This window comes from Planococcus maritimus (assembly GCF_001592825.1).
Taxonomy (GTDB): domain Bacteria; phylum Bacillota; class Bacilli; order Bacillales_A; family Planococcaceae; genus Planococcus; species Planococcus maritimus_C.
In genome coordinates this window covers 1-57,671 of the sequence record NZ_LTZG01000032.1, presented here as the reverse complement: position 1 = coordinate 57,671, position 57,671 = coordinate 1, and the positions used below count along the sequence as shown (strand labels likewise).

Below are 57,671 nucleotides of genomic sequence, written 5' to 3'. Positions count from 1 at the left end.
ATGTCCAGTGCTGACATTTGAACAAAAACTAGAAGTGATCGAAGCGTTTCCGGAACTGACACGAAAAGAAGTGTCGATGAAACGCGTTAACTTTCAATTTGAAGAAAGCCTATATGATAAGAAAAACGTCGTCTATCATCTTCACCCGAACGGCAACGGTTTTGTCTTCGTCGGGGATTTGCCGCATTACGAAGCGGATAGCCGCGGATTGGTCAATATTCGTGATTTCTCAGAAAGCCAGTTGCGCAGCATCATCGCCGACTCGATCGATTATCTAGGACAAGAACCGGAACCGCCGTATGACAAACGTTGGACCAATAGAGAAGGCGAAAAACTCGATTTGGTGTACGAAGAGCCTTTCTGGAATATTTACACGGGCAAAAACTTGGAAGAAAGCTTCGGCACATTTGACGATGCAGAAGATTACCTCCTTGACCAAGGATTCAGCGAGCGAAAATAATGAACATCCGACAACTGGAAGCGCGTGAGGAATTGCCGCTTGACCTGTTGCTAGAAGCGGATCCGTCTGAGCAACTAGTCCGTAGTTATTGTGCGGACGGCTATTGCTTTGTCGCCGAAAAACAGGAAGCTGTCATCGGCGTGTTTGTCTTGATTGCGCTCGATTCGGCCACTGCTGAAATCAAAAACATTGCCCTTGCTGAGCCGGAGCGTGGTAAAGGCCATGGCAAACGTCTGGTGCTAGTGGCGCTTGAGGAAGCGAGAAAACTTGGATTTACGGCTGTCGAGATCGGCACTGGGAATTCCAGTTTGGCGCAATTGGCACTGTATCAAAAATGCGGGTTCCGCATGAAAACGATTGATCGTGATTTTTTCACCCGCCATTACACAGAACCGATTTTTGAAAACGGTCTTGAATGCCGGGACATGGTTCGTCTCGATTATCGGTTGTGAACGAGCGAATGCAAATGCATTCGCTTTTTTGTTTTCGAAGAGCCAAGGCTAGCCCGCAATGCAGCGAAAAAGAGGAAAATTCTGACCATTTTCGGTATGCTGAAAAGAGAGGTGAGGACATGTTCAAGAAAGTCATACTGTACACAAATCGTTTGGATGAAATGAAGGGGTTTTACGAATACCAACTGGGGTTCCGGATCGTGGAAGAAAACGAAGAAAGCTTTGCGCTATCGATTGGTTCGTCGGTTTTGGAGTTCCGTGCTTCAGAGCGGGCGGCATTCTATCATTACGCAATCAACATTCCTGGCAACCAGTTTAGCCTGGCGAAGTTTTGGGCGCGTGCTCGAGTCGAGTTAAATCGCCAGGAAGGGATGGACGAAATTTATTATGCGAATTTCAATTCCGACGCCTTTTATTTCGAAGACCCTGCTGGGAATATCATTGAGTTTATCGGCCGACGCCACGTCGATATCATGGATGACTTTACAGTCGATTCGCTGCTCGATATCAGTGAAGTCGGCATCACGACACCGCATGTTCAGCAGGTAGGTGAAGCAATGGAGGCAATGGAAATTCCTGTTCGCGGCAATAAAGGAATTGAGCCAGAAACTTTGAATTTCCTAGGCAAAGACCCGCATTTTTTCGTGCTGGTACCGCCGAAACGGGTATGGTACTTTTCTAAGCGAAAAAGCGAAACACATCCACTGGCGATTGAACTGGCAGATGGACGAACGGTTGAGATCGACGAAGAAGGGCATATGGTTCAAAAGCAAGCCAATAATCCGGTGTCTGACTTAATGGAATCCAGCGCATTTTCGGGAACTGCCCAGATGGCCGGTGATGAAAATTGGTCGCTTGCCAAAGGCTTCGCCAACCGAGTGGACGAACGGCCAATTGCTGTCGACAGCCGCTTTGGAATGGCATCCGGCAGTAAAATATTTACCGCTATTGCCGTCTTGCAATTAGTGGAACAGGGAAAACTCGAGCTATCGGCCAGTTTATCAGCGCTATTGCCGAAAACCTTTCCGAATTTTCATGCCACAGTTCACCAGCTATTGTGCCATACATCCGGGCTTCCCGATTACTTTGACGAAGAAGCACAGGATGATTTTGAACAATTATGGCAAGACATTCCGATGTACCGGATGCAGACGCCAGCTGACTTTGTACCATTGTTCCGCGACTTGCCGCCTGTAGAAGAACCCGGTGCGCGTTTTCACTACAACAATGCCGGCTATATTGCGCTAGGATTGGTCATCGAGCAAGTGACTGGCGAAGAGTTCGCCGATTATGTCGAGCGGGAAGTACTGGCGAAAGCGGGCATGTCGGAATCGGGCTATTTCCGCCTCGACCGCTTGCCGAAAAACACAGCCTATGGCTATATCGATGAAGGAGATTCGTGGCGTACGAACCAATACGCCATTCCTATTCGCGGGGGCGCGGACGGGGGCGCATTCGTTACAGCGGGGGATATGGCGAAGTTTTGGAACCGGTTAATGGACGGCACTTTACTAACTGAAGAAACAACAAACCAACTCCTGGCGGTTCAGGCACAACAAGGCGAAGCGGCTTATGGTTATGGTGTGTGGATTGATCAGCAAGAAGAGGGAATCGTGAAGTATCACATCATGGGATATGACCCTGGTGTTAATATCCATTCGGGTTATTATCCTAAGCACAAATCTATCGTTACGGTATTGTCAAATGCCGCAGAGGGCGCGTATGATATAGTGAAAGTCATTGAACGCGAGAAAAAACTGAGAGGGTGAGTCGATGGACGGAAAAAAACTGGCCATGAGCGTAGTGGTCGGAACGCTCCTGTTGGTCGCGATCATTTTCCTGGTCTTCCAATTATATTTTATCCTGAATTAAAAAAAGCTGCCCAATGGCAGCTTTTTTTCAGGCTGTAAAAAACTCAGGAAATCGTATTTTCCGAAGCTTATCGCTCGCTTTCCGTGGGCTCGCGCCCAAGCCTCCTCAGCCGCTTTGCGTCTTGCGGGGTCTCGGTCGTCTCGCTGATCCACTGGAGTCGAGCAAACGCTTCTCCAAATACTTAGAGAGCACATTGATTGTTATCTGTGAAAAAAAGTAGCCTCTTTCGTACTTGATAACCAACTATGGACTTCTTCACCACTCTGAAAAAAAAACTGCCATTGGGCAGTTTTTTTCTTTTACACTCCGTCTCTAGTTTTAGAGTGGCGGATAATTTCTCCGACCATACAATATAAAATGTGAAGGAGCTCCAGTCTGGATAGCTCATGTCTCTTCTAATCTGCCAACAATAATTCTTTGCTCAAACACTTCATGATTAGATGCCTTATCTCAGGAAGCGATTCCCCCGCTAGCTGGCAACTCAGTAAAGAAGCAAATTTCATTAAACTTGAAGTTATCAGCGGAATTTCTTAGCCGCCGAGCGCAAAGGGATGAGCCGACGCCATAAGACAGGTGTTCTTTCTGGCTTATGGCAAAAGGCCAACCCAAAGCACGGCGGCGACGGCTAAGGCGACGATCTCACCATTAATCAAATCATTTTCGCAAGCAAGTTCTCGCTATCTCATTTCAACTATTACCCAAGAAGCGATTCCCCCACTAGCCGGCAACTACCTAAAAAAGCAGAGCTAGTTAAACTGGCATTCCCCAATGAAATCTCAAAGCCGCCAAGCGTAAAGGGGTGAGCCGACGCCATAAGACAGGTGTTCTTTCTGGCTTATGGCAAAAGGCCAACCCAAAGCACGGCGGCGACTACTAAGGCGATGATCACATCAATACCCCAAAACATTTCCGCAAGCAAGCTCTCGCTAGCTCGATTTACAGAACTCGCTCCGTGGCATGCAAGTATTTTTAGACAATAAAAAATGGACTCTTCCGAAGAAGAGTCCATTGAAAGGTTAAGGGTTAATTAAGCTTTTGATACGTTAGTAGCTTGAAGACCGCGTTGGCCTTGCTCGATGTCAAAAGTAACTTCTTGACCTTCGTCAAGAGTTTTGAATCCTTCGCTTTGGATAGCTGAGAAGTGTACGAATACGTCGTCTCCGCCTTCGCGCTCGATGAAGCCGAATCCTTTTTCTGAGTTAAACCATTTTACTTTACCTTGTTCCATGTGTGTTTCCTCCTCGTATGCTAATGCATACATTGTATTACTATCCTTGCTCAAATCCTTCAGATAAAATCTGATACTTAATGAAAAGCCATCGAACAAAAATAATTCTTCCTTAGAATAGCACGGTACTCTCCAGAATGCAAGGGTTAAGTTCGGTTGGTTCTTTTTCCCGCCATTCGTTATAGTTAAATGAAAAGGGAATGGAGGGGCAGCGATGCAGCGAATTATGGTGATCGGAGTGTCGGCAGGAGTTGGCAAATCAAGGTTTGCTAGACGTTTAGGGGAAGCGGCGGATTTGCCGGTGCATCATTTGGATGCATATTTCTGGAAGCCGGGATGGATCGAGGCAGAAGAAAAAGAATTTCAGCGTAAGCAGCAGGAACTGACTGATGGTAGCCAGTGGATGATCGAAGGAAATTATAACAGCACGGCTCATATCCGTTTAACTTCTTGCGATACACTTATCCAATTGCAGCTTCCATTGTGGCATTGTTTATGGCGTGTACTCAAAAGGCGCATTCAATACCGCAAACAGGTACGGCCGGATATGGCACCAGGATGTCCTGAAAAAATCGATCGTGAATTTTTAAAGTTCATCGTGACGACTTATCACAGCCGGCAAAAATCCCAGCGGCATTTAATAGAAGAATTCAGTACCGCATTTCCTGAAAAACAAGTGTATGTTCTTCGCGGCCAAAAAGAAGTCGACTCTTTTATAGCCTTAGCTAGTAAATAGTTTTAATTTTACAGTCAATTGAAAAAGTTTAAAGACGACGGATATCGAACATGATATTCTGATAGTACGAAAGAGATGAGGGGGAATGGGCTTTGAAAGACCATCTATATGAAGGGACACTGACCAATGTGCGTTTGCACAAGCAGGTGCCCATGTATATGAAGCGCCTGTACCTGGAAGATTTGGCTGAAATCGAACGGGTTCAGCAATTGGTCATCGACTCGCTGTCAGAGAAAAATACATTGCAGCCATTGTCGACCGAAGAATTTTTGTTTATCTTGAATCACAATGGGCTACTTGTTGGCGCATATGTGGAATCGGAGCTGGTAGCTTTTCGTGCCTTGCTCGTTCCAGAAATCGATGCGGAACATTTGGGGCGTGACATCGGGCTCGAAGAAGATGATCTTGGCAACGTGATCTATCAAGAGATTTCAGCAGTGGTTCCTGATTATCGCGGAAATCGGCTTCAGCAGAAGTTGGCCGAAGTGGTCATGAAAGAATTGCATAAGTTGGAGAAGAAATACCGCTACGTGGCCTGTACGGTCGCGCCGATGAATATTCCAAGTTTGAAGGACAAATTCACTCAGAAAATGTACATTGCGGCTTTGAAACAAAAGTACGATGGATTGGAACGTTACATTCTGGTGAAAGATCTTGAACAGCCCAATGCTGCTTACGGCAATTCAATTGCGGTATCGATTGACGATCTGAAAAAACAGAAAGAATTACTAAATGAAGGATATGTTGGAATCGGTTTCCAAATGGTCAAGGGCTTTCACGCGCTGCAATTTGCCAAACCTCTTAGTTGATCGGTAATTTTTTAAAAAAAGCGGCTCGAATTGTGGAAGACACCGGCGCTTTCCTGTAAAATTATCAGAAATTCACATAAATTTATCTTTAAGAGGAGTTACGATATGAAGTTGCAATTTGCACGAATTCCCGGGGTACACATATTAAAATCATTCGGGCCAGAGTCAGCGGACATTCAGGCGATTGTCTACAACTCTTCTTCGGCACGGAATGGTTCTGCATTTTTCTGCGTCATTGGAGAGAATACAGACGGACATCTATACATAGAGCCTGCGATCGAAAATGGGGCGCAGGCGATCATCGGCTCCAATGAAGAAATCTTGGCCCAGCAAGCTAAGCGCCATCCAACGATCAGTTTTTTGCTGGTGGCGGATGTTCGGAACGCACTTGCACACACGGCAGATTTCTTTTTCAGCTCGCCGCAGAACGATTTGTTTAAAATCGGCGTAACGGGAACGAACGGCAAGACTACTACGGCTACGTATGCCCGCAATTTGTTCAACTTGCTGGGCACGCCTTGTGGGTTTATCGGCACGACAGGTGTCGAAACGGCTCAAGGCAAAGTGCCATTTGAAAAGAGCACGCCAACAACGCCAATCGCCTCGGACATCCACCAGATTTTCTCGATGCTAGTGGAGGCGGACACCGAGGCGGTCGCCATGGAAGTGTCTTCGACTGCGCTCGATCAGCAACGCGTGGAAGGCATTACGTTCGATGTGGCGATTCATACCAATTTATCCGAGGAGCACCTCGAATACCATAAAACTTTTGAACATTACCGCGAGTCGAAGTTGAAATTATTCGAACGTGCGAAAGCGGCAGTCGTTAATCTCGATGATCCGGGCCTTAGTGAAGGTATTTTGGCGATGGCGGATTATCCGGTGCTGAGCTATAGCCACAATGCGGCTAGCGGTGCAGACCTCGTATGGGGGAATTACAGTGCCTCTGCGGAAGGCATGCGTTTTGAGCTGAATTATAAAGGCGACAACCGAATAGTCGAAGCGCCATTATATGGCGATTACAATGCCGCGAATTTGACGGCAGCAATCGGAACGGCCTTGCATGCAGGGCATTCGATCGACCAAATCATTGCCGTCTTGCCGAACATGCCCCAAGTGGAAGGGCGCTTTCAAGTCATCCGTGGGCCTGAGGAACGAACAATTATCCTTGATTATGCCCATACGCCAGTGGCCATCGATGCGGTCTTGACCGAAGCCCGTAAATTGCCCCATCGCCGGTTGATCGCTCTCATTGCCGGCATCGGTATTCGAGATTTCGCGAAGATGCCAAAAATGGCTAAAGCGTCTGAAGGAAAAGCGGATGTCTTGGTCGTAACGGTCGACCACCCAGGCTTTAACGATCCGGAAGATGTGGTCTCTGAAGTGATCAAAGGCTTTAGCGTGCCGTATCTGCAAAAAGTGTTGAGAGCCCCTACACGCAAGCAGGCAGTGGAAAAAGCATTGGAAGAAAGCGGGCCACAAGATATCGTCTTGCTTTCAAGTGGCTGCATCAACGGAGCCCAAATCATTAAAGGGGAATATATCCCGCATTCTGATGAAGCGATAATCGAAGCGTTCTTCTCGAGCAAAACCGGGGAATTTTAGCGGCGAGGGTCGCTTTTTTCGCGTGGAATGTGTTTAATAGAAGAGAAGCTAGATCAAGAATAAGAATTGGAGTGAATGGAATGCAGTATCGTACAGAAAAAGACACGATCGGTGAAATTCAAGTTGAAGCTGACAAAATGTGGGGCGCGCAAACACAGCGCAGCGTCCAAAACTTTGCCATCGGAACAGAACGTATGCCCCATGAAGTGGTCATGGCATTTGCTCAATTGAAAAAAGCGACAGCGAAAGCGAACCATAAGCTCGGCAAGATGTCCGACGCGAAGATGCAAGCGATCGAAACGGCTGCCAACGAAGTTATTGCGGGCAAATGGAACGAGCATTTCCCGCTCGTCGTCTGGCAAACAGGGAGCGGCACACAGTCCAATATGAACATGAACGAAGTATTGGCGCGTCGCGGAAACGAAATTTTGGCGGAACAGGGATCGGATGAAAAACTTCACCCGAACGATGACGTCAATATGTCTCAAAGCTCGAACGATACATACCCGACGGCAATGCACGTTGCGGGCGTTCTAGCAGTTACAGAGCAATTGATCCCAGCGGTCCAGAAGTTGAAAGCGACATTGGATGAAAAAGCGAAGAAATTCGACGAGGTCATCAAAATCGGCCGTACGCATTTGCAGGACGCTACACCGCTCACATTAGGCCAGGAAATCAGCGGCTGGCGCCATATGTTGGTGAAAAGTGAGCGCATGATCAAAGAAAGCGTTGAGCATATGCGCGAACTGGCAATCGGCGGAACAGCTGTCGGCACGGGTATCAACGCAGACCCGAAATTCGGTGGCTATGTGGCGGAATTCATCGCAGAAGCAGTGGGCACGGAATTCACTTCAGCGGAAAACAAATTCCATGCACTGACAAGCCACGATGAAATGGTGTATGTGCACGGTGCGGTGAAAGCACTTGCTGCGGATGCAATGAAGATCGCAAACGACGTACGCTGGCTTGCAAGCGGCCCGCGCAGCGGCATCGGCGAGATCACGATTCCAGCGAATGAGCCAGGCAGCTCGATCATGCCAGGGAAAGTTAACCCGACGCAAAGTGAAGCCTTGACGATGGTATCAGCCCAGGTCATGGGCAACGATGCAGCGATCGGCTTTGCGGCAAGCCAAGGGAATTTTGAACTCAATGTCTTCAAACCAGTCATTGCCTATAACTTCTTGCAATCGGTTCGCTTGCTGACGGATTCACTCATTTCCTTCAACGACAATTGTGCGATTGGTATTGAAGCGAATTTGGATGTCATCGAAAATCACGTGAAAAACTCGTTGATGCTCGTGACCTCCCTAAACCCGCATATCGGCTACGAAAAAGCGGCAGCCATTGCCAAGCAAGCACATAACGAAGGCACGACATTAAAAGAGTCAGCAGTCAAGAGCGGTCATTTAACGGCGGAGCAATTCGACGAATGGGTGCGCCCGGAGAATATGGTAGGAAAATAATGCAGACAGCCGGGGATGTTCCGGCTGTTTTTTTATGCGACAAGGAGTTTGGCGGTAGGAAATAGAAGTAGAGGGAACGAGAGTGATGAAATCGCTCCAGGCGGACGCTTTCTGCGGGCATGGCTTGAGCCTCCTCGGTCGCTATGCTCCCTGTGGGGTCTCTCAAGACTCATGCTATTCCCGCAGGAGTCGGCGCCTTCTACTCTTTCATCAAGACTATTAATAGCAAGATAAAAGAAATTACAGAAGAGGTGCAGTATGCAAAAACCATTTATCACATCATGGAGCGGCGGCAAGGACTCCGCTTTGGCCTATTACCGGGCGGTGCAGCAAGGACATGTGCCGATCGCGTTGTTTACCATGTTTGAAGAAGACGGGGAACGGTCGAAATCCCACGGGCTGAAACAGCAGATTTTAGAAGCACAAGTGGAGCGGATGGGCTTGCCTTTGGTGATCGGTAAAGCCGACTGGTCCGGTTACGAAGAGGAATTTGTCCATCACTTGCAGAATTTTAAAGAACAAGGCATCGAACTGGGTGTCTATGGCGATATTGACTTGCAGGAACATTTGGAGTGGGTGGAAAAAGTCAGTGACAAGGCAGGACTTGAAGTTTTGCATCCACTCTGGCAAGAAGCCCGCCGGTCACTATTGGAAGAGCTGATCGAAGAAGAGTTTAAAGCCGTGATTACGGTGGTTGATACTGCGCGTGTCGGAGAGGAATTTCTCGGACGCGTCTTCACCCGGGAATTGATCGAAGAATTGGAAGCGCTTGGCATTGATGCCTGCGGAGAAGAAGGGGAATTCCATACGACATTGGTAGATGGCCCGATTTTTGTCGAACCGTTGCCAGTAGAGCTCGGAACCATTGTGCATAACGGCCAGTACGCGATGCTTGAGGTGAAACTTCAAACAGAGGAGTGATGGAATATGATCCAGATCATCAGTGTTGAAGAAAAGCATATCCGCCAAATGTCGGCATTGCTGTCAAAACGCCAGGCGCGGGAGCGAAAGATTTTCCCATACTTGCCGGATAAATTTGAGGAAATTGACGAGGCGGAAGTGGTTATTCGTAAATTGCTCGAGCGGCCTTATGTCGGCGGCGTGGTTGCCGTCCGGGGCATCGATGTCATCGGATACTTGATTTATGAGTTTAAGGAGGAAGCGCATCGTGGGCGGTACGTTTGGATGGATTATGAATCGATGGCTATCAGTGAGCATGAACATCCGCGTCTGTTGCGCTTATTGTATGCAGATGCCGGAACAGAGTGGATCAAGCATGGCTATTTCCATCATGTGCTGATGGCGTCACTCGGAGACGAAATGGTATTCGAGCAATGGATTGATCAAGGATTCGCCTTCGAGCAGAAATACGCCATCCTGTCGCTGGATGATTACGAACCTAAAGACGGGACCTTGCCTGAACTCGAGTTCCGCCGCGGCACGAAAGCGGATGCGCCTCTATTGAAAAAGATGGCAGTATGGAATAGCATTCACCAGGCCGCTGCTCCGTCCTGGCATCCCATCACAAGAGAGGCGATGGAAAACGTCCAGGAGAGTTATATGGCGCTGACAGAAGATGAAGAAGCTTATCTATGGCTTGTGGAACAAGGTGCACAAGCGGCCGGCTTCCATGTATATTTTCGTAAAGAAGACCCGTTCAGTTTGGTGACACCCGAAAATTGCGTAGAATTGCCCGCGGCTTCCACCAACCCGGATATGCGCGGCCGCGGCATCGGCCGCGCGCTGGCAAACCACTGCTTCAGTGAGTTGAAGAAAGAAGGTTATGATTATATTTTTGCGGATTGGCATACGCCCAACCAAATGGCTTCTTATTTCTGGCCGCGGATGGGTTTTCAGCCTGTCATGGTAAGAATGTCGCGTCAAATCGATCCGCGCATTTCATGGGCGCATGGACAGGACTAAGAGCAAGCATCGCTTTGCTTGCTCATGAAATTTAGCTTCGTTATACTCGGAGGCGTGTTGGAAACTACGCTATTTCCCGGGCTTTCCCTGAAAAAACTACAACTCTCTGTAGTTTTTTCTTTTTTTGGGTTATAACAAGTAATCCAAAGGGAAGGGAAGAAGGGAATTATATAATTGAGGGGGATTCGATGAAAAAGAAAGGCTTGATCGATTACCGGATTTTTCTTCCGGCTTTGATCATTATCATCGCAATCAGCGTTCCACTCGCGCTTTATGAAAGCCGTTCACTGGAATTGCTGAATGGGATTTTTACGACAATTGTGGAAGTGTTTAGCTGGGGCTATCTCTGGTACGGCATTATATTAGTTGGGGCTGCGTTGTATTTTTCGTATTCCAAATACGGCGATATCGTTCTCGGCGACCCGGCAGAAAAACCACGTTTGACTTTGTTTGAGTATGCTTCTATTTTAATCGCGATGGGACTCGGTTCGACGATTATGCGCACCGGTATGCTGCAATGGACATCGGTTGCGAACAACCCACCCGCCGGCATGGAGGCAGGTTCGCCGGAATCGATCCTAATGGGCAACGCTTACAGCATGTTCTTGTGGGGCTTTCAAGTATTTGCGATTTTCGTCATGATCGCCCCGGCGATGGCTTATACATTACACGTCAAGAAAAAACCGATGATGCGCATGTCCGAAGCGGCACGTCCGGTATTTGGCGACAAATTGACCGATGGCTGGGCAGGGCGATTGCTCGATGTCTTGTTCTTGCTCAGCATCCTGACAGGCGCGGCGGTCACGCTTGGCCTGGGTGCGCCGATCATCACATACAACCTGTCCGCTTTACTGAACATTGACGTAACGTTCGTGTTGACGCTCATCGTCACGCTTGTCTGGGTAGCGTTGTTTTCCGTCAGTGCCTATCTGGGTGTGGAAAAAGGCATCAAGCGGCTCAGTACCTTCAATATCTATTTAGCAGGCGCCTTTACCGTCTTTATTTTATTGGCAGGGCCAGGCGTCTTTATCTTGAATTACTTCTCGGACAGTATCGCATCGCTGTTCACCAATTACTTGAGTTTTTCACTCAATACCGACTCGGTCTACGAAGGAGCGGCGTCGCATGTGCAAAGCAATACGGTATTCTGGTTTGCTTATAGCGCCACATGGGCGATGCTGCATTCAGTCTTTGCGGCCCGCATCTCGAGAGGCCGTACCATCCGCGAGATGATCATGACCTATCTACTAGCACCGACCTTGCTATCTTGGATTGCAACAGGCGTTCTCGGTGGCCTCGGCGTTCATCGCTACTTGACAGGGGAATTGCCGATTTTGGATATGGTGAAGGACAACCGGATGGGGGCGATCCCTGAGATACTTGGGACCTTGCCGCTTGGCGGACTCGCGATCGTCGTCTTCATCATCGTCGCGCTGATTTTCCTGACGACGACACTCGATTCAACGACTTATACGATTGCGGCCTATACGAGCACACTCGATATGAGTAAAAATGAACCGCCGAAAATTTTGCGCATTCTCGTGGCTGGCATCATCACCGTCATTTCGCTGGTGCTCATGAGAATCGGCGGCTTGGCACCACTAGAAGTCGTTTCTGGCTTGATGGGCTTGCCAATCATTTTTATCACCTTCCTGATGATTTATTCAGCGAAAAAAATGATGGACCAAGACCGTGCCTGGCTTACGAATGTGCGGGACAAAGAAACGCCATTGAAACGGTCAAAGCAGAAAACGAAAAGCGAATAAGTGTTCAGCTTACCTGGGCGTCCGGCTTTTATCGTGTCGAACGAAAGCCGGGCGCTTTTATGTAGCGAAAACCATCAATCACTCCTTCTAACAAGGAAATTCTGGACAAATTTGGTTGTAGCGTGGAAGATAAAGATAACGTCATCGGTTCGAATGCTGAAAGTGAGAAACCGATCGGCTAATTGGCGATTTTCAAAAGTGTAAATGACCGACTCATTAAAAGGAGTGTTGAAAAATGTACAAGAAAATTCTACTTGCTGTGGACGGTTCTGACCATTCAGTCCGCGCGGCTAAAGAAGCCGTGAAAATTGCAAAAGGGTCTGATGATTCACAGGTCACCATCGTTTTTGTAGCAGATCACGACAACGCAAAAAACGAAGTACTTCACAGCGGCAGTTCCGCGGAGCTCGATTTCCAGCGACGCAAGAAATTGCAACCGGTCGAAGAAGCGATCGCATCGGAGAAAATCAAATACCGCATCGAAATCTTACATGGGACGCCGGGCCCGGCGATTGTCGAATTCGCTAACGAAGAAGCGTTCGACATGCTCGTAATTGGCAGCCGGGGCTTGAATTCCCTGCAGGAAATGGTGCTTGGCAGCGTTAGCCACAAAGTAGTCAAGCGCGCGAACTGCCCGGTATTGATCGTCAAATAAGAAAAAGGGCTCCCGGGTGGAGCCCTTTTTGCTGTAGCAGGCAGGGAGGAGAACAAAGTGAAACAAAATGCGCCAATACATACGCCATTTTATTATGGCTGGGTCATCGTCGCGATTTCGGCGTTATCGTATTTCTTTTCGGGACCTGGCCAAACTTTTTCCAATGCTATTTTCATTGATTATTATATCGAGGAGTTCGGATGGAGCCGTTCGACGGTGTCGGGAATTTATTCTGCGGCTACCTTGCTCGCTGGTTTCCTGATCTTCATGGTCGGCAGGCTGTTCGATAGTCAGGGAGCGCGGAAGATGGCGGTGATCATCTCCAGCTTGCTGGGGCTTGCTTGTTTGTTTAATGGCTTGATCGCCAATACCTTCATGCTGTTTGTTGGTTTCTTTTTCATCCGTTTGCTCGGACAAGGATCCATGTCACTTACGCCAAAGTCATTGGTCCCTCAATGGTTTATCGTCAAAAGAGGGCGTGCACTCAGCTTGGCTGCACTTGGAGCGATGGTCGGTTCTGCGGTTTTTCCGCTGTTCAATGTATGGTTGATTGAAACGGTTGGTTGGCGCATGGCGTGGATGTTGCTTGGTGCGTTTGTAGTGGTCATTTTCACGCCACTCGCGCTTTTGCTGATCCGCAACAAGCCGGAAGACATCGGCTTGCGTCCAGACGGGGAAGTGATTCCTGAAGGGGAAACGGCAGAAAAAAGCTTGTCAGCCGATATCAGTTGGACCGTGAAAGAAGCGCAAAAAACACGCGCTTTCTGGTTGCTGCTGTTTTGTGTCGCAACACCAGCCCTGGTGAACACAGGCATCACGTTCCATTTGGTGTCGATTTTCTCGCAGCAATCATTGACACCCGAAGCGGCAGCGACCGTGCTCAGCTTGATGGCGGTCGTTGGGTTTCCGATCACGTTCTTGGCCGGCTATTTATTAGATAAAATCGAAGTGCGCTGGATGCTGGTCGCATTATTTGCTGGGGAGATCCTGTTCATCTTGCTGCTCCAGCAAGCGACCGTTCTGTCGTTAGCGATCCTGTTTGGCGTTGTATGGGGAGTCGTGTCTGGAATTGAGCGGGTTACCTTAAGCATTGTCTGGCCCAATTACTACGGCCGGCAGTATATCGGCAGCATCAGCGGCATCGCTATGGCGGTCATGGTCATCGGTTCGGCTCTAGGCCCATTGCCGTTTGGCTTGTTTTACGATTTTCTCGGCGGGTATGACGAAGCCTTGAGCTTTCTCCTCATTATCCCGGCCATGGCAATCGTCGCATCCATCCTAGCAAAACCGCCTGTAAAAGAAGAGTTGAAAACAGAGCAATAAAAAAGAGCGCCTCAGCGCTCTTTTTTCAGTTCTCCAAATAACGATACAAAGTAGACTTGCTAATGCCGGTCTGTTCTTTGATTTCCGCTAGGCTATGTGATTTGCTTTTATACATCTCGATTGCTTTTTTGACATTGGCATCGGGTTTGCGCGGACGCCCAGCGTGCATGCCTTTTTGTTTGGCTTCCGTTAAGCCGGCTTTAGTCTTGGCGCTGATGGAGTCGCTTTGGAAGTCGGCAATCGCTTTTGTGATTTCCAAAAAAGAAAACGAAGTTCCTCTCGTAGTATCGATCTGTTCTTCAACGGCATAAAGAAAGGCAGCCTTGTCTTCCAACGCTTCCACCAGATCGACTAAATGCCTTGTCGAATCCGCCAACACGTGAAGTTTCATGACGATGATGTGGTCGCCAGGCTTCGTGGCTGTTAACATTCTATCGAGTTCATCCCGGAGCTTTGGGGAACTGTGGGACTCTATATAAATTGCCTCGCAGCCGAACTCTTCAAAAAGGGCCTGCTGCTTGTGGCAGTCTAAATCTTCTTCAATGGCTCTTGCGTAACCGATTCGCACGTAAAAAAACCCCTCGCTGTACAAAGTGAATACATTATAACATATTAATTTTTAATAAAAACGGCCCAAAAAGGTTCCATTAATGGAGCGTCGGTGCTAAACTGTTTTCATTGTGAAAAAATAAGATTTCCGGTTAAGAGGAAGTTTGCAAATAACCAATAGAGGAGCACGACCAAGTGAAACAAAGTCTTAAAACCCAATGGTTTGGGAATATCCGCGGGGACATCCTATCGGGGATCCTCGTAGCCATCGCGCTTATCCCAGAAGCCATTGCCTTCTCGATCATTGCGGGGGTTGATCCCATGGTCGGTTTGTATGCTTCCTTCAGCATCGCCGTTATCATTGCCTTTGTCGGTGGCCGCCCAGGCATGATCTCGGCCGCGACTGGGGCGATGGCGTTATTGATGGTGCCGCTCGTCCGTGACTACGGCCTGGAATATTTGCTTGCCGCCACGATTTTGACAGGAGTTATCCAATTGTTGTTTGGTGTCTTTAAAGTCGCGAAAGTGATGAAATTTATCCCGCGCGCTGTCATGATTGGCTTTGTCAACGCATTGGCCATCTTGATCTTCATGGCACAAGTGCCGCATTTTATCGGCATCAATACGATGACTTACGTTTTTGTCGCCATTACACTTGCGATTATTTACATCGTACCGCGTTTTTTCAAAGCTATCCCGGCACCGCTTATTGCGCTGGTCGTCTTGACTGCCGTAACGATCTACTCCGGTTTCGATTTGCGTACCGTCGGTGATCTGGGGACAATCAGCCAGACGCTGCCGAGTTTCCTGTTGCCGGATGTACCGTTTAACTTAGAAACCTTATCGATTATTTTCCCTTATTCGCTAGCACTGGCGATTGTCGGATTGCTTGAATCGCTGCTGACGGCGAATATCGTCGATGACATGACCGACACAACAAGCGACAAAAACAAAGAAGCCAGAGGGCAAGGCATCGCCAATTTCGTTACCGGCTTCTTTGGCGGGATGGCAGGCTGCGCGATGATCGGGCAATCGGTCATTAACGTCAAATCTGGCGGGCGAGGACGTTTGTCGGCACTTGTTGCCGGGACATTCCTGATGTTTTTGATCATCGTCCTTGGCAATGTAGTCGTACAGATTCCGATGCCGGTCCTTGTCGGCATCATGATTATGGTATCGATCGGAACGTTTGACTGGGCTTCTTTCACTTATTTGAAAAAAGCGCCGAAAACCGATTCGATCGTCATGGTCGCCACTGTCGCCATCGTCGTCTATACACATGATTTATCAATCGGTGTATTGGCTGGCGTCTTGCTCAGTGCCGTCTTCTTCGTTTCGAAAATTTCCAAGATCAAAGTGGAAAAGCGTCTGCTCGATGCCACGCAATACCGTGTGGAAGGGCAATTGTTCTTCGCTTCGGTTGAGGATTTTCTGGAAAAATTCGATTTTGATGTCGAACGCGAGAAAGTGATCATCGATTTTACGGATGCCCATATTTGGGACGATTCCGGAGTCGGTGCCGTCGACCGGGTCGTATTGAAGTTCCGGGAAAACGCCAATGAAGTGGAAGTGACGGGCTTAGATGCCGGAAGCCAGAAGCTGATTGATCAATTGGCGATTTTCCAAAGTTCGAGTGCGAAATTGCCGACACATTAATAACAGATTGAAAACGCCCACCCTCGCTATCAGGGGTGGGCGTTTTTGTGTTTCAGATCGTTCCTGAAGCTGAAGAATAGCAAAAAGATGTGGAAGCTTTCACAGTTTAGCAATATTTTCTATTTAAACAAAATCTTTATACTATATAATAACTGTAAATGGAGTTTATAGGAGTAGGAGGAATCAACATGAAAAAAACAACCATCAGCATAGCTCTTATCGTGCTGTTGTTCCTTTCGCCATTCATCTTTTGGCTGTTGCAGGGGAAAGAGCCTTTGAACGTGGCAATTATCGACAAAACGGTCCCTTCTGAGGAGTACCGCGAACATAAGGGGCTGACGTGGGTGTTGAACCATCAACGTTACGCCAAAGAGGATGAATCGGACTATCTCGCAGATACGGATTATTTTGGTTTTATGCCGGATGAAGCCGAAAAGGATTATGAGATTCGCGGCGTTGAAGAAATGGGGTCCGGCTATGATTTGATTTATTTAGCCGACACTTACGGTGTATATGAAGACGATCTCCCTTGGCAAGAAGCAGAAGGAGAACGTTCCGAGCTCATCTATGGCGGCTTGGAAATGGCTGAATGGCAGATGATTAAGCAGCGAGTGCTGGACGAGGGCAGTGATTTAGTTGTCGAGTTCAATACGTTTGCTTCTCCGACAGATGCTGCGGTCAGCGCAGATATGGGAGAATTCCTGGGGCTTAAATGGAGCGGCTGGAGCGGTCGTTATTTCCCTGACTTAGCGGAAGGAGCGGAAGTGCCGGAATGGATTGTCCAGAACTATGAGCAAGGCGATGAGGAATGGCGATTCACAGGCGGAGGCTTCGTGCTCGTCGAAGACGCCAGTGGCGAAGTCGTGGTGCTGTCTGAAGAGCGGGGAGATATCGAAAATGCAGGCCTTCAAGTGAAATTCACGGAGCTTGGGCAAACGGCATTTGATCTTGAAGAAAGCCCAACATTCGATTATTGGTTTGATATCAACGAAGCCCAAGGTGAGACGGAAGTGCTTGCTGAGTACGAATGGTCACTTAACGAACAAGGCCAAGAGGCGCTTTCTGAACGCGGGATTCCTGATAATTTCCCGGCGGTTCTGAACGCGCCTGTGAATGAATCGAATGTTTATTACTTCGCCGGCGACTTTGTCGATATCGAGGATGTGCCGTCTTTCTACCAATACGGCGGGCTGTCGAAAATGAAAGATTGGTTGTCATTTGGCGGCTCTGACAGCTTCTATTGGAAAACCTATGTTCCGATGATGGAGACGATTCTTGCTGACAGTGCAGAAAAGCAACGAGACACGGAAGAACGCGTATCGGTTGCTGCTGAAAAAGACGGCATTTCTTATCCATCCCGTGTGAATGGTGAACAATTTGAAGTGTTCGAAGATGGCGAATGGAAGGACTTTACGGTCAAAGGCGTCAATATGGGCATGGCCAAACCCGGCACTTTCCCGGGCGAAGCCGCGATTTCCCGCGAAGAATACGACCGCTGGTTCAAAGAGATCGGCGAAATGAACGCCAACGCTATCCGTGTCTATACGCTTCATCCGCCTGCTTTTTATAAAGCATTGACCCAATACAATAAAACAGCGGAAACGCCACTGTATTTGTATCACGGCGTATGGATTGACGAAGAGCCGCTCGAAGAAACTTTAGATGCCTTCACGCCTGAAATTACAGAGCGTTTCCAGCAGGAAATGAAAAAAGTGGCCGATGCAGTCCATGGAGACGCTCAAGTGGAGGAAGAACCGGGCCATGCATCCGGAAACTATACGGCTGACATTTCTGACTATGTGATCGGCTGGATGATCGGCATCGAGTGGTATCCTTTTACGGTAGATGAAATGGATAAGAAATATCCGGATCTCGGTGATTTTTCAGGAACCTTCATCGAGACTGAAGACGCCAACCCGATGGAGCATTGGATTGCGCAACAGCTGGATGAATTGGCTGTCTATGAATATGAAGCATACGAAAGCATGCGCCCACTTAGCTTTACGAACTGGGTAACGACAGACAATATCGATCAACCGGCAGAGCCAAGCGAACAGGAAGATATGGCTACGGTCGATCCGAACCACATCCGCACGAAGGGTGAATTAACGGAAGTGGGCATGTTCGCTTCTTATCACGTGTATCCATATTACCCGGATTTTCTTAATCTTGAGGAAAAATATACCGAATTTATCGACCACCGTGGCGAACGAAATAATTACGCAGGATATTTACGTGATCTGAATGAATCGCACGATATGCCATTGCTGATTGCCGAATTTGGCGTGCCGGCATCGAGAGGCATGACCCACAAAAACCCGTTCGGTTGGAACCAAGGCTTCATTTCCGAGAGTGAGCAAGGGGAAATCGCTAGCCGACTGTACGAAGATATCCTCGAAGAAGGCATGCTGGGTGGCTTAGTCTTCACGTGGCAAGACGAATGGTTTAAACGGACGTGGAACACGATGGAATACGACAATCCGAATGAGCGGCCGTTCTGGTCGAATGCCCAGACGAATGAGCAGCAATTCGGCTTGCTTAGCTTCGACCGCCACAAAGTGAAAGTGGATGGGGAAGACGATTGGCAGGAGGGGACCTTGCTGGACGAAAAAGAACAAGGTGCTTTGCGCTCGCTGTCGATGGATTCAGATGAACGCTATGTGTACGTTAAAGCAGAGTTCGATCCAAAGCAGGAATGGTGGAATGAAGACAGCCTTCGCCTTTACTTTAGCGTAAGGGAAAACGAAGGGATCGAAGTGGCAGAAGAGTTCTTGGCTGATTTTGAGCTTTCCATCAAAGGAAAGGAAGCGGCACTCAAAGTGGCAGGCGATTACGATACCTTCTATTATGACTATTACAATCGGTTGGAGATGATTCCAAAAGAGCCGGATATTGAAAACAACTTCCACCCGATGCGGTTAGCGTTGAACAAGGAATTCACGCGGCCAGACACTGGGGAAGTCTATCCTTTTGAATACTATGAAACCGGCGAACTGCGCTTTGGCATCGCCGACCCTGAAGACGAGCAATACGATTCTCTGAACGATTATTATTATTCAGAAGAAGAAGGGATTTTGGAAATAAGAATTCCTTGGATGCTATTGAATGCAAAAGACCCTGCGAAAAAAGAGTTCACGGGCGATTTGCAAAAGGATGGCATTGAAGCAAGCATGACAGTAAAAGGCATTAAAGCCGCAGCCGTGTTGGAGGATGCAAGTGGGAACCAATTAGAGTCAATGGGACTTAAGGACAGCAAGGTTTATTCTTGGGAAGCCTGGGAATTACCGGAGACACAAGAACGATTGAAAGAATCCTATTACATCCTGCAAGAAACTTTTAAAGATACTGAATGATAAAAAGACCCATTACTGGGCTGCGCCGAAACTGGCTCAGTTCAGTTTGGGTCTTTTTCAATTGAGTAATTCAAGAAAATAAAAGTCTTTCATTAGTTCATTCCACAATCAAATGAAAATAATTCTCATTTAGTTATTGAAAATGGTTTTTATTCTGCTATACTAATGAATGTAGTTAAGTGATAATGATTATCAGTATCAACGAATCATTTTGCTGCAAGTTTTCGAAAGTGGGAGAAGCAAGATTACATAATGCAAGGGATGTCTATCATCCACCAATTTCAACAGAAGAGGAGACGGTATAAAATGAAGAAATGGGCAATGGCAATTTTGGTGCTAGCGATGTTGGCGGTACTCGCAGCTTGTGGGGCAGAAGAAGAGGCAACCGATAGCCAAACGGCGGATGCACAAACGACAGAAGCGGAAACGATGACAGTGACGCACGAACTTGGTGAGACGGAAGTGCCGAAAAATCCAGAGAAAGTGGTTGTTTTTGACTTCGGAATTTTGGATACACTGGATCAATTGAGTGTAGAGTCTGTAGCAGGCGTTGCACAAGGTAATATCCCTACATATTTGGAGAAATATGAAGATACGGAGAAATACGAAAATATCGGCACATTGAAAGAAGCGGATTTTGAAGCGATTCATGCAATGGATCCAGACTTGATTATCATCTCCGGGCGCCAAGCAGAGATGTATAGCGAATTCAGCGAAATCGCCCCGACAATCCACTTGGGCGTAGACACAACGGATTATATGAGTTCCTTCACGACCAATATGGAAACGGTTGGAGAAATTTTTGGCAAGGAAGCAGAGGTTGAAGAAGAACTTACGGCTATCAATGAGCAAATCGAAGGCGTAAAAGAAAAAACTTCGACTTCTGATGAGAAAGGCTTGATTGTTTTAGCGAACGAAGGAAAAGTCAGTGCCTATGGCGCCGCGTCACGCTTCGGCATCATTCATGATGTATTCGGCGTGAAGCAAGCAGACGAAGGCATTGAAGCTTCTACACATGGCCAAAGCATCACGTATGAATACATTCTCGATACGAATCCGGATGTGATGTTTGTTGTCGACCGCAATGCAGCAGTCGGCAATGAGGCAAGCGCGAAAGATTCATTGGAAAATGAATTGGTACAGAAAACGAATGCTTACCAAAACGATAACATCATCTACTTGGATCCAGATTATTGGTACCTATCCGGTGGCGGGCTGCAGTCTGTCAGCGAAATGGTCAATGCCATCGAATCTGCATTTTAATCTCAAAGCCCTGGCGCTGCCAGGGCTTTTTGTTTGTTAAAGGAGAAACGGGTATGGAAGCTATTGCCGGTGGACAACAGCTTGTTCGCATCGGCAATGAGAAAAAAACAAAAGGACGGAAGGCGCAAATGCCTTCGGTCCTTTTGTTTTTGTAGGCGAATCATCGTTTATTCATACGTACGGAAAAAGTCCAGCGTCCCGTCAATAATCCGTTGTTGGTCGTGGTCCAGTGTCGCCACATGATAGCTGTCCGGCATTTCGACGATATCTTTTTCCTCAGATGCAATATGCTCGTAAATAAATTTGGAATTTCCGGGTGGTACCACATGGTCTTCCGGTGAGACGAATAGCAATGTCGGGCAATGAATGGCCGACAGATTCTTTTTGACCAGGTCCATGAAAGGCAAAATCTCTTTGACGGAAGCGACTGGGGTTTTGTCATAGGCAAGCTCGGTAACTCCCGGCTTTTTAATATCGGATCCGATAGCGTCCAAAAAACGCACATCCTGCAATTCCATGACGCCTTCCATATCCGGCACTTCGATAGCGGCGTTGATCAAGGCAATGCCACGGATTTCCGGATGGTTCTCCGCCATATAAAGCGCCAGTGTCCCGCCCATCGACAAGCCTGCAACAAATATCTTGTCGCAGCGTTCCATCAGCCACGCATAAGCTTCTTCGACAGAAGCGATCCAATCCTGATAGGTGCTCGTCTCCATGTCTTCGTAATGTGTGCCATGCCCTTTCAGGCGCGGGGCATAGATACTATAGCCTTGTTGTGAAAAAGCCTCCGCCAGCGGACGCATGCTTTGTGTTGTTCCGGTAAAACCGTGCGAGATGAGAATGCCGGTGTTGCCGCCTTCAAATATGAACGGTTCAGCTCCAGGGAGTATGTCAAACTCATGTGCCATTCAAAAACCTCCTTTTAGGTATCCTTAACTATTCGTTGCCATATGGAAAAATCCTGCCCCCTCGATTGCCTGAAAAGCAATGCTATAATAATGGGAATGTACCGAACTGGAGGGGATTTTGTGCGCAATGTACAGAACTATAGACAATTGATTGAGCAATTTGAGAATGGCCCTTATTTCCGGTTGCTTGGATTTCAAATTGATGGGGTAGAGTACGGCAAAGCGTCGCTGCGCTTAGAGAAAATAACCGCAAACGATAATATGCAAAACATGTTGCACGGCGGTGCAATCATGTCCGGCTTGGACATTGTCATGGGACTCGCTTCCCGGTCGCTTGGCAGTGACGCAGTTTCAACGATTCAAATGGAAGTGCGCTTTATCAAAAGCTTAGCTGAAGGAACCGCCATTTTCCAAGCGGAACTGCTGCATCAGACAAACAGCACGGCGATCCTGACAGGACGGGTTGTGAGCGATCGGGATGAATTATTGGCTCATAGTACCGGCACATTCAAATTATAACTGCCTAACTCCTTTTCGCAGATAGCGGAAGGGAGTTTTCAATGGGGGTAATTGGAAACCGTTTTCTTGACCCACTAGCTGGCGCTTGTTATAATTACTTTTAATTAAAGATATTTTAATTCAAAGTAAAGAGGTGGAACATATGGAGTTCTCCAACCAGAATTTAAAAGCTGTAACTGTGTTAATTCGCGCCGCAGATGCTATCCACGATGCCATCAAATGTGACGTGGCAGGGTACGGCTTGAATGCGACGGAATTCTCGGTACTCGAACTGCTCTATCACCAAGGACGCCAGCCGATACAGGCAATCGGCAAAAGGGTGCTGATTGCGAGCAGCAGCATCACCTATGTAGTCGATAAATTGGAACAAAAAGGCTATGTCGAACGGGAAGCGTGTAAGGAAGATCGGCGCGTGACCTATGCATTGTTGACAGACGGCGGGCAAGAATTGATGAAGCGAATCTTCCCGGAACATGAACGACAGATGGATACATTATTTGCGGGGCTTGAGACGGAAGAGGTAACGGCATTGATTGAGAAGTTGAAGAAAGTCGGTTATGAAGCACAAGAAAGCAATGAAGAGAAAATGGGAAATGATAAGGAGCGGTATGCATGAACGAATTGAAAGGGATTCACCACGTTACAGCGATTACGAGCAGCGCAGAAAAGAATTATGAATTTTTCACTTATGTATTAGGCATGAGATTGGTTAAGAAAACTGTAAACCAGGATGATATCCAAACGTATCACTTGTTTTTCGCTGATGATAAAGGCTCAGCCGGGACGGATATGACCTTCTTTGATTTTCCGGGCATTCCGAAAGGCACTCACGGCACGAACGAAATTTACAAAACGGCTTTTCGTGTGCCGACAGACGAAGCGCTTAGCTATTGGGAAAAGCGTTTTGACAAATACGAAGTGCAGCACAGTGCAATCACCGAGCAATTTGGCATCCAAACTTTGTCATTCACCGACTTTGATGACCAACAGTATATGCTCGTATCAGACGAACACAATACAGGGATAGAGTCTGGCACACCGTGGCAAGATGGCCCGGTCCCGCTCGAATTTGCCATCACTGGCCTCGGCCCAATTCATATTCGCATTGAGCGCTTCGATTATTTGAAAGAGGTATTGGAGAAGGCGATGCATATGCGTGAAATCGCTGAAGAAGGGCCGCTACATTTGTTCGAAATGGGCGAAGGCGGCAATGGAGCGCAAGTGATTGTCGAACATAACGCCGATTTACCAGCCGGCCAACAAGGCTTCGGTACGGTCCACCATGCTGCCTTCCGCGTAGCGGACCGGAAAGCACTGGATGAATGGATCAGCCATATGCAGAAAATCGGATTCTCAACGTCCGGCTATGTCGACCGTTTCTTCTTTGAGTCGCTGTATGCACGAGTCGCTCCTGGCCTATTATTCGAATGGGCAACGGATGGCCCCGGCTTTATGGGCGACGAGCCATACGAAACACTGGGCGAGAAACTGTCGCTGCCGCCATTTTTGGAGCCGAAACGAGAACAGATTGAATCCACCGTGCGCCCGATCGATACGGTGCGCAGTACACAAGCTATTGAAAAAGAATACCTATAAGAAATATTCGGCGCTGCTCATACGGGGCAGTGCTTTTTTATGTGAAAAAAAGGCGAGTGGCCAAAAATCTGAAATAATGGGACAATTTTGGGAACTTATCCCACTTCTCTTCGTATGTATAAATAACACGCGAAAAGGGGAGAAGAACGATGCCGAAATGCCAAAATTGCGGAACGACATGGACTTGGGTGCAGTGTGTTTGCCGACTGGTCACACTCGGGGATAGCTTGACTTGCCCATCTTGCATGCAAGATCAATTCTTAACGGTAAAAGCACGTAAAAAGACAAGTTTGTTTGTCTTTATTGCGCCTCTTCTCATGTTCATTTCCGTCGCTTTTGGCATTGAGCCGTTCGCTTCCCTTGCCTTATTCCTCGCAACTTTCCTAGTGGTTCTGGGCATCTTTCCGTTTTTGATCGAATTGACAGACGAACGCGGGCCGATGTGGTGAATAGTCCTTTGTCTAGTGTTTAACCGGGAAATGAACCAAAGCCCCTCAGATAGGGATTCTTTTCTGGACAGCTCATGAAGCTTGCGCTAAACTTACAGATAATCATCTATAGCGTTCTTCGGGGTCGGGTGAAATTCCCAATCGACGGTAACGGAGCAATCCGAAGCCCGTGAGCCTTTCGGGGCAGGATTTGGTGCAAGTCCAAAGCCGACAGTTAAAGTCTGGATGGGAGAAGAACCGTCAAACAGCCTACTAGCAATCGCTTAGGTTTCTTTGATATGCACTTTCAAGGCCCCTTTCTTTTATGAAAGGGGCCTTTTTTGCATACTGTGGATGATCAACTGAATAGTATTCCTTCGGGGTCGGGTGAAATTCCCAATCGACGGTAACGGAGCAATCCGAAGCCCGTGAGCCTTTCGGGGCAGGATTTGGTGAGAGTCCAAAGCCGACAGTTAAAGTCTGGATGGGAGAAGGAAGAACACGGAAATTATAGAGCAATCTATAGTTCTATTTCCTATTGTCTTCTAACCCATTGGTTTATCAATGGGTTTTTATTATGGTGTGAAAGGCGTGATCAAGTGGATGATCAGCAAATCATGAAGCAAGCTTTGGATTTGGCGCAATCAGCCGCCGGACAGACTTCGCCCAATCCGCTTGTCGGGTCGGTCATTGTCAAAGAGGGCCGGATTATCGGCATGGGCGCGCATCTGAAAGCGGGGCAGCCCCATGCAGAAATCCATGCGCTGAATATGGCAGGCGGTGAAGCGCAAGGCGCAGATTTGTATGTGACATTGGAGCCCTGCAGCCATCATGGCCGGACAGGCCCTTGCGCGGATGCGATTATTCGTGCCGGCATCCGCCGTGTCGTCGTCGCGGTGCTGGACCCGAACCCCCTCGTCTCAGGCCAAGGCATTCAAAAGCTTGAAGCTGCCGGGGTGATTGTAGAGACCGGTGTCTGCGAACAGCAAGCGGCGGAGTTGAACCGAATGTTCTTTACCTATATCCGCAAGAATCGGCCTTTTGTGACATTGAAACACGCCATTACCTTAGACGGCAAAATCACGGTAACCGGTGGCCGTTCGGAAAAAATTACAGGGCCGGATGTTCAGCAAGACGTTCATAAACTGCGCTTGCTGCACGACGCCATTTTGGTCGGTGCACAGACTGTCGCACTCGACAACCCCCGCTTGACCAATCGGTTTGCCGACTCCCCGAAGCAGCCGATCCGTGTCGTATTGGATCGCCAGTTGCGCATCCCGATAGAGAGCCACGTGATTCAAGTACCTGATGCCCCTACTTGGATTATTGTTGGATCAGGGGTGGATATCGATAGCCGCGGAGCTTTTCCAGAGCACGTCGAAATCCTGCAGCTGGATACGCCCGATGTAGACATTGCCTCAGCGTTGGAAGTGCTTGCTGCGCGCAAAGTTTTATCGGTACTGGTGGAAGGCGGCCAAAAAATCAACACCGCTTTCTTGCAAAGCGGTCAAGTAGATGAAATCGCAACGTATATCGCGCCAATCATTCTCGGCGACGAAGGAACGGTTTCCGTATTCGGTGATCTGCACGCCAGTTCAGCGTCGAACGGCGTCCGCTTGGAGACGCAGAAAGTTGAACGAATCGGAACGGATCTGAAGATCATCTCCACCTTAAAGGAGTGACACACATGTTTACAGGCATTATCGAAGAAAAGGGACAGCTCGCGGGCATTAAACGCGGCGCGTCCAGTATGGAAATGACGATACGTGCGCATGTCGTCTTAGAAGAAACAAAAATCGGCGACAGCATTTCAGTAGAAGGCGTGTGCTTAACCGTGACTTCAATGTCGAATGGCCGATTTACGGTGGATGTCATGCCGGAAACCTTTCACGGCACGACCCTTTCGTCATTAAGTACCTCTAGCCCCGTCAATCTCGAGCGGGCGATGGCGGCGAACGGCCGTTTTGGTGGGCATCTTGTCGCTGGCCATATCGACGGGGTCGGCAAAATCTTGCGCAAGCGCCCTCAGGAAAATGCATTGTATATCGATATAGCAGCACCCGCTGAATTGCTTGCACAGTCTATTGTCAAAGGGTCTATCGCGATCGATGGCGTCAGTTTGACGATTTTCGAGCTCAGCGAAAACCATTTGACCGTTTCGCTCATCCCCCATACAGCAGGGGAAACGACTTTAGGTAGCAAAAAAGTAGGCGATTCGGTCAATCTCGAAACCGATATGTTCGGGAAATACGTGCAGCGTTTTATGGAGCAGGCGCCAAAACAACCGATGAACGCCGAGTATTTGCGGCGCCACGGATTTTAAAGGAGCAAACCGATGCGAAATACAATCGAAGAAGCAGTAAAGGATTTGCAGGCAGGAAAAGTTGTGATTCTAGTAGATGACGAGTCCAGGGAAAATGAAGGCGATTTTGTTTGTCTCGCGGAGCATGCGACGCCTGAAAACATCAACTTTATGGCAACGCACGGCCGGGGGCTCATCTGCACGCCGGTCTCACCGGATATCGCCTTACGATTGAAACTCGATCAAATGGTCAGCCACAATACCGATCATCATGAAACGGCGTTTACTGTCAGTATTGACCATAAAGATGCCAAGACAGGAATCAGTGCATTTGAACGGTCGGACACCATTTTGAAGATGCTTGATACGAAAGCCGTGCCGCAAGATTTCAAACGGCCGGGACATGTTTTCCCACTCGTCGCGAAGTCAGGCGGCGTGTTCCAGCGCCAAGGTCATACAGAAGCATCCGTTGATTTGGCACGTCTATCCGGCAGTGAGCCGGCAGCGGTCATTTGCGAGATCATGAATGCGGATGGCACGATGTCGCGCATGCCTGATTTAGAAAAATTAGCGGATGCGCTGGAGTTGAAAATCATCACGATCGAGGACCTCTATGCGTATCGCGCGGAGAAAGACCCGATTCTCACAAGGGAATCGAGCGTACACATGCCGACAGATTTTGGCGAATTCCGGATGGTCGGCTATTCAAACCGGCTTGATACAGAAGAGCACGTTGCAATTGTAAAAGGCAATCCGGAATCAGTAGAAGCACCGATTGTGCGCATTCATTCCGAATGTTTGACGGGCGATATTTTCCACTCGCGCCGTTGCGATTGCGGGGCACAATTGGCCAAGTCACTCGAATTGATCGAACAGGCAGGAGCCGGCGTCGTCCTTTATATGAGACAGGAAGGGCGCGGCATCGGCTTGTTGAACAAGCTGAAAGCCTATGAATTGCAGGAACAAGGCTTGGACACTGTCGAAGCAAATGAACAGCTCGGCTTCCCTGCAGAGATGCGCGACTATACTTTATGTGCATTGATGCTGAAGGATCTCGGGGTGTCTCGGGTCCGGCTGTTGACGAATAATCCGGCTAAAACAGACGCATTGATTGAATACGGCATTGAAGTGGAAGAGCGGCTTGCGCTCATCATCCCGCCGACGGAAGACAATACGCAGTACATGAAAACGAAAAAACAACGCATGCATCATCTAATCGACTAAGGAGTGTTTATAATGGAAACAGTTTACGAAGCGAATTTGATCGGGTCGGATTTAAAAATAGGGATCGTTACAGGCAGGTTCAATGATTTCATCACCTCCCGCCTGTTGGACGGCGCCGTTGACGGTTTGGTGCGCCACGGCGTTAATAAAGATAATATCGATACCGCTTGGGTACCAGGGGCATTTGAATTGCCGCTTGTGGCAAAAAAAATGGCAGAAACGAAAAAATACGATGCCATCATCGCACTCGGCACGGTCATCCGCGGTTCTACGACACATTACGATTATGTCTGTAATGAAGCAGCGAAAGGCATCGCGCAAGCGGGCATGTCGACAGGCGTCCCAGTCATCTTCGGCGTCTTGACGACAGAGACGATCGAGCAGGCGATTGAACGAGCTGGCACGAAAGCGGGCAACAAAGGCTATGAAGCGGCGGTCTCCGCTGTCGAAATGGGCAATTTGATGAAAGCGTTCGACTGATGAAGAAAAGTAAGGCCGGTTCCAAATCGAGTCAATTAAAGTAGGGAAAGAGCTTGCATTCTTTATTGAATGCAGGCTCTTTTTAGTGCTAGCAATTAGATAACCTTGCCGTGCCATTTAGGATAGTGTTGAGTTCATGGCAAGTTTTATTTGAAGTTAAAGGCAATAGAGCATTGACAATTAACAGAAGTTTTAGAATAATGAAAAAAGATTGAGGTATTACCCTTAAATTGGAAAGAGAGGTGGCGCTATTCTGTCATAAGAGACGATCAAATATCGTCATACTTGAGAACGGTTACAAAAAAAGGAGTGAAGAGATGATCTGGGTCCTGTCGCTAAGCCTTATCACGATATTATCAGTGGTCGCAGGGTTAAGAAAGAAGAGGATAGTCTATTTTTTGGTCCCGTTAGTGTCAATTTTTGCATTCATGCTCATTAAAATCATTATGGTGCCTTTGCCGTTCACGGATACAGTCCGCTTTATTTTTCAGCTTAGGGGATAAGTGAAAATTAGCTGTCTTCAATACCGATAAAAGGGGTGGGAATATTGAGGAAGATCGATAAACGGGAGGCGGATTCTTATTTCCGGATTCGTACCATACTAATCACCATTTATTTGCTGATTGGCTTTACGGCATCTTTCGTCGTGGTGTTTTTCGCAGAACAACTGTCGGAATTCAGCTTTAATGGCATGCCGTTTCATTATTTTATGGGGGCACAAGGAGCTATCTTGATTTTCATTATCTTACTGTTTACGAACGCTATCATTAACGACCGTATCGATAAGAAGTTCGGGCTGGACCAGGACGAGAAGGAATAAAACGACGGATTTATGGATAAACGACCACAATAAGTTCCTGTATTGATAAAGGGGGAGAAGCAGTGGATTCACAATTTCTCGTATCGCTTTTAATGATCCTCGTTACTTTTGGGCTATATATCGGCATTGCCGTCTATAATATGGCCAGACAAACTTCTGATTTCTATGTAGCTGGCCGCAATGTGCCGGCGGTCTTTAACGGAATGGCCATCGGAGCCGACTGGATGAGTGCCGCTTCGTTTATTGGGCTCGCCGGAACGGTCATGCTGCTCGGTTATGACGGGCTTGCCTATATCATGGGGTGGACAGGCGGCTATTTGCTGCTGACCTTTCTATTGGCGCCGCAACTCCGTAAATCCGGCCGTTACACGGTCCCAGAGTTTATCGGTGACCGTTACAGCAGCAGCACGGCACGGTTGATTGCCGCTGTCGCCACCATCATTATCAGCTTTACTTATTCCATCGGCCAGCTCTCAGGTTCTGGCGTGGTTATCGGAAGGCTGCTTGAAGTACATACAGCTGTAGGGACGATCATCGGTGTAGTCTTGATCGCATTTTACTCAGCGCTTGGCGGCATGAAAGGGATCACTTGGACGCAAGTAGCACAGTACTTGGTGCTGATTATTGCTTATTTGATCCCAGTTATTTTCATGTCCTTGCAACTGACAAATAACCCCATTCCGTGGATGTCTTACGGACAAATTGTAGGCGAGTTACAGCAGCTCGATGCACAGTTGGGCATTTCTGAATACGTAGTGCCGTTTACGGAAGCGACCAAATGGCAATTTCTCGCGTTGATGTTCACCTTGATGGCTGGAACAGCGGGGCTGCCACACGTAATCGTCCGTTTCTATACGGTTTCTACGATGAAAGCGGCTCGTTGGAGCGGGGCCTGGGCGCTGTTGTTCATTGGCTTGCTTTACTTGTCCGCTCCAGCCTACGCAGCATTTTCACGATTCATCTTAATGACCCAAGTGGCGGGTTCATCGATTGCCGATTTGCCGGCATGGACAGCATCTTGGGTGAACACCGGGTCTTTATCGGTGGCAGATACCAATGCGGATGGAATTCTGCAATGGGAAGAAATCGTCATCAGCAACGATATCGTCGTCATGGCGACGCCCGAAATCGCCAATTTGGGGATTTTCGTGATTGGATTGATGGCAGCCGGTGCCATGGCAGCTGCGCTTTCGACTGCAGGCGGATTGATGATCGCCATTTCCGCCGCTTTATCGCAAGACATTTATTATCGTTCCATCAATCCTGAAGCAACGGAAAGCCAACGCCTGCTAGTCGGCCGAGCCTCGATCATCATCGCGACTGTAGCGGCAGGGCTTGTGGCATTGAATCCGCCTGGTGCAATTACGCAAATTGTGGCGTGGGCGTTCGCTCTTGCATCGGGAACGTTTTTCCCGGCACTCATCCTCGGGGTATGGTGGAAACGGGCAAACGGGCCAGGCGTCATAGCTGGCATGCTGATTGGCTTAAGCGTGACCTTGACGTATATTTTTGCCGCGAAATATGGAGGCTTCACGATTCTCGGCATTATCGATACAGGGGCTGGAGTGTTTGGCGCTGCCGCTGCGATCATCGCCATTATCGTGGTGTCGTTAGCCACTAAAGCACCATCAAAGGAAATTCAGGAAGAAGTGATGGACTTGCGTTATCCGGAAGGCATGACGTATAAAGACGGTGAAGTTTGGCGCACCGATCCGGCTGAGAAAAAACGCCCGGATCATTGAAAAAAGAGCGGAAGCCCAGGCTTCCGCTCTTTTTTATTGGGGGATTATTCTTTCCGGAACACCCAAGCGCGCTGGGCGATAAAGCCAAAGATGAATAGCACCGTATCGACCATCACTTTCAAAATGACTTCTCCACGGCCGAGCCATTCCGCGTACAGGAAGTGGACGGAGGCGGCGGAAACGCCCATGATGAAGGCGGCCAATATATAGTAGCGCAGCAAGGATCGTTTGGAGCCTTGTTTAAAGACCTTGTTGCGGTTGACGTAATAATTGAACAGGGAAGACAAAACGCGTGCTGCTATCGTTGCAATAATGATGAACGCTTCCGGAGACTCGTCGCGTAATAGCTGGACGAACAGCCAGAACAGGGCGATATCGAGCCCGAAAGAAGCGGCGCCTGATATCCCATAAAAGATAAAGATCTTGTAAATGTGGTAAGAGTCACGCAAGGGGTGAAAATGGGACGATTTATTATCATCCAGATAAACCGTTTCGATCGTCACTTCCGACACGGGGATGTAATTTTTCTTTAACGCCGCGAGCATATTCATTTCATATTCAAAACGTTCCCCGAGCACATCGAGAAGCCTGGGCAAGAATTTTACGGGAATGCCGCGCAGGCCGGTTTGCGTATCCGTCAAGTCAGCGCCAGTCGATAAGCGGAACAAAAGCCGCGTGAACCGGTTGCCAAAGCGGCTGCGAAACGGAATGCCCGGCTGCTTGAAATCCCGGGCACCGAGAACGACATGGTTTGGCGAAGCTTCCAGTTCATTGGCGATTTTGACCATATCCGATACCAGGTGCTGCCCATCCGCATCGGCGGTGATGATGGCTTCAATCGGCAATTGATGGTTGAGGATGTAGTGGAACACGGTTTTAAGCGCGCGCCCTTTTCCTTGATTAACCGCATGAGTCAATAAAGTCACTTGAGGCAGCTTTTCGATTTCCTCGAAAAAACCTTCATAGGCGGGACCGCTGCCGTCATTCACGACGATGATCCGGGAAAAGCCGGCTGAAATTGCTTCTTCGATTGTACGTTTACAAGGCTCTTCCGGTTTATAGGCCGGAATGACAATGGCATATGGTTTCACAGGCAACCTCTTTCCATTTCTGGCATCCAGAAATAAGATACTGGCATAAGTTTCTATCTTTATATAACAACATTACCCCAATTACGGTCCGTTAGTCGTGCCTTTCAAGAATTCCTGTCTGCTTTTAGCAAGAATCGCTTTCTGGGTCCACAAGTAGGCTAATCGGCAACAACATCTTCCGGGCGATAGCCATCCTGTAACTGGCGGATCGACAAGCCGAAATCCATTTGAAGATGGGGATAATCTTTAAAGCCCATCCAATCGCCGCCCCATTCAAAGCCGAGCTCTTTAGCGATATCCGCTACTTCAAACCAATCGGGACGGCCATTTGCGTTGCCGTCGCGCTGAATATCCCAGACGACCGAGCCATCCGGCAGGCGCAGCGCAAAGTCGATGGCGAGCCCATAATTGTGATAGGATTGGCCACCTTCGGCATAAGTGACGACTTGTCCGGCCCGTGTCCGGCCTTGTGCGTGGATCTGATTTTGTTCTTCAACGGAACGAAAGCCATCGGTAATAAGAATTTCGATGCCGGCATCATCTGCAAGTGCGATCAGTTGATCTCGCTTGGATGCGACGATGGGGTGCAGCCCGTCTGGCAGTGGCCGAGCAGCACGCTCGCTACGCTCATCGATTTCGCGTTCGATCCAAATGAACAAAAAGACACCGACGATGAAAAGGAATAGCAAGGAAAAGACGGTGCGCAATGTTTTCAAGTCAGTTCACCTCATAGCTTGATTGTAGCAAAAATCCTGAAGCAAGTATCCGACAGAAGTTTTTGGTACGATAGGGGAAACAGATTTTTTGGAGGGATACATAATGGTCATTGAATTAATGAAATCCCATGCGTCGGTCCGCGATTACAAAGACCAGCCATTGACGCGTGCACAAGTTCACGAATTGGTCGAAGCGGCACAATATGCAGCGACGTCCCATTTTGTTCAAGCCTATTCAATCGTTTGGGTGACAGATGAAGACAAACGCAAACGCCTCGGCGAGCTGTCGAAAAATCCGAAACAGATGGAAGGGGCAGGAGCCGTTTTCCTAATGTGCGCCGATTACAACCGGTTGGGGCATGCGGCAAAATTGCAAGGGGAAGACATTGTCTTCGACCAGGCCGAGAACTTGCTGGTTGCAGTGACGGATGTCGGTTTGCTCGCGCAGAACTTGGCACTGGCTGCTGAATCCAAAGGCTATGGCATCTGCTATATCGGCGGGGTGCGCAACAATATGGAAGAAATCAGTGAACTGGTCGGTTTGCCTGAGGGCGTTTTCCCCGTTTACGGACTGACCGTGGGCGTGCCGAACGAAGCCAATGAAGTCAAACCGCGCCTTCCTGTAGAAGCCGTGCTTCATGAAAATGAATACGATGAAGCAAAGTATGCAGACATTTTACCAGCTTACGATGAAACGATCATGGCTTATTACGCTGCTCGTTCAAACAATCAAAAAACCGCTAAATGGAGCGAACAGATGGCGACATTTTTAAACAAGCCACATCGTCCGGACTTGAAAGACGTATTGGCCAAGCGTGGCTACCTATTTAAGTAAGCTTAGATAAACGAACAACTGGAATGTTGGAGGAGGTTGAAGAGCAATGAAAATCGCGTTATTTGGAGCAACTGGAAGAGTTGGCAGATACGTTTTGAACATGGCACTTCGTGATGGCCACGAAGTAAAGGCTTTGGTCCGAAGAGCGGACCTTGAACCGCACTCGAATTTGGACGTAATTGTCGGCAATGTCCGCAATGAAGATGATATTCAGCGGACTTTAGAAGGGGCGGATGCGGTCATCAGTGCAATTGGTACCGACCGCACAACCACTTTGTCCGAAGCCACGCCGCTCATCGTCAAAGCGATGGAAGCACAAGGCATACGGCGCATCATCACCATCGGGACTGCTGGCATTTTGAACAGCCGCTTAAGCCCCGGGCTGCTCCGTTATCAGGGTGGCGATTCGAAGCGCCAATTGACCTTTGCGGCAGAAGAGCATGAAAAAGCTTATCTCTCTTTAGAACAAAGTGATCTGGACTGGACGATTGTGTGCCCGACTTATTTGCCCGACGGCGAACCAAAAGGCTATTTCCGTTTTGAAGAAAATTATTTGCCAGAAGACGGCAAGGAAATAACGGCTGGCGATACGGCATTATTCGCTTACGAGCAATTAGACTCGGATGATTTCTTGAAAAGCCGTGTCGGCATTGCATATTGAATAACAAAACCCCTTGAACTGTGAAGAGTTCAAGGGGTTTTGTACGTATCAGGCAGTGACGTCGCGTTTAGAGAATGTCCAATAACTGATCAGCATGAAGATTAGGAAATAGACAGCTAAAACAATAAGCGACATGGTCATCGTGATGTCCGAGATAGGCATGAAGCCTGTATAAAATTGCGTCAAATCGGTATGCGTGAACAAATAGTATTTGACGATTTCAAAGTCCTGCAACAAGAAGACGAGTTGCACGCCGACAAACATCAGGAAAATCGACACGCCGATCGCAAGCGAGCTGGAGCGGAAAACTGTCCCGAGCATAAACGCAAAAGTTCCGATCATCCAAGTGCTGGCCAAGCTGAGTGCGGATAGTTTCAATGCCTCGGCCCAATAAGAGCCTTCGACAACTTCCGATCCGTTCCACACGAGGAATACGCCGTCGCCGGTTCCAAAGAAAATCCAGCTGAATAACGCGATCGATACGAAAGTAAGGATGGCAAACACCAATCCGAACAACATGGTCGTAATATATTTAGATGTAAGTATTTTCCATCTATTGACAGGGCGAGTCAGTAGCATCTTGATCGTCCCTTGTGAAAATTCCGCAGCGACGATTCCGGCGCCGACAATGACCGTAAACAAAGTAACAAGCGACAGCATCATATGGCCGTCAAGCACTTGCTGCTGCAAGCTTTCGATTTTAAAAGGCGCGGCATCATTTGCCAAGCGGTATTCTGCAATAGCAGCTTGCCCTTCATAATACTCTTGTTGGGCTGGGGCCATGTCCGAATTCTGTAATTGATCCTGGTACATCATCATGTCCATCGTCGCCATTTCCTGCCAATCGCTTTCCGGTGCAGGGGAGGTCGATTCGATCCATTTCGTAATGCCGGCATTTGCCAATAAAATCACAATAAGCAAGACAGCCATAATCCATGTCGCTTTTTTACTCCATAATTTCATCCATTCATTTTGTATGAGCTTGAGCAATTTCGCCGCCTCCAGTCATTTCAAGGAATTGATCTTCTAAGGTTGTGCGGTGAGGCTGGACAGCGTACAAATCGACGCCCGCAGCAGTGAGCAGCTTGATGGCGCCCGGGATATGTTCCGCTTCGGTATCGATTAAATAGCCATTTTCATGAGGATGTACGGTAAAACCGATTTCCTCAAGCACTTGTTTGGCTTGTTCGGCAGGCTTCGCTTCTATGTAATAACGGGATTGCTGGTGTTCGTTGACATTTTTGATGTCGATCAATTCACCATTTTGAATAATGGCGATACGGTCGCACAATAATTCAATCTCCGACAAGAGATGGCTGGAGACGAAAATAGCCACATCGTTTTCACGAGCCACTTTGCGCAAATACATGCGGAATTCGCGAATGCCTGCAGGATCCAGGCCGTTTGTCGGCTCATCCAAAATCAAGAACTCCGGATTGTTGAGGAGTGCCTGTGCCAGGCCAAGGCGTTGGCGCATGCCGAGTGAATAAGATCCCACTTTTTCCTTGATGCGGTTTTGCATGCCGACTTGCTGAATTACTTCGTCGATGCGGGCTTTGGTCACGCCTTTATGCATGCGTGCGAAATGCAGGAGATTTTTGTAGCCGGACATGAATTTATACATTTCCGGATTTTCGACAATAACGCCGACTTTCTCGATACTTTCCTCAAAATCAGTACGTATCGACTTGCCGCCAATCACGATGTCGCCTTGCGAGGGTTTCATCAATCCGACCATCATCCGAATCGTTGTCGTCTTGCCGGCCCCGTTCGGCCCCAAAAACCCGGTAATTTCTCCTTTATGGAGATCCAAGTTCAAGTCCTTGATGATTTGCTTTTTGCCGATTGTTTTGGAGAGCTTGCGTATCTCGACAATTTTTTCATTGCTCATGTGAGCCACCTTCTTTCCATTTTGCTTCCTTCAGTACTAACGATTCATTTCCCGGAAAGTTTCAGTTTTCTGGAAATCCGGCAGGCTTAACGATTGTTTAAGAAAAAGGTACAAAAACAACGGAAAAGTGAGTTCGGCTTCCAGGATGAATTTTAGGCAACACAGTAAATACTCATAGTATGTGTTCACATTTTTCACCAAATATATCTTTAGAAAAAACTCAGGATCTCGCTTGTCGTTTATCGCAAGGCAGTGACTATCAACACATAACCCAAATCGAATCCCGAAACAGTTTAGCAGGCAAACTCTCACTAGCTGTTCCACACGTCTCCCAAGAAGCGATTCCCCCACTAGCCGGCAACTTTATGCAGAAGCAGAGCGGATTAAACACCCAAATCAACGAAATGTTCTAGCCGACCAGCGCCAAGGGTGAGCCGACGCAATAAGACAAGCGTCCTTCTTGGCTTATTGCAAAAGGCCAACCCAAAGCCGGGCGGCGACTAGCAAGGTGAAGCCCGAATCGAATGCAGAAACATTTCGACACGCAAACCCTCGCTATCCTCATACACGCTCAAACTAGGAAGCGATTCCCCTGCTAGCCGGCAACTTTAGACAGAAGTCGACCCAATTAAACAAACCTGCATCAAAGAAATCTCTAAGCTGCCCAGCGCCAAGGGTGAGCCGACGCAATAAGACAAGCGTCTTTCTTGGCTTATTGCAAAAGGCCAACCCAAAGCCGGGCGGCGACTAGCAAGATGAAGGCCAGTTGGAACGCAACAATATCTCCACAAACAAACTCCCATTATAAGAACGAAAAAAAGAAACCAATGCTGAGCATTGATTCCTTCCATACGTATCTGAAGTCAGAGCCCCAGCACGAAGAATGCCAGGAAAATGGTGACAATCACCAAAGTATTAGTAATCAGAGAAGTCCGCTTGCTGACAGGTTCATCAAGTGCAGGGAAGCGCTCGACTAGGCGGATGCCTCCATAAATCAGCACCATCAACAAGACCAATGTCACCACGAGCGGCATATCGTAAACACGCACATCGATAAAGCGGATGAAAATGACCGAGAAAGCCAGGATCATGCCATTGACTAAATTTTTTCGTTTCATAGGAGCTCCTTCAATTCGTTTTCAAGAAACGGCTTAGCGTTCAACAATTTAGTGAATTCCCGGTAACGTTCCAATTGCCCCACTGCCGGTTTTTTATTTGTCCGGTAAGCGCGGATCAGGATGTTTTTCGGCGTATGCTCCATATCGATAAATTCCATCAATTGGGTTTCATAGCCGACCAAAGACAAAAGTTCTGCGCGAATCGAATCGGTCGCAAGTGCGCTAAAGCGTTCTTTGACCAATCCGTGCTGGAGCATGACATCGAGTGGCGATGCTTGGATCTGGCTATTGAGCTCATGCTGGCAGCAAGGCACGCTCAAGATGACACCGGCGTTCCATTTGACGGCGCGGGCGAGTGCCATATCGGTTGCGACGTCACAGGCATGCAACGTCACGACCATATCGACTGCGGTATCTTGGTCATAATCATTGATGTCGCCGACTAGGAATTCCAGTTGTTGATAGTCAAGGTCGCGGGCAATGTTTTGGCAGTCCTCGATAACGCTTTTTTTCAAGTCCAAACCGGTGACGCGAAGGTCCAAGCCTTTTTCAATGCGCAGATAATGGTACAGCGCGAAGGTCAGGTAGGATTTGCCGGAGCCAAAATCGAGTATGCGAATCGGGCGGTCTTTTGGCAAATGCTCGAGGGCATCATCGATAAATTCGATAAAGCGGTTGATCTGGCGGAATTTATCGTATTTTTGTTTTTTGACTTTGCCGTCTGGCGACTGGACGCCGAGGCGCACGAGGAATGGGTAAGAAATACCGTCCTCAAGCAAGTAGGACTTCTTGCGGTTATGGGACAAATCGGCGGCAGCACGGGCATCGGCTTCAGATTTATAGCTCACTTTGAACTTCTTGGTCAACTGGACCTGGACTTTTTCGTCAGTGAATTGAAACAAACCTTGGCGAAATTCGGTGAACAATTGTTTAAGCACTTCGGCTGCCTGTTCGATTGTCAGGTTTTGATGTTTCAAGATCTGTTCATATTGGTATTCGAACTGGATGCGGTAGCCTTCTTTCAGTTCGACAGGTTTCAGTTTGATGCGCTTCAATTCATTCGATTTCTGGCGCGGCTGGCTGATGGTCGCATTGACAAGGGCGCGATTTTGCAGTTTTTCGGCAAGCTGTGCGTGCATAGTTTGGAGTTCCATGGAAAATCCCTTCCGTCTTTATGATAGCCTCATTTTAGCACGGCTGGCAGTCCGCTGCGACTTCATAGGCTGGAAAAGGCGCTTTCCTTTTATTTGGAATTTTGCGATAATAAAAAATGGGATGAAAACGTTTTCAACTAGGGGGCAGGAAAAATGATCATCAATCAAACAGTAGGGGAAATTGTAAGGGAGCAGGCGAAGAAATTTCCGGAAACGGAAGCATATGTCTATCCGGAACGCGGCATTCGTAAAACCTATGCCGAATTTGACCAAGAGACGGATCGATTGGCCAAAGCGTTCATGGGCCTCGGGATTGAAAAAGGCGAGCACATCGCCATTTGGTCTGACAATAAACGCGAATGGCTGCTTAGCCAGTATGCGACCGGCAAGATGGGGGGAGTGCTCGTCACCGTCAATACGAGCTACCAGGCGAATGAACTGGAATACTTGCTGAAGCAATCAGATTCCACGACCTTGATTTTAGGGGAAGAATTCAAAGGAACCAATTATATTGATGTATTGAACCAAGTATGCCCAGAATTGGCCGACTCCGAAAAAGGGCAACTCGATTCGCCAAAGCTGCCGCATTTAAAGCGCATCATCGTCATGAGCGAAAACAGCTATCCAGGAATTTACACATGGAGTGAGTTCGAAGCGTTCGCGGAAGAAGTACAGGACGCACAGCTAGAACAGCGCTTTCATTCAATGGAACCGGATGAAGTCATCAATATCCAGTACACGTCCGGGACGACTGGCTTTCCAAAGGGTGTCATGCTGACGCATCGCAATGTTGTCAATAACGGGCGCTTGGTCGGCGATATGATGAATTTGGATGAAACCGACCGCTTGTGCATCCCAGTGCCGTTTTTCCATTGTTTTGGCTGCGTGCTTGGAACGCTGGCGGCGGTCACGCATGGCACTACGATGGTCATCGCTGAGCAGTTCGAGCCGAAGCGCATTTTGCAAATGGTACAAGATGAAAAATGTACCGCGCTTCATGGCGTGCCGACCATGTTCATCGCAGAACTCAATCACCCGGAATTCGACTCGTTCGATACGTCCACTTTGCGCACCGGCATTATGGCAGGGTCAACGTGCCCGATCGAAGTGATGAAGAAAGTCATCAGTGATATGGGGGCGAATGAAATCACCATCGCTTACGGCCAAACGGAATCATCGCCAGTCATCACGCAAACCGGCAAGGACGATGCCATCGAAAAACGCGTTGCGACAGTTGGCAAACCGCACGACGATGTGGAAGTGAAAATCATCGACCCCGTGACAGGCGAACAAGTCGTCAAAGGCATGCCAGGCGAATTGTGCACACGCGGCTACTTGATCATGAAAGGCTATTATAAAAACGAAGACGCGACGAAAGAGGCAATCGACCCTGACGGCTGGCTTCATACCGGAGACATCGCGGTAGAAGATGAAGATGGCTATATCTCGATTACCGGGCGCATTAAAGACATGGTGATACGTGGAGGGGAGAATATCTACCCGCGGGAAATTGAGGAATTTTTGTATCAGCATCCGTCGGTCCAAGACGTTCAAGTTGTTGGAGTGCCAGATCCGAAGTACGGGGAAGAGCTGATGGCTTGGGTCATCTTAAAAGAAGGCGAAACACTTGTGCCGGAAGAATTGCGTGCTTATTGCAAAGGCAAAATCGCCCATCATAAAATTCCGCGCTATGTAGAATTTATTGAAGAGTACCCAATGACCGCTTCAGGGAAAATCCAGAAGTTCAAGCTTCGGGAAATGTCGGAAGAAATCGCAGAGAAAATTTAATAAGCAAAAAACCAGATGACCGCACTTGTCATCTGGTTTTTTGTTGGAGTGAAACAGCCCGGTTATTATTTTGAAATTCCGAAAAAAGTTTAGCTTTTCCGCAAATAGGGCACACAAGTGATAGAAGTTATCTTGAAAGTAGGATATTTTATCCAAGCCACGGAGCATATTGATAAAGGAGAGGTTATGACATGAGCAATGTAAAATTAGCAATCATCTATTATAGCTCGACCGGTACCAATTACCAGATGGCACAATGGGCAGAAACGTCTGCCAAAGAAGCGGGTGCAGAAGTCAAAGTGGCGAAAGTGAAAGAAAATGCGCCGATGGAAGCGATTGAATCGAATCCAGCCTGGAAAGCGCATTATGAGGCGACACAGGACGTGCCGGAAGCTGATACTGATTTGCTCGAATGGGCAGATGCCATTATCTTCAGTGTGCCGACCCGCTTTGGCCACGTCTCTTCCCAAGTGCAGCAATTCCTGGATACAACAGGCGGTCTATGGGCGCAAGGAAAGCTCGCAAACAAAGTGGTAAGCGCGATGTCTTCTGCACAAAACCCTCACGGTGGCCAGGAAGCGACCGTACTCGCGGTTTACACGACGATGCATCATTGGGGAGCGATTATCGCGGCTCCGGGTTATACGGACGAATCACTATTTAAAGCGGGAGGAAACCCTTACGGCACAAGCGTCAGCGTTGACCAAGACGGCAATATGGTCGAAGATGTGGAAGACGCCGTCGCCTACCAAGCGAAGCGGACGGTGAAAGTTGCTGGATGGGTTAAAGATGGCTTGAACGGGTAATTGACAACTACATGCCAAAAGCAAGCTGGCAGATGGGCGAATGAATGCGCCTGTCTGCTTTTTTAGTGGAGGAGGGGTATCTTGGAGTGGCTTAGCTTCTTGTTTGTCATAGGATTTATTCTGATCCATCTATTCTCAAAAAACATGAAATTTTTGAGAGCTGTACCGCGCAGTCGCTTCCTGTCCATAGCAGGCGGCGTTTCCGTTGCCTATGTATTTTTGCACTTGCTGCCTGAGCTGGGTGAATTCCAGGAAGCGGTCCATAAAGAATTTGGCGCGCCCGGTGAAGGGTTCTTGAGCAATCATATTTACCTTGCTGCCATGGTTGGGCTTGTGCTGTTTTACGGGTTGGAGCAAATGGTGAAGAATTCGAAACGCAAGACAGCAGAAGGTCAATCTACAGCAGGCGTTTTCTGGATCCACATCGCTTCTTTCGCCATTTACAACGGGGTCATCGGCTATTTGATGATTCGTGAGGAGTTCGAAGGGATGGTCGGGATGTCCCTGTTCTTCATTGCGCTCGGCGTTCATTTCATCACGAATGATAAAGGCCTAAGGGCGGCGCATAAAGGCGAATATGACCGATATGGCAGATGGCTTCTTGCTGCAGCCATCGCAGCCGGTTGGGCAATCGGCTGGTTGACGGAAGTTCACGAATTGATCATTGCGTTTCTCATGGCTTTGATTGCGGGCGGTATTATCCTGAACGTGTTGAAAGAAGAATTGCCGGAAGAGCGGGAAAGCAGTTTGGGCGCTTTTGTCGCCGGGCTGTCGGTCTATTCGATTTTGTTATTATTTTTGTAAATAAAAAAGAGGCGATTTTTTAAAAAGAGGAATAAGGTTTCAAAAAACGGGTAAAGTGTTAGATAATGGGTCACGTGCGCACTCCTCGCGTTGGTGTCGAAAGGTGATGTATATGCCATGATCACGAAAGAGGAAGAAGCAGTCTTTGAATACGAACTGCAGAAATTAACGACAGAGTGCCGGGAATGCCTGGATACTTCCTTGAAGAGGAAGATCCAAGACGATGCCTTGTGGTTACAGGACATCATTTTTCCGCCATCTGGGAACACAAACCGTAATAGGAACAAATAGACGATATTCAAGCCGCACAGCTTTGCTGTGCGGTTTTTCTTTGTGAAATGTGAACCGTTTTGTAACAATTTCCCGGGAAATGACGCTCACAGTGTGCGTCCCTAAAGGAATCCGTCGCGTGCTCCTTTATAATGGGGGTATGTGAAAGAAAGGGCGATAGCAATGGGCAGTTTGAAGCAAAGGGCTTACAGCCAAAACAATCGCATACGGTTATTGTTTCTAGCATCCTTAGCCAAAGGGCTCGCCATGATTGGGCAAGCTTTGTTTTTCGTCTGGGTGGCAGACGAAGTCTTTTTGAAAGATGCGGCTTTTGAAGAGGTGATGCCGCTATTGGCCGCTTTATTGGCGGTCATTCTGTTGCGGGCGGGCGCAAGTTATGCGATCGGCCGGCTCGGTGTGACGCTTTCTGTTGAGGCGAGACGCCGGTTGCGTCGGGAATTGATCGCTGCGTACAAGGAAAATCCGCTCCAAGGGTCGATAGCGGGGCAGTCGGGGCGCAAGGTCGGCTTGCTGCTTGAAGCGGTCGATGGCACAGATGGCTATTTCAGCAAATATATCCCACAAATGATCCAAAGCTATACCATTCCGTTGCTATTGCTCGGGGTGATTTTTTACTTGAACTGGACGACGGGGCTGATCATTTTGATCACGGCACCATTCATTCCATTGTTCATGGCGATTGTCGGCAAACGGACGAAACAGAAGGCAGATGAAAAAGTCGAGCAATTGGCCAGTTTTTCCGGCGCTTTCCTCGACGTGTTACAAGGATTGACGACTTTACGTTTGTTCGGACAGGCGAAGCGTCAAAGTGACACCATCCGTGATAATAGTTTGAAATTCCGTGATTCGACGATGGACGTTTTGAAGTCAGCTTTCCTGTCTTCATTGACACTCGAATACATCTCCATGTTGAGCATCGGAATTATCGCGCTCGAAATCGGTTTGCGTCTTGTAGTCTTCGACAGCATTACATTTTTCCCGGCCTTTCTTGTGATGCTGCTCGTTCCGGATTTCTTTAATCTATTGAAAGAGTTCGGCAGCGCTTTTCATACGGCAAGAGGAAGTGCAGCCTCGGCTGAATTATTGGCAGAAGAATTGGCGAAAAGCCACCAACCGGTTGTGTGGGGGGCGACGCCCGTACACGGACCGATTGAGTTGGCGTTAGAGCAGGTAAGTTTCCAGTACGGGGAAGGATTTCAGCTGGAGCCGGCTAGTTTCACACTGGAAGCAGGAACGTCCACAGCGCTAGTTGGGCTAAGTGGTTCCGGTAAAAGCACATTGTTGAATATCATGGCAGGATTATTGCCCGCAACGAGCGGCCGCTTGCTGATCAATGGCATCCCGCAGGAACAAATGAGCGAGGATGAATGGTTTGGACAATTAAGCTATATTACGCAAGACCCGTATTTATTTGCAGGAACTATCAAGGAAAACATCATCCTTGGCACAGACCGGGTCGTCGCGCCGCAAGAACTGATGGCGGCAGCACAGAAAGCAGGCATCCTGGAATTGATCGAAGCGTTCCCTGAAGGATTCGACACGATAATCGGGGAGGCGGGACGCGGGCTATCAGGCGGTGAAAAGCAGCGTCTCGTGCTAGCGCGGGCGTTTATCAAAAAGCCGGCACTGCTGTTTTTCGATGAACCAACAGCAGGCCTCGATCTTCAGACAGAACAAGTACTGCAACAAGCCATCGAAGAGCTGTCAAAAAAAGCAACGGTCATCACGATTGCGCACCGCTTGCACACGATCCGTAATGCATCGCGCATTATTGTCTTGGACGAAGGAAGAGTGAAAGCCATCGGCACACACGCAGAGCTGATGAATAGCTTCAGCCCTTACCGGTCCATGATTGAGGCGCAGCAAGGAGGCACACAGGCATGGGTGAATTAAAGACGGTTTTTTGGCTGACACTGAAAGAAAAACGTGATGTTGCTCTTGCCGTAGTGTTCGGCTTTCTAGCAGGGCTCGCAGGCGTTGCGCTTTTAGGGGCGAGCGGCTATTTGATTTCAAAGGCCGCATTAACAGCACAGATGACCACCTTGGTTGTCATGGCGGCGTCGCTGAAACTATTCGGTTTTGCAGCAGCGATTACACGTTACGCGGAAAGGCTGTTTTCACACCGCGCGACGTTTACGATGCTCGGCCATTTGCGGAGCAATTTCTTTGAGCGATTGGCTCCGCTCGCGCCGGGTATTTTCCAGCGCCACCAAAGCGGTGATTTGCTGTCACGTATTGTCGGCGACGTAGAAAGTTTGCAGAATTTCTTATTGCGCGTATTGTATCCGCCAATTGTGGTCGGAATGGTTTTGGTGGCGACGGTGTTCTTTACATCGTTTTACTCGCTGCCGATGGCCTTGGCCATTTTTGTGGGTGCAATTCTTGTCGTCGTTGTTTTGCCAACGTTCTTCGCGCTGCGGAGACGAAAAAAGACGCATGCGACGGGACAAACCCGTGGCGCGTTTTCGGCACAATCGGCTGAATTCCTTTACGGCTTCAAAGATTTGAAAATCCATTTAGCGCTCGATCAAAAAAGCGCAGAATTGCAAGAAAGCGCACAGCGCTACGAACAGGCGCAGCAAAACGAAGGGCTCGAGGAAAATCGAGTTCAGTCATTGAATGCGTTCGTGGCTTTTTTGACTTCATTTGTCGTCTTGGCAACGGGGGCGTATTTCGTGTCGATTGGAGAGTTATCCGGTTTGTATTTAGCGATGCTGGTGATGGTGTCGCTCGGTGCATTTGAGAATGTCGGCCCGCTTGCTGCACTTCCGGCGTATTACGAAGAAAGTCGAATTGCTGCGCGCAGGCTCGACGAAGTAGTGGCTGAAGAAGCTGACCAGAGCACAGGGAGCATGCCGGAGGGGGCGGTGAACATTGAGGCAGAGCACCTCAGCTACCGCTATCCGAACGATGGGCGCTTGGCGCTCGATGAAATCAATTTTCGGTTGCCGCAAGGGTCCAAAACGGCCATTGTCGGCCCGAGCGGTTCCGGGAAATCGACTTTATTGCAGCTATTGCTAAAAACTGCAGAGCCTGAGAACGGCAGTATCCGTTTAGGAGGCGAAGCGCTTAGCCAGATGGCCCCTGAAAACGTATGGCAGCGCATGAATGTCGTACTGCAGGAAAATCATTTCTTTTCAGGGACGATTGAAAGCAATTTGCGCATTGCCAACGGGCAGGCAGATGCCGGACAACTAAACGAAGCGCTTGAACTTGTACGGTTGGGCCATCTGGAACTGGCTGCGCCGGTTTATGAAAAAGGCCGAAATTTATCGGGTGGCGAAAAACAACGCCTTGCGATGGCAAGGGCTTTCTTAAAAGGCGAACGGTTGTGGTTGCTGGACGAACCGTTTTCATCGGTGGACGGTGTGACCGCTCAGTCCATTTACAGCGAATTGTTCGCCCGTCACCCCGAAGACACGTTTGTCATCATCAGCCACGACTTATCGAGATTGGAAGATATGGATCATATCTTGGTATTGGAAAATGGCCGTTTGATCGAACAAGGCACTTACCAGGAATTGATGGAACGCCGCGGCTATTTCTACGGGCTGAAAAAAATAGAAGAAGAAGTTTTCGCCTGAGTGTTCACATTGGCTGAAAGCTATGTAAAAAGACGCGTCTATGCAGACGCGTCTTTTTGTCGTTCGGCTATGAGTGGTTGATTTTTCAAGGCGTCGTCGAGCTTCATTTGCTCAAGTTCGAGACGCAGCTTCTGTGTTTCGATAACGTAATTGTCGTGCTTGAGTTTTTCGAGTTCCACTTCCGTCTCGAGTGCCTGCTGGTGCATTTTTTTCTTTCGAGTTAAATAGTCTGTCCAAATGGCGACGAGGGGTATGGAAAAGACCATAATGACGGCTACCAGTCCTGTCATAGTGTTCACCTCTATTCAGATTATTCTGTATATCAAGTAGTATACACGTTTTTCTTGATTTTAGAAAGTTATGGAAAAACAAAAACCATGACAGGTGTCATGTGTGGAAACAGACGTTTATGTCTTATGAAGAAGGCGGTAGGGGCGTAATATGTGGATTAACAAGTAAACAGGTGGGCACGCCCATTTTAGGAGGAAGACAAGAGATGAGCAAAGAAAAGACAGCGCAATTACGTAAGTTTGTCGCCCCTTTCGAAAAAGCAGATGTTAAAGCAAGCGTTCAACAAATGATCAACACCATACCACCATTTCTCGTTCTTTGGTTTTTAGCATATCTCGCATTGGATGTTTCCGTTTGGTTGACAGTCGGGATTTCCATTGTCGCAGCTGGATTTGTCGTTCGCATGTTCATCATTTTCCATGATTGCACACATGGCTCGTTCTTCAAAAACAAAAAAGCGAACGCAGTCGTCGGAACGATTACCGGAATCTTAACCCTTTTCGCTTATGAAAAATGGAAACGCGAGCACGCAATCCATCACGCGTCGAGTGGTAACCTTGACAAGCGCGGAGTCGGTGACATCTGGGTCATGACAATTGACGAGTATGTAGAAGCTTCTAAATGGGAACGTTTCAAATACCGCATGTACCGCAACCCTCTCGTTATGTTTGGCTTAGGGCCGTTATTCCTAGTCTTAATCTCAAGCCGTTTCAATCGCAAAGATGCACGTAAGAAAGAGCGTAACAATACGTATTTAATTAATGCTTCACTTGTAGTTCTTTACACGATCATGATCTTAGCGATCGGCTGGCAGGCATTCGTTTTGATCCAAGGTACGATCATGTTTACTGCTGGGGCACTGGGCATTTGGTTGTTCTACATCCAGCATACATTCGAGGATTCGTATTTTGAGGACGAAAGCGAATGGGATTACGTGAAAGCAGCAATCGAAGGCAGCTCGTATTATGAATTGCCGAAAGTTCTGCAATGGGTGACTGGCAACATCGGCTTCCACCATGTTCATCACTTGAGCCCGCGTGTGCCGAACTATAATTTGGAAAAGGCGCACGTATCGACACCGCCGCTTCAAAAAGCGACGACGGTCAACTTAAAAACAAGCTTCCAATCGTTGAAGTACAAAGTATACGACGAAGAGAACAAAAGATTTGTGACATTCGGCGCGATCAAGCATTTGCTTGGTGAGTCCCGGACAGCACAGCAATAAAGCGGAACTGCCCTTGCCCCTCATTAGAGGCAAGGGCAGTTTTTCTTTAAATGCGTTTCAATGGCAATAGGGGTTTTCTTTTTAGCTTCGAGCTTTGATATGATAGAAGAAAGAAACATGAGGAGGCAATTATGCAGAACTGGTATCAAATTTTCCCCCGTAATACGTGGCTAAGCATCTATGCCTGGACAATCTTTTGCATTTTGCCATTCTTTTTCATTTTCCGTTCGTCTTCTCTGACGGAAATCGCAGCAGGTATTATCTTGCTAGCGGCGTTTTTTATTGCTTATCGCCTGTCGTTTAGTTCACATTCTTTCTTCGTGTACTTGTGGGTGAGTGTTGAGATGATCATCAACGTCGCAATGATTTTTTTATTCGGCTATGTTTACCTGGCAATTTTTCTAGCATTCTTTATCGGCAATATCCGTAGCAAAGTCGGATTTTTCATCATTTATGGCCTGCATATCGGAACGACGATCGCGGCTATTATTTACGGGATGATCATGGATTTTGAATTGTATATGACACAATTACCCTTCATCATCTTGAGTGTTCTCGGTGTCATCTTACTGCCGTTTAATACTTATAACCGGCATAAACGCGAGAAGCTCGAAGGGGCGCTCGAAGACGCCAATAGACGGATTTCCCAGTTGGTATTGATTGAAGAGCGCGAACGGATCGCACGTGACCTGCACGATACGCTTGGCCAAAAATTATCGTTGATCGGCTTGAAAAGCGACTTAGCGGGGAAACTACTTAGTAAAGACCCTGAACGCGCAGCGGCTGAGATCCAAGACGTTCGCCAGACGGCGCGCACAGCGCTGAAAGAAGTGCGGGAATTGGTGACAGATATGCGCGGCACCAAACTCGAAGACGAGCTAGTGCGCATTCAGCAAATCTTGCGGGCCGCGGATATGGATTTCGTCTTTTATGGCAGCGCCAAGCTCAACAACACACCATTGTTGATGGAGCATGTGCTGAGCATGTGTTTGAAAGAAGCGGTGACTAATGTCGTGAAACATAGCGCAGCGTCTCGTTGTACGGTGCTGATCAAGCAGACACCGAACGACATTCTGGTGCAAGTGCAAGACGATGGCGTGGGCTTTCCTGAAGGCAATCCGCTCATTCAAGGAAATGGGCTGACGGGCATGCGGGAGCGGCTAGATTTCGTTAATGGGCAAGTTGATGTCGAAGTGATGGATGGCACGACTTTGAACATTCGAGTGCCCAACGTCATTCTTTACCAAGATTTGGAGGGGAGAAATTCATGATTCGAATCGTATTGGCGGAAGACCAGCGCATGATGCTTGGGGCGCTTGGGTCATTATTGGATCTAGAAGACGATTTGGAAGTAGTGGGCATGGCACCGAATGGGGAAGAAGCGATTCGCTTAGTGGAGGAGCTGAACCCTGATGTCTGCATCATGGATATCGAAATGCCGGTCAAGAGCGGGCTGGATGCGGCAGAAGCCTTAAAAGACCACCCATGCAAGACCATCATCCTGACGACGTTCGCCCGTTCAGGTTATTTCGAACGGGCACGGAAAGCTGGCGTCAGCGGCTATCTATTGAAAGACAGCCCGAGCGAGGAACTCGGCACTTCGATCCGCACCATCATGGATGGCCGCCGGATTTATGCGCCGGAACTCGTCGATTTGGCGTATGCCGGAAGCAATCCGCTGACCGAACGCGAGCGCCAAGTCATGGAATTGATCACAGAAGGGCGAAGCACGAAGGAAATTGCGAAAGAGTTGTTTATTACGACAGGGACCGTACGCAATTACATTTCCACGATTCTTGATAAACTTGAAGCGAGCAATCGCATCGAAGCCATTGCACGCTACCGGGAGAAAAGCTGAATGCCTAAAATAGCAGGGCAGGAAAACGATCGTGTTTCCCGTCCTGCTATTGGCTTCACTCGTATAATTTTTCCTGCAGTGAATCGTCTTCCGCATAAATGTGAAGTTCGCCGTTGTTGCGGTTGACGTAACGCTTCGCTTCGCCCATCAAGTCATCCTTTGTATCTTCAATGAGGATGGCTTTTTTGCTGTCTTTCTTCTTCAACTGCCATCCTTCCGAATGCTTGCGGATTTCGTAGACCGGGGCGTCGCTATCGCCTTCTACGGTATCCCGTGCCTGATCGAGCGCAATCGGTATGGCGCGTCCTTCTTCGTACCCATCACGTAAAAGGGCATTGGCAATCTCAATCGCTTTGTTACGAACAGCCTCATCCAAATTTTTGAAAGAATCCGGGTAATCGTTCTTATTCCACGGCATATTTATCGCCTCCTTGCCTCTCTATGCCCATTTAAATAGGAAATAAAACGCAAAGCCCCCTTTTCATCTAAGCTCATTATGTTAAAGTGTTTAATAAGGAGGAGATGTCATGACAGATACAACCTATCAAATCATAGCCTTACTCGTGTACCTTGCGGCTATGCTATTCATTGGCTGGTATGCGTATAAGAAGACAGCCGACTTATCCGATTACATGCTCGGGGGAAGGGGACTCGGCCCATCCGTTGCAGCTCTCAGTGCCGGCGCATCCGATATGTCTGGATGGCTATTGCTAGGACTGCCTGGCGCCATTTACGTTGGCGGGCTCGTGGAAGTCTGGATCGCCATCGGGTTAACCATCGGTGCATTTCTGAACTGGTTCTTTGTTGCGCCTCGTCTACGGATCTACTCATTCGTCACCAGTGATTCCATCACCATTCCTAGCTTCTTAGAAAATCGTTTAAAAGATAGTTCGCGCCTATTGCGGATTGTCGCTGGTATCATCATTTTGATTTTCTTCACATTCTACGTTTCATCCGGAATGGTAGCTTCTGGCTTATTCTTCCAGAGCTCATTCGGAATGGATTACCATCTTGGCCTCGTTATTGGTTCCGTGGTAGTTGTTGCCTATACCTTATTCGGCGGATTTCTTGCCGTCAGTTACACGGACTTTGTTCAAGGGGTCATGATGTTCTTGTCGCTTATTGCAGTACCGGTCGTCGGGATTTTCGTTACCGGCGGATTCGGGGAAACGGCAGCAAGCATCCGGGAAGTCGATCCGAACATGTTGAGCCTTGTTTCAGGGGCCTCCACGATCGGCGTCATTTCAGCCGCTGCCTGGGGTCTTGGTTACTTTGGCCAGCCGCACATCATCGTTCGTTTTATGGCCATTAAAACTTTGAAAGAAGTTCGTACAGCCCGCCGCATCGGTATGGGCTGGATGATCTTAAGCCTTATCGGGGCAACGGGTACGGCTTTGATCGGGATTGCGTATTTCCAGCAAAATCCTGGATCTACATTGGTGGACCCGGAAGCGGTCTTCTTGGACATGAGCCAAGTGCTGTTCCATCCGCTAGTGGCAGGCTTTGTCCTGGCAGCAGTTCTAGCAGCAATCATGAGTACGATTTCGTCTCAATTGCTGGTCAGCTCGTCTGCTTTGATCGAAGATTTGTACAAAATCGCTTTCAAAAAAGAGTCTAGCGCGAAAGGGTATGTCATGCTTGGTCGTATCGCCGTAGCAGCCATCGCTGTTATCGCCGCCACGCTTGCATGGGAGCAGAACAATACCATCCTTGGATTGGTCGCTTATGCGTGGGCAGGATTCGGTGCTGCCTTTGGCCCGATCATTCTGCTATCGCTCTTCTGGCGCAAGCTTACTGCTAAAGGTGCGCTCGCTGGTATGCTCGTTGGTGCCGTCACGGTTATCATCTGGGATCTAGTGGGAAATATGGAAGGCGCTTCTGCTAATGATCTAACCATGTTCATGGGCAGCGTCTATGAAATCATTCCTGGCTTCTTCCTTAGCTGGTTGGCTACATGGGGTGTCAGCTTGATGACATACAAACCGAATGCTGAAATCGATGCAGAATTCGATGAAACCGTTCGCTTGATCGAAGAAGACAAAAACTAAAAAACGAAACAGGCAATCCTCATTTGTGAGGATTGCCTGTTTTTTGTGTTTAGTTTGTTTGAGCATCATCATGGTTGAACATCCAGACGATGCCGTATTTATCTTCTACGATGCCGTACGCTGGGCTCCAAAATGTCTCCTGCAATTCCATTTGAACGTTTCCCTCTTCTCCCAACCGTTTGAATTCGTTCGCCATTTTCTTCAGGTCATTCGATAGCACCGTGACGTTGATATTCTTGCCGACCGAAATAGGATCATCTGACATGGCGTCCGAAAACATGACAGGGCTGCCATGGATATTCAAATTCGCGTGCATGATCCGTGATTTCATCTCTTCGGGCATCTCCTGGCCTGGCTCAGAAGGCATGTCCCCAAAGCGTGAAAACTCAGGTGGTTCCGTACCGAATACAGTTGCGTAATAGCCTACTGCTTCTTCGCAATTACCATTGAAAATCATATAGACATTAATAGACATGGGGAAAACTCCTTTCTATGATTATGTAAAAAGCGAACAAACATTCTCTTTTTTATTATATACCCCTTACGCCGAAGGTAAAGGTTTTTTGTTTGAATAATCAGTTTTTTTGTAAAGAGAGCCTGTAAGTGCAATCCAATAGAAAAACTGCCTTAACAGCGATGGATCATAGGCTGTTAAGGCAGTGTCGTTTTGCATTACTTATTTTGTTGTTTCCGTGCTTCGCGTTCCAATCGTCTGAAGCGGCGTAATTCAGATTTGCGGATTGGCGGTGCTTCGCCGCGGATGATTTTGGTGAATGACCAAAGCATCAGCAGCAGCAGCACCGTAAACGGCAGGGCCGATATGAGCGAGGCGGTTTGCAAGGCGCTAAGCCCGCCAGCGTAAAGGAGGACAGCTGCAATCGCAGACATCAAAACGCCCCAAATGACTTTGAACAAAGTTGGCGGGTTCAAGCTGCCAAAACTAGTCATTGTCGCCAAGATATAGGTAGCGGAGTCAGCTGATGTTACTAGGAAAGTGAAGATCAGCAAAATCGCTAAGACGGACATAATGGTCGACAACGGGAGCACGTCAAAGGTTTGGAACAGTGCAGAAGTCAAATCCACATTGACCGCTTCCGCAATGCCTGATTGCTGGTTCAGGTCATACCATAAGGCCGTACCGCCGAAGACGGCGATCCACACGCAAGCGATGGCTGGCGGAATGACCAGCACACCGAAGACGAATTCGCGGATGGTGCGCCCGCGTGAAACCCGTGCAACGAATGCTCCGACAAATGGAGACCAGGCAGTTGCCCAAGCCCAGTAGAAAATGGTCCAGCCAAGCACCCATTCTCCTTCAGTATAGGGCTCCATGCGCAAGCTATACTGGACGAAATTGGTAATGTAATCGCCGATTGCGAGCGTGAATGTATCCATAATGAAGACTGTCGGGCCTGCAATGAAAACGAAGACCATTAACACAAGTGCCAAGCCTAAGTTCAAATTACTTAAATAAGCAATTCCTTTGTGCAGGCCTGTAGAAGAAGACAAAGTATAGGCGGCGAACATGACACCGATAATCGCCAATTGGATTGGAAAGGCATTGTCGATGCCAAAGACGGCGTTCAATCCACCGTTCATCTGCAAGACGCCTAGACCGAGTGAAGTCGCGATCCCCATGACAGTCGCAATGACGGCGAGTGAATCAATCGTATGTTTGACCACTGGTTTTGCACCGAGGACCGGTTCAAGTGCCGTCGAGACAAGTCCTGGCTTTTTGCGTCTGAACTGCAGGAAGCCGATAACCAAACCGACAATCGCGAAAACGGACCATTGGCTAATGCCCCAGTGGAAGAATGAATAGCCCATCGCAATGCGCGCGGCTTCTTCTGTTTGCCCTTCAGTGCCGAATGGCGTAGTGAAGAAGTGGCTCATCGGTTCTGCAACGCCCCAGAATACGAGCCCTGCACCGAAACCGGCTGAAAATAGCATGCCGATCCAAGTGAAGAAAGGGAATTCAGGTCGGTCAGAGTCGGCGCCAAGCCGAATGCTGCCATATTTCGTAATAGCGATAATGATCAGGAAAAGGGTGATGATGAAGACAGCAAGTAAGTAGAACCAACCGAAGTTCAAAGTAGTGAAGTTAAATAAAGTGCCGGCGACTTCGCCGAAACGGACCGGCATAAATGCCCCAGCCACGACCAACAGCAGGATCACGGCTGTCGATATGAGAAACACGGGGTTTGTCAATAATTTTTTATCCATGATGACCTCCTTTAAGATGTGGTGATTATCTTTTCCTATACCCTAGCGTATCGAAAATGATGCCTAAAAACTACCCATTTTCCGGAAAAATCAGAATTGACGGGGAAAAGTGACCATATACACAGCAAACCGACAAGGTTAGAGGGTATGATACCTAATATAGAAGAAACCATCCACCAAGACGAAAAGGAGTGTTCGCCAAATGAAATTAGACCATATCGTTCATTTTACCCGCATGAGCCCGAAGGCCAGCAGCGAATTTTGGGACGGCGAGGGGTTTCATGCCGTTACAGGGGGCAGCCACAAAAGCTGGGGCACTCACAACGCCCTCATGTACGGAGCGGATTATTATATTGAATGGCTGGCGATCGAAGATGAACGTGTAGCAGATCAATCTAACCATCCCCTAGTCGAGCAACTGCGCCATGATGAGGAAGGCTTCGGCACGGTTTGCCTGCGTTCTGATGACCTGAACCAATTGGCCTCGCAGATTGAAGCTCGGGGATTCCGGACAATCGGGCCGACGAACGCTGAAAGGCTGACGGATACAGGCGAAACCATCCGCTGGCGTCTGCTTTTCATCGACCAGCCGATTTCCTCTGATTTACCTTTGCCGTTCTTCATTGAATGGGAAGAACCGGATGAAGCACGCATTGCCGGTCTGAAACGCAAAGGGGCCATCACCGAGCTTAATGAACATCTGCATCTGGATACACTTGTCTTTTCAGTGGCAGATCCGCTACGCAGTGAAGCGGAGTGGAGCAGCTTGTTCGGGGGCGCCCTCGCTCTTGAAAATTGCCGGCTGCTGTTTGAGCAGGGGGAAGGGCAAGAGCGTTTGCGTGAAGTGCGCTTCGAATCGGCTGAGCGGGAAATCGTTTTCGAGCAAGGGGTTTACCAAGCGCCGCGTTTCGGATAGGGGTGGCAGTGGTAGTGTGATAGGATAGAAAGAAACTTCAAACGGATAGACATATAGGAACCGGTGGAATGGAAATTCTGCCGAAGGAGGCAGCAAGAGATGGAACAATTACTGGAAAAAGCGATTATCGTGGGTGTCCAATTGCAAAAAGATACCCATTTTGAATACAGCATGGAAGAATTGCGAAATTTAGCGGGGGCACTCGGCGTTGAAGTGGTCGGCGAATTGCATCAAAACCTAGACCGCATAAATCCGGCCCATTACGTCGGTACGGGCAAAGTCGAGGAAGCCAAAATGCTATATGAGGAAGCGGATGCCAATTTGATCATCTTTAATGATGAACTGTCACCGTCACAGATTCGCAACCTTGAAGAAGAGTTGGAATGCAAAGTCATCGACCGGACGATGCTCATTTTGGACATCTTCTCGAGACGTGCCCGCACGCGTGAAGCGCAAGTACAAGTCGAACTGGCGCAATTGCAATACATGCTGCCGCGTTTAGTCGGTTTGCGCGCCTCGCTCGGACGCCAAGGCGGCGCCAGCAGCGGAGGGCTCGCCAACCGTGGTGCCGGGGAGACCAAACTGGAACTCGACCGGCGCAAAATCGAGGACCAGATCACTAAGCTTAGACGGGAACTCGACCAAGTAAAAGAGCAGCGCACCACACAGCGCAAGCAGCGCCTGAAAAAAGGCATGCCGGTTGTCTCGCTAGTCGGGTATACCAACGCAGGCAAGTCGACGGTCCTCAACAGCTTGCTGACGAAGACGGGACAAGACGCCGACAAACAGGTTTTTGAAAAAGACATGCTGTTCGCAACTTTGGACACATCGATCCGCCAAATCCGGTTGGAAGACAATAAAACCTTTTTACTGTCCGATACGGTCGGATTTGTCAGCCGCTTGCCGCACCATCTGGTCAAAGCATTCCGCTCGACGCTGGAAGAAGCCCGCAATGCTGACTTACTGCTTCATGTGGTCGACGTATCGAACGATGAGCGCGATTATATGATGGAAGTGACCGACGCGACGCTGCAGGACGTGGGCGTCGAAAATGTTCCGACTTTATATGTCTATAATAAATCGGATCTCGCCGGTGTCGCTTACCCGAGAAAGAGTGCTGATGCGGTCTGGATCTCCGCAAAAGAAGGTGAGGGGCTCGATGAACTGATTGAGAGCATCCGTGACCGTCTCTTTGCGGACCATGTCATGTGCCGGATGGAAATTCCATTCGGGCGCGGAGACGTCGTCGCATATTTAAGTGATCACGCCAGCATCAAAGAAACCGAATACGGTGAAGCTGGCACCTTGATCACCGTGGAATTAAGCCGTGCAGATTACGACCGTTACGAGCAATTCGTCGTAGGCAAATAATTAAGCGTCTGAAGGATAAGGAAAGAAGCCGGGGAATATCTCCGGCTTCTTTTCAGAGTGTTGAAGAAGTCTATAAACTCTTATAAATGAAAAGAGTGTGGTATTATTCCACAATTAAAAAACAACGAATTATCTCAGTATTTGGAGAAGCGTTCGCTCGACTCCTATGGGAATAGCGGGTTTGAGAGACCCCGCAGGAACGAAGTGACGAGGAGGCTCGATTCCCGCCCCATGGAAAGCGAGCGCTAAGCTTCGGAAAATACGCTTTTCAAGGGTTTCTCGACAGCCTGAGAAGAAGCTGGGAATATCTCCGGCTTCTTTTTTTCTTTGAAAATCTTTATTCTTAGTGAGGGATAATTAAGCGGCTGTAAATTGGGTAAACTGTGAGTAAAGGCAGAATGCTGTATAATGGACGACAAGTCTTTATAAGGAGAGTGAACGCCATGAGAAAATGGATGGCAGTCATCGGAACGAGCGCTGCTGTTGTCGGCCTTGGCGCATGCAGCAATGCGGAAGCGCCGACGACTGAAGAAGAAAGCGAGAACCCTGCACAAGAAACCCCGGAAGAAACACAGGGCGCTTCGGAGGTTTACACACAAGCACTAGAGGCTTCTCAGCAAGTGGAAAGCGTGCGCGCAAAGTCGCACACTGAACAACAGATGAAGATGCAGCCGGATGGCATGGAAATCGACATGACAGTGGATTCTGAAATGGAAATGACCTATGAACCCCTGGCTTTTCATCAAACAGGCGAGACCAGCATTGTATCGGAGGATATCGACAACGCCAATCCAATGCTGACGGAAATGTATATGACCGAAGAAGGGTTATATATGCATGAAACGTCTGTCGACATGTGGCTGAAGATGCCGGAAGAAATGCAAGAAAACATGCAGTCGATTGCCGGACAGCAATCGGCTGACCCAGCGCGCCAATTGAATGAACTTGGTAATTTCGAAGAGAATTTCACGCTGGAAGAAACAGATGAAGCCTATATACTGACACTTGATGCTTCAGGAGAAGAATTCCAGGAACTAACGGATGAACAATTGGAGAAAACGCTGGGACAAATGGAGATCGAAGCCCCTCTAGCTCCGGAAGATCTGGAAGTGCATGCTGTGAACTACGTCATCACGCTGGATAAGGAAACCTATTTAGCGGACCGTATGGAAGTCGATATGGAACTTGATGTCGATGTGCGCGGTGAAATGATGGCGATCGAATCGCAGATGCAAGTGGACTACAGCGATTACAACGCCATCGATCCGATCGAAATCCCGCCGGAAGTATTGGAACAAGCACAGGAAATCGAATTTTAATAATGAGAACGGCAAGCAGAGGGAAGTTCCCTCTGCTTTTTTATATGGAAACGATCCTGTGTAAAGCAGCGACTTTAACTCCCTAGTCACACTCTGTCCCCAACCCAGGAAGCGATTCCCCCGCTAGCCGGAAACTATATAAAGAAGCAGATCCGGCTAAACACACTTCACTCAATAAAATGTCTCAGCCGCCCAGCGCAAAGGGGTGAGCCGATGCAACAAGACAGGCGTTCTTCCTGGCTTGATGCAAGAGGCCAACCCAAAGCAGAGCGGCGACTATACAAGCGACGTCCGACCAAGTTAACAGTTTGCGCTATCAAATCCCCAACCCAGGAAGCAATTCCCCAACTAGCCGGAAACGCCTAAAGAAGCAGATCTGGCTAAACACACTTCCCGCAATGAAATCTCTAGATAGTCTACACTTTGTTGGACAGAAAAATTAAGGGCGCGTAAGCTAGTACCACATCAACCCCCGAAAAGGAGTCCTTATCATGTCTCAAGAACGTCGCGCTTTTTCGCGTGAATTCAAGCAACAGATGGTGGATT

52 protein-coding genes and 2 riboswitches are annotated in these 57,671 nt (G+C 48.3%); of the genes, 39 read left to right on the top strand and 13 right to left on the bottom strand.

All coding sequences use genetic code 11. The features are described from left to right. The first annotated feature begins 7 nt into the window (after positions 1 to 7). The 3 genes from AY633_RS12555 to AY633_RS16475 all read left to right on the top strand — a co-directional run bounded on the left by AY633_RS12555 (position 8) and on the right by AY633_RS16475 (position 2,681). The gene (locus AY633_RS12555; RefSeq protein WP_068488646.1) at positions 8 to 460 is read left to right on the top strand and encodes a hypothetical protein; all 453 of its coding nucleotides are present in this window, start codon (positions 8 to 10) and stop codon (positions 458 to 460) included. After that, positions 460 to 912 (top strand): GNAT family N-acetyltransferase, encoded by a 453-nt coding sequence (locus AY633_RS12550; RefSeq protein WP_068488645.1) that lies wholly within the window; start codon positions 460 to 462, stop codon positions 910 to 912. Before AY633_RS12555 ends, AY633_RS12550 begins: the two co-directional genes overlap by 1 nt. Before the next feature lie 119 nt (positions 913 to 1,031). Continuing rightward, a complete protein-coding gene (locus AY633_RS16475) occupies positions 1,032 to 2,681 on the top strand; it encodes a serine hydrolase (RefSeq protein WP_145915681.1) in 1,650 nt (549 codons plus the stop codon). A 1,130-nt stretch (positions 2,682 to 3,811) separates the two neighbouring features. On the opposite strand, the gene AY633_RS12535 is transcribed toward AY633_RS16475, so the two are convergent. Next, a complete protein-coding gene (locus tag AY633_RS12535) occupies positions 3,812 to 4,012 on the bottom strand; it encodes a cold-shock protein (protein WP_058381906.1) in 201 nt (66 codons plus the stop codon). Positions 4,013 to 4,226: 214 nt separating this feature from the next. On the opposite strand from AY633_RS12535, the gene AY633_RS12530 reads away from it, so the two are divergent. The 9 genes from AY633_RS12530 (at position 4,227) to AY633_RS12490 (ending at position 14,292) form a co-directional block, all read left to right on the top strand. Further along, positions 4,227 to 4,748, top strand: coding sequence for a P-loop NTPase family protein (locus AY633_RS12530; RefSeq protein ID WP_068488643.1), 522 nt, complete (start codon positions 4,227 to 4,229; stop codon positions 4,746 to 4,748). 152 nt (positions 4,749 to 4,900) lie between these two features. Continuing rightward, the gene (locus tag AY633_RS12525; RefSeq protein WP_068488842.1) at positions 4,901 to 5,557 is read left to right on the top strand and encodes a hypothetical protein; all 657 of its coding nucleotides are present in this window, start codon (positions 4,901 to 4,903) and stop codon (positions 5,555 to 5,557) included. A gap of 105 nt (positions 5,558 to 5,662) precedes the next feature. Next, positions 5,663 to 7,162, top strand: coding sequence for a UDP-N-acetylmuramoyl-L-alanyl-D-glutamate--2,6-diaminopimelate ligase (locus AY633_RS12520; RefSeq protein WP_068488642.1), 1,500 nt, complete (start codon positions 5,663 to 5,665; stop codon positions 7,160 to 7,162). An 80-nt stretch (positions 7,163 to 7,242) separates the two neighbouring features. Continuing rightward, positions 7,243 to 8,625, top strand: coding sequence for a class II fumarate hydratase (gene fumC / locus AY633_RS12515; protein WP_068488641.1), 1,383 nt, complete (start codon positions 7,243 to 7,245; stop codon positions 8,623 to 8,625). Between the two features lie 258 nt (positions 8,626 to 8,883). Next, entirely contained in the window at positions 8,884 to 9,546 is a 663-nt protein-coding gene (locus tag AY633_RS12510) for a Dph6-related ATP pyrophosphatase (RefSeq protein WP_068488640.1), read from the top strand. A gap of 6 nt (positions 9,547 to 9,552) precedes the next feature. Further along, positions 9,553 to 10,548, top strand: a complete 996-nt coding sequence (locus AY633_RS12505; protein WP_068488639.1) for a GNAT family N-acetyltransferase — start codon at positions 9,553 to 9,555, stop codon at positions 10,546 to 10,548. A gap of 188 nt (positions 10,549 to 10,736) precedes the next feature. After that, positions 10,737 to 12,314, top strand: a complete 1,578-nt coding sequence (locus tag AY633_RS12500) for a BCCT family transporter (protein ID WP_068488638.1) — start codon at positions 10,737 to 10,739, stop codon at positions 12,312 to 12,314. Between the two features lie 235 nt (positions 12,315 to 12,549). Beyond that, the gene (locus tag AY633_RS12495) at positions 12,550 to 12,969 is read left to right on the top strand and encodes a universal stress protein (protein WP_068488637.1); all 420 of its coding nucleotides are present in this window, start codon (positions 12,550 to 12,552) and stop codon (positions 12,967 to 12,969) included. 57 nt (positions 12,970 to 13,026) lie between these two features. After that, the gene (locus tag AY633_RS12490) at positions 13,027 to 14,292 is read left to right on the top strand and encodes an MFS transporter (RefSeq protein WP_068488636.1); all 1,266 of its coding nucleotides are present in this window, start codon (positions 13,027 to 13,029) and stop codon (positions 14,290 to 14,292) included. A gap of 25 nt (positions 14,293 to 14,317) precedes the next feature. Here the strand turns inward: AY633_RS12490 and AY633_RS12485 are convergent, their stop codons facing one another. Continuing rightward, positions 14,318 to 14,860 carry a recombinase family protein gene (locus tag AY633_RS12485; RefSeq protein ID WP_068488635.1) on the bottom strand — a complete coding sequence of 181 codons (543 nt, stop codon included), beginning with the start codon at positions 14,858 to 14,860 and terminating at the stop codon, positions 14,318 to 14,320. Between the two features lie 176 nt (positions 14,861 to 15,036). On the opposite strand from AY633_RS12485, the gene AY633_RS12480 reads away from it, so the two are divergent. The 3 genes from AY633_RS12480 to AY633_RS12470 all read left to right on the top strand — a co-directional run bounded on the left by AY633_RS12480 (position 15,037) and on the right by AY633_RS12470 (position 21,113). Next, on the top strand, positions 15,037 to 16,497 hold the full coding sequence (locus AY633_RS12480) for a SulP family inorganic anion transporter (protein ID WP_068488634.1): 1,461 nt from the start codon (positions 15,037 to 15,039) through the stop codon (positions 16,495 to 16,497). 188 nt (positions 16,498 to 16,685) lie between these two features. After that, positions 16,686 to 19,850: a hypothetical protein gene (locus AY633_RS12475; protein WP_068488633.1), complete on the top strand. Its 3,165-nt coding sequence runs from the start codon at positions 16,686 to 16,688 to the stop codon at positions 19,848 to 19,850. A 306-nt stretch (positions 19,851 to 20,156) separates the two neighbouring features. Continuing rightward, entirely contained in the window at positions 20,157 to 21,113 is a 957-nt protein-coding gene (locus tag AY633_RS12470) for a siderophore ABC transporter substrate-binding protein (protein ID WP_068488632.1), read from the top strand. A 167-nt stretch (positions 21,114 to 21,280) separates the two neighbouring features. Here the strand turns inward: AY633_RS12470 and AY633_RS12465 are convergent, their stop codons facing one another. After that, complete coding sequence (locus AY633_RS12465; RefSeq protein ID WP_068488631.1) at positions 21,281 to 22,024, bottom strand: alpha/beta hydrolase; 744 nt, start codon at positions 22,022 to 22,024, stop codon at positions 21,281 to 21,283. A gap of 120 nt (positions 22,025 to 22,144) precedes the next feature. Here AY633_RS12465 and AY633_RS12460 point away from each other — a divergent pair, with 120 nt between their 5' ends. The 10 genes from AY633_RS12460 (at position 22,145) to AY633_RS12410 (ending at position 31,135) form a co-directional block, all read left to right on the top strand. Then, positions 22,145 to 22,543, top strand: a complete 399-nt coding sequence (locus AY633_RS12460; protein WP_068488630.1) for a PaaI family thioesterase — start codon at positions 22,145 to 22,147, stop codon at positions 22,541 to 22,543. Between the two features lie 142 nt (positions 22,544 to 22,685). Then, a complete protein-coding gene (locus tag AY633_RS12455; RefSeq protein WP_068488629.1) occupies positions 22,686 to 23,159 on the top strand; it encodes a MarR family winged helix-turn-helix transcriptional regulator in 474 nt (157 codons plus the stop codon). Continuing rightward, a complete protein-coding gene (locus AY633_RS12450; protein ID WP_068488628.1) occupies positions 23,156 to 24,139 on the top strand; it encodes a ring-cleaving dioxygenase in 984 nt (327 codons plus the stop codon). The genes AY633_RS12455 and AY633_RS12450 overlap by 4 nt, the downstream gene beginning before the upstream one ends. A gap of 149 nt (positions 24,140 to 24,288) precedes the next feature. Further along, complete coding sequence (locus AY633_RS12445; protein WP_068488627.1) at positions 24,289 to 24,588, top strand: TIGR04104 family putative zinc finger protein; 300 nt, start codon at positions 24,289 to 24,291, stop codon at positions 24,586 to 24,588. A 110-nt stretch (positions 24,589 to 24,698) separates the two neighbouring features. Further along, positions 24,699 to 24,829: riboswitch (FMN riboswitch) on the top strand. A gap of 107 nt (positions 24,830 to 24,936) precedes the next feature. Continuing rightward, positions 24,937 to 25,067: riboswitch (FMN riboswitch) on the top strand. A gap of 99 nt (positions 25,068 to 25,166) precedes the next feature. Beyond that, positions 25,167 to 26,249: a bifunctional diaminohydroxyphosphoribosylaminopyrimidine deaminase/5-amino-6-(5-phosphoribosylamino)uracil reductase RibD gene (gene ribD, locus AY633_RS12440; protein ID WP_082799242.1), complete on the top strand. Its 1,083-nt coding sequence runs from the start codon at positions 25,167 to 25,169 to the stop codon at positions 26,247 to 26,249. Positions 26,250 to 26,254: 5 nt separating this feature from the next. Next, positions 26,255 to 26,890, top strand: coding sequence for a riboflavin synthase (ribE, locus tag AY633_RS12435; protein WP_068488626.1), 636 nt, complete (start codon positions 26,255 to 26,257; stop codon positions 26,888 to 26,890). Between the two features lie 12 nt (positions 26,891 to 26,902). Further along, complete coding sequence (locus AY633_RS12430; protein ID WP_068460209.1) at positions 26,903 to 28,093, top strand: bifunctional 3,4-dihydroxy-2-butanone-4-phosphate synthase/GTP cyclohydrolase II; 1,191 nt, start codon at positions 26,903 to 26,905, stop codon at positions 28,091 to 28,093. A gap of 12 nt (positions 28,094 to 28,105) precedes the next feature. Continuing rightward, positions 28,106 to 28,573, top strand: coding sequence for a 6,7-dimethyl-8-ribityllumazine synthase (gene ribH / locus AY633_RS12425; protein ID WP_068488625.1), 468 nt, complete (start codon positions 28,106 to 28,108; stop codon positions 28,571 to 28,573). A gap of 547 nt (positions 28,574 to 29,120) precedes the next feature. After that, complete coding sequence (locus AY633_RS12415) at positions 29,121 to 29,393, top strand: DUF4212 domain-containing protein (protein WP_068460214.1); 273 nt, start codon at positions 29,121 to 29,123, stop codon at positions 29,391 to 29,393. A 62-nt stretch (positions 29,394 to 29,455) separates the two neighbouring features. Next, entirely contained in the window at positions 29,456 to 31,135 is a 1,680-nt protein-coding gene (locus AY633_RS12410; RefSeq protein WP_068488623.1) for a sodium:solute symporter family protein, read from the top strand. A 44-nt stretch (positions 31,136 to 31,179) separates the two neighbouring features. Here the strand turns inward: AY633_RS12410 and AY633_RS12405 are convergent, their stop codons facing one another. Beyond that, positions 31,180 to 32,226: a bifunctional glycosyltransferase family 2/GtrA family protein gene (locus AY633_RS12405; RefSeq protein WP_068488622.1), complete on the bottom strand. Its 1,047-nt coding sequence runs from the start codon at positions 32,224 to 32,226 to the stop codon at positions 31,180 to 31,182. A 158-nt stretch (positions 32,227 to 32,384) separates the two neighbouring features. Beyond that, a complete protein-coding gene (locus AY633_RS12400; RefSeq protein ID WP_068488621.1) occupies positions 32,385 to 32,942 on the bottom strand; it encodes a M15 family metallopeptidase in 558 nt (185 codons plus the stop codon). 103 nt (positions 32,943 to 33,045) lie between these two features. On the opposite strand from AY633_RS12400, the gene nfsA reads away from it, so the two are divergent. Continuing rightward, entirely contained in the window at positions 33,046 to 33,777 is a 732-nt protein-coding gene (nfsA, locus tag AY633_RS12395; RefSeq protein ID WP_068488620.1) for an oxygen-insensitive NADPH nitroreductase, read from the top strand. 46 nt (positions 33,778 to 33,823) lie between these two features. Beyond that, complete coding sequence (locus AY633_RS12390; RefSeq protein ID WP_068460224.1) at positions 33,824 to 34,438, top strand: NAD(P)-dependent oxidoreductase; 615 nt, start codon at positions 33,824 to 33,826, stop codon at positions 34,436 to 34,438. Positions 34,439 to 34,486: 48 nt separating this feature from the next. Here AY633_RS12390 and AY633_RS12385 read toward each other — a convergent pair whose 3' ends face one another. The 4 genes from AY633_RS12385 to AY633_RS12370 form a co-directional block, all read right to left on the bottom strand. Then, positions 34,487 to 35,428: an ABC transporter permease gene (locus AY633_RS12385; protein ID WP_068488619.1), complete on the bottom strand. Its 942-nt coding sequence runs from the start codon at positions 35,426 to 35,428 to the stop codon at positions 34,487 to 34,489. Continuing rightward, entirely contained in the window at positions 35,406 to 36,329 is a 924-nt protein-coding gene (locus tag AY633_RS12380) for an ABC transporter ATP-binding protein (RefSeq protein WP_068488618.1), read from the bottom strand. The genes AY633_RS12385 and AY633_RS12380 overlap by 23 nt, the downstream gene beginning before the upstream one ends. Before the next feature lie 863 nt (positions 36,330 to 37,192). Continuing rightward, positions 37,193 to 37,447, bottom strand: a complete 255-nt coding sequence (locus AY633_RS12375; protein WP_068460230.1) for a hypothetical protein — start codon at positions 37,445 to 37,447, stop codon at positions 37,193 to 37,195. Next, on the bottom strand, positions 37,444 to 38,601 hold the full coding sequence (locus AY633_RS12370; protein ID WP_068488617.1) for a class I SAM-dependent methyltransferase: 1,158 nt from the start codon (positions 38,599 to 38,601) through the stop codon (positions 37,444 to 37,446). Before AY633_RS12370 ends, AY633_RS12375 begins: the two co-directional genes overlap by 4 nt. A gap of 153 nt (positions 38,602 to 38,754) precedes the next feature. Between AY633_RS12370 and AY633_RS12365 the strand changes: the two genes are divergently transcribed. The 5 genes from AY633_RS12365 to cydC all read left to right on the top strand — a co-directional run bounded on the left by AY633_RS12365 (position 38,755) and on the right by cydC (position 45,874). Beyond that, positions 38,755 to 40,389 carry an AMP-binding protein gene (locus tag AY633_RS12365; protein ID WP_068488616.1) on the top strand — a complete coding sequence of 545 codons (1,635 nt, stop codon included), beginning with the start codon at positions 38,755 to 38,757 and terminating at the stop codon, positions 40,387 to 40,389. A gap of 191 nt (positions 40,390 to 40,580) precedes the next feature. Then, positions 40,581 to 41,195 (top strand): NAD(P)H:quinone oxidoreductase, encoded by a 615-nt coding sequence (gene wrbA, locus AY633_RS12360; RefSeq protein ID WP_068488615.1) that lies wholly within the window; start codon positions 40,581 to 40,583, stop codon positions 41,193 to 41,195. Between the two features lie 144 nt (positions 41,196 to 41,339). Beyond that, entirely contained in the window at positions 41,340 to 41,999 is a 660-nt protein-coding gene (locus AY633_RS12355) for a ZIP family transporter (protein WP_313903516.1), read from the top strand. A 453-nt stretch (positions 42,000 to 42,452) separates the two neighbouring features. Next, on the top strand, positions 42,453 to 44,183 hold the full coding sequence (cydD, locus tag AY633_RS12350; protein ID WP_068488613.1) for a thiol reductant ABC exporter subunit CydD: 1,731 nt from the start codon (positions 42,453 to 42,455) through the stop codon (positions 44,181 to 44,183). Next, positions 44,171 to 45,874 (top strand): thiol reductant ABC exporter subunit CydC, encoded by a 1,704-nt coding sequence (gene cydC, locus AY633_RS12345; protein WP_068488612.1) that lies wholly within the window; start codon positions 44,171 to 44,173, stop codon positions 45,872 to 45,874. Before cydD ends, cydC begins: the two co-directional genes overlap by 13 nt. Positions 45,875 to 45,912: 38 nt before the next feature. Here the strand turns inward: cydC and AY633_RS12340 are convergent, their stop codons facing one another. Next, a complete protein-coding gene (locus tag AY633_RS12340; protein ID WP_068488611.1) occupies positions 45,913 to 46,164 on the bottom strand; it encodes a hypothetical protein in 252 nt (83 codons plus the stop codon). A 206-nt stretch (positions 46,165 to 46,370) separates the two neighbouring features. Here AY633_RS12340 and AY633_RS12335 point away from each other — a divergent pair, with 206 nt between their 5' ends. The 3 genes from AY633_RS12335 (at position 46,371) to AY633_RS12325 (ending at position 49,248) form a co-directional block, all read left to right on the top strand. Further along, positions 46,371 to 47,390, top strand: a complete 1,020-nt coding sequence (locus AY633_RS12335) for a fatty acid desaturase (protein ID WP_068488610.1) — start codon at positions 46,371 to 46,373, stop codon at positions 47,388 to 47,390. A gap of 131 nt (positions 47,391 to 47,521) precedes the next feature. Next, entirely contained in the window at positions 47,522 to 48,661 is a 1,140-nt protein-coding gene (locus AY633_RS12330; protein WP_068488609.1) for a sensor histidine kinase, read from the top strand. Further along, on the top strand, positions 48,658 to 49,248 hold the full coding sequence (locus AY633_RS12325; RefSeq protein ID WP_068488608.1) for a response regulator transcription factor: 591 nt from the start codon (positions 48,658 to 48,660) through the stop codon (positions 49,246 to 49,248). The genes AY633_RS12330 and AY633_RS12325 overlap by 4 nt, the downstream gene beginning before the upstream one ends. A 55-nt stretch (positions 49,249 to 49,303) precedes the next feature. Here AY633_RS12325 and AY633_RS12320 read toward each other — a convergent pair whose 3' ends face one another. Beyond that, the gene (locus AY633_RS12320) at positions 49,304 to 49,666 is read right to left on the bottom strand and encodes a DUF2188 domain-containing protein (RefSeq protein ID WP_068460252.1); all 363 of its coding nucleotides are present in this window, start codon (positions 49,664 to 49,666) and stop codon (positions 49,304 to 49,306) included. Between the two features lie 109 nt (positions 49,667 to 49,775). On the opposite strand from AY633_RS12320, the gene putP reads away from it, so the two are divergent. Continuing rightward, entirely contained in the window at positions 49,776 to 51,296 is a 1,521-nt protein-coding gene (gene putP, locus AY633_RS12315; RefSeq protein WP_068488607.1) for a sodium/proline symporter PutP, read from the top strand. A 49-nt stretch (positions 51,297 to 51,345) separates the two neighbouring features. Here the strand turns inward: putP and AY633_RS12310 are convergent, their stop codons facing one another. Both AY633_RS12310 and AY633_RS12305 read right to left on the bottom strand, forming a co-directional pair. Then, positions 51,346 to 51,771: a VOC family protein gene (locus AY633_RS12310; RefSeq protein ID WP_068488606.1), complete on the bottom strand. Its 426-nt coding sequence runs from the start codon at positions 51,769 to 51,771 to the stop codon at positions 51,346 to 51,348. A gap of 197 nt (positions 51,772 to 51,968) precedes the next feature. Next, entirely contained in the window at positions 51,969 to 53,519 is a 1,551-nt protein-coding gene (locus AY633_RS12305) for a BCCT family transporter (RefSeq protein ID WP_068488605.1), read from the bottom strand. Positions 53,520 to 53,721: 202 nt separating this feature from the next. Here AY633_RS12305 and AY633_RS12300 point away from each other — a divergent pair, with 202 nt between their 5' ends. From AY633_RS12300 to AY633_RS12290, 3 genes are all read left to right on the top strand, one after another. Beyond that, positions 53,722 to 54,435: a VOC family protein gene (locus AY633_RS12300; RefSeq protein ID WP_068488604.1), complete on the top strand. Its 714-nt coding sequence runs from the start codon at positions 53,722 to 53,724 to the stop codon at positions 54,433 to 54,435. 99 nt (positions 54,436 to 54,534) lie between these two features. Then, positions 54,535 to 55,806, top strand: a complete 1,272-nt coding sequence (gene hflX / locus AY633_RS12295; protein ID WP_068488603.1) for a GTPase HflX — start codon at positions 54,535 to 54,537, stop codon at positions 55,804 to 55,806. Positions 55,807 to 56,249: 443 nt separating this feature from the next. Next, complete coding sequence (locus AY633_RS12290; RefSeq protein ID WP_068488602.1) at positions 56,250 to 57,125, top strand: DUF6612 family protein; 876 nt, start codon at positions 56,250 to 56,252, stop codon at positions 57,123 to 57,125. The last annotated feature ends 546 nt before the right edge of the window (positions 57,126 to 57,671 follow it).

Bases quoted from the DNA above. Each gene is read 5' to 3' on its own strand.
- cydC (WP_068488612.1), top strand. From the start codon at position 44,171: ATGGGTGAATTAAAGACGGTTTTTTGGCTGACACTGAAAGAAAAACGT.
- AY633_RS12355 (WP_313903516.1), top strand. From the start codon at position 41,340: ATGAAATTTTTGAGAGCTGTACCGCGCAGTCGCTTCCTGTCCATAGCA.
- AY633_RS12375 (WP_068460230.1), bottom strand. From the start codon at position 37,447: ATGAAACGAAAAAATTTAGTCAATGGCATGATCCTGGCTTTCTCGGTC.
- nfsA (WP_068488620.1), top strand. From the start codon at position 33,046: ATGGTCATTGAATTAATGAAATCCCATGCGTCGGTCCGCGATTACAAA.
- AY633_RS12445 (WP_068488627.1), top strand. From the start codon at position 24,289: ATGCCGAAATGCCAAAATTGCGGAACGACATGGACTTGGGTGCAGTGT.
- AY633_RS12530 (WP_068488643.1), top strand. From the start codon at position 4,227: ATGCAGCGAATTATGGTGATCGGAGTGTCGGCAGGAGTTGGCAAATCA.
- AY633_RS12465 (WP_068488631.1), bottom strand. From the start codon at position 22,024: ATGGCACATGAGTTTGACATACTCCCTGGAGCTGAACCGTTCATATTT.
- ribH (WP_068488625.1), top strand. From the start codon at position 28,106: ATGGAAACAGTTTACGAAGCGAATTTGATCGGGTCGGATTTAAAAATA.
- AY633_RS12525 (WP_068488842.1), top strand. From the start codon at position 4,901: ATGTATATGAAGCGCCTGTACCTGGAAGATTTGGCTGAAATCGAACGG.
- AY633_RS12310 (WP_068488606.1), bottom strand. From the start codon at position 51,771: ATGTCTATTAATGTCTATATGATTTTCAATGGTAATTGCGAAGAAGCA.
- AY633_RS12510 (WP_068488640.1), top strand. From the start codon at position 8,884: ATGCAAAAACCATTTATCACATCATGGAGCGGCGGCAAGGACTCCGCT.
- AY633_RS12455 (WP_068488629.1), top strand. From the start codon at position 22,686: ATGGAGTTCTCCAACCAGAATTTAAAAGCTGTAACTGTGTTAATTCGC.
- AY633_RS12290 (WP_068488602.1), top strand. From the start codon at position 56,250: ATGAGAAAATGGATGGCAGTCATCGGAACGAGCGCTGCTGTTGTCGGC.
- AY633_RS12535 (WP_058381906.1), bottom strand. From the start codon at position 4,012: ATGGAACAAGGTAAAGTAAAATGGTTTAACTCAGAAAAAGGATTCGGC.
- AY633_RS12495 (WP_068488637.1), top strand. From the start codon at position 12,550: ATGTACAAGAAAATTCTACTTGCTGTGGACGGTTCTGACCATTCAGTC.
- AY633_RS12340 (WP_068488611.1), bottom strand. From the start codon at position 46,164: ATGACAGGACTGGTAGCCGTCATTATGGTCTTTTCCATACCCCTCGTC.
- AY633_RS12430 (WP_068460209.1), top strand. From the start codon at position 26,903: ATGCGAAATACAATCGAAGAAGCAGTAAAGGATTTGCAGGCAGGAAAA.
- hflX (WP_068488603.1), top strand. From the start codon at position 54,535: ATGGAACAATTACTGGAAAAAGCGATTATCGTGGGTGTCCAATTGCAA.
- ribE (WP_068488626.1), top strand. From the start codon at position 26,255: ATGTTTACAGGCATTATCGAAGAAAAGGGACAGCTCGCGGGCATTAAA.
- AY633_RS12500 (WP_068488638.1), top strand. From the start codon at position 10,737: ATGAAAAAGAAAGGCTTGATCGATTACCGGATTTTTCTTCCGGCTTTG.
- wrbA (WP_068488615.1), top strand. From the start codon at position 40,581: ATGAGCAATGTAAAATTAGCAATCATCTATTATAGCTCGACCGGTACC.
- AY633_RS12450 (WP_068488628.1), top strand. From the start codon at position 23,156: ATGAACGAATTGAAAGGGATTCACCACGTTACAGCGATTACGAGCAGC.
- AY633_RS12390 (WP_068460224.1), top strand. From the start codon at position 33,824: ATGAAAATCGCGTTATTTGGAGCAACTGGAAGAGTTGGCAGATACGTT.
- AY633_RS12335 (WP_068488610.1), top strand. From the start codon at position 46,371: ATGAGCAAAGAAAAGACAGCGCAATTACGTAAGTTTGTCGCCCCTTTC.
- AY633_RS12380 (WP_068488618.1), bottom strand. From the start codon at position 36,329: ATGAGCAATGAAAAAATTGTCGAGATACGCAAGCTCTCCAAAACAATC.
- AY633_RS12305 (WP_068488605.1), bottom strand. From the start codon at position 53,519: ATGGATAAAAAATTATTGACAAACCCCGTGTTTCTCATATCGACAGCC.
- putP (WP_068488607.1), top strand. From the start codon at position 49,776: ATGACAGATACAACCTATCAAATCATAGCCTTACTCGTGTACCTTGCG.
- AY633_RS12520 (WP_068488642.1), top strand. From the start codon at position 5,663: ATGAAGTTGCAATTTGCACGAATTCCCGGGGTACACATATTAAAATCA.
- AY633_RS12300 (WP_068488604.1), top strand. From the start codon at position 53,722: ATGAAATTAGACCATATCGTTCATTTTACCCGCATGAGCCCGAAGGCC.
- AY633_RS12475 (WP_068488633.1), top strand. From the start codon at position 16,686: ATGAAAAAAACAACCATCAGCATAGCTCTTATCGTGCTGTTGTTCCTT.
- AY633_RS12320 (WP_068460252.1), bottom strand. From the start codon at position 49,666: ATGCCGTGGAATAAGAACGATTACCCGGATTCTTTCAAAAATTTGGAT.
- AY633_RS12365 (WP_068488616.1), top strand. From the start codon at position 38,755: ATGATCATCAATCAAACAGTAGGGGAAATTGTAAGGGAGCAGGCGAAG.
- AY633_RS12370 (WP_068488617.1), bottom strand. From the start codon at position 38,601: ATGGAACTCCAAACTATGCACGCACAGCTTGCCGAAAAACTGCAAAAT.
- AY633_RS12470 (WP_068488632.1), top strand. From the start codon at position 20,157: ATGAAGAAATGGGCAATGGCAATTTTGGTGCTAGCGATGTTGGCGGTA.
- AY633_RS12550 (WP_068488645.1), top strand. From the start codon at position 460: ATGAACATCCGACAACTGGAAGCGCGTGAGGAATTGCCGCTTGACCTG.
- AY633_RS12505 (WP_068488639.1), top strand. From the start codon at position 9,553: ATGATCCAGATCATCAGTGTTGAAGAAAAGCATATCCGCCAAATGTCG.
- AY633_RS16475 (WP_145915681.1), top strand. From the start codon at position 1,032: ATGTTCAAGAAAGTCATACTGTACACAAATCGTTTGGATGAAATGAAG.
- AY633_RS12330 (WP_068488609.1), top strand. From the start codon at position 47,522: ATGCAGAACTGGTATCAAATTTTCCCCCGTAATACGTGGCTAAGCATC.
- cydD (WP_068488613.1), top strand. From the start codon at position 42,453: ATGGGCAGTTTGAAGCAAAGGGCTTACAGCCAAAACAATCGCATACGG.
- fumC (WP_068488641.1), top strand. From the start codon at position 7,243: ATGCAGTATCGTACAGAAAAAGACACGATCGGTGAAATTCAAGTTGAA.
- AY633_RS12325 (WP_068488608.1), top strand. From the start codon at position 48,658: ATGATTCGAATCGTATTGGCGGAAGACCAGCGCATGATGCTTGGGGCG.